Origin of the sequence: Paraburkholderia tuberum STM678 (genome assembly GCF_902833905.1) — a bacterium.
Taxonomy (GTDB): domain Bacteria; phylum Pseudomonadota; class Gammaproteobacteria; order Burkholderiales; family Burkholderiaceae; genus Paraburkholderia; species Paraburkholderia tuberum.
In genome coordinates this window covers 56524-113553 of sequence record NZ_CADFGP010000008.1, presented here as the reverse complement: position 1 = coordinate 113553, position 57030 = coordinate 56524, and the positions used below count along the sequence as shown (strand labels likewise).

The following is a 57030-nucleotide window of genomic DNA, read 5'->3' as shown; positions in this document are numbered from 1 at the left end:
CGGAACACGGCGCCAAAGTCGTCGTTTCAGGCCGTAACGCCGACGCCTGCGAAACCACCGCGCAAGCCATCAACGAAAAGGTCGGAACTCGGGTGGCCTTGCCGTTTGCCTGCAACATCAGCCGAAAAGCGGAGTTGCAAGGTCTCGTGGCTGCGGCGAACGGCGAGTGGGGCAGGGTCGACATCGTGATGGCCAATGCGGCGATTCACCCGTGGATAGGCTCGGCACTCGATCTGCAAGACGAAACGTTCAACAAGTTCATGCAGGTCAACGTCCAGAGCAATATCTGGCTCGCGCAGATGACCGTGCCCGGCATGATCGAGCGTGGCTATGGGCGCTTTATTTCGGTGGCATCCGTGGTTGGCCTGTTCGGCGATGCCGTGACGGGAACCTACGGGCTCACCAAAGCCGCCGACATGCAGCTCGTGAGAAACCTCGCGATGGAATTCGCCGCAAAGGGCGTCACTGCCAATTGCATCGCGCCTGGCACCTTCAAGACCGAGATGGCGCGATCGCAATGGGAGGACGAGGCGATGGTCGAATGGTACCGCGGTCGCAATCCATCACAGCGCTTCGGCGAGGTCGACGAGATCGCCGGGCTAGCCGTGATGCTCGCATCGCGTTCGGGCGGCTATATCAACGGCCAGACGATCGCGGTGGATGGCGGCCACACGATCTCGTTTCGCTGACCTGCAGGAGGGAAGGACATCGTGCGCCCCCAGATGTTCAGGACGCGAATCACCGATCTGCTCGGCATTCGTCACCCGATACTTTGCGGCGGTCTTGGGCCGCGCGTGTCCGACGCACGGTATGTCGCGGCCGTCGTCAACGCAGGCGGCATGGGCTTTATCGTCGGCGCGGGCTTTCCTGATTCCGACGAATTCCGCAACGAGTTGCGCACCTGTCGTGAACTCACCGGTGCAAAGAATTTCGGCGTCAATCTCTACATATCGCGGCAAGCGGGCGGAGTGGAGCGCGTCAAGCAACAGATCCGCATTCTGATCGAAGAGAACGTTGCCTGCGTGGAGACCGCCGGTGCGAGCCCCGAAGCGGTCGTGCCGTTGCTCAAGGAGGCGGGCATCAAGGTTTTGCACAAGGTGCCCGCTGTGCGCTATGCACATACGGCGGTGCGGATGGGCGTCGACGGTGTGATCGTCGTCGGCAATGAGTGCGGCGGCCATCCGGGCATCTACCAGATCGGTAGCATCGTGCAGGCCGCGCAGGCGCCGCGGGAGATTGGCTTGCCGGTTGTGATCGGCGGTGGCATCGGCACCGGGCGGCAGCTTGCGGGCGTGCTGGCGATGGGCGCCGACGCGGTCATCATGGGCACGCGCATGATGGTCGCCGAGGAGCTGTGGATTCATCCTGAAGTCAAGGCCAAAGTGGTGGCGGGCGACGGCAGCGAAAGCGTCGTGGTCAAGTCTGCGATTCGCGATCATCACCGTGTGCTGCGCAACGAGAGCGCCGAGGCGGTCATGGAACTGGATCGCGCGCAGGTGAGCGAGTTCGAGCGGTTCCGCCCTCACGTGATGGGCGCACTCGCGCACCAGGCTTACGTGACCGGCGACACGCGCAAGGGCATGATCGACTATGGGCATGCCGCGGTGTTTGCCGACGCGGTCAGGAAGGTCGAGGCAATTTTCGACGAGATGATCGACGACGCGGTGGCGGCGTCGAACCGGCTGAGCACGCTGACGCCGTAGATGGCTAGCACGGCGACGGATCGGGATCGGTGATCGTTGAGGCGAACACGCAAGCGCAGCGCGGCCGCTACTCCAGCCACGTCCTGATCCCCGCGATGTAGTCGGCCATTTGCCGGCGAGCCTGCTCTTTATCGCGGGCAATGATCGCGCGCGCGATCTCGCGATGGTATTCCTTGATCCTCGCCACGACGCGGTCGCGGTCCGTTCGGCTGCGCCGATGAAACGTGGAATGCGCATCGGCAAGTTGCAGTGCGATGCCGTCGAAGAGACGCAGTGCGGGATCGCCGCAAAGTTCAGCGAGCAGGAAATGAAATCGCAGCAACTCATCGGCGCCGGCACGACCGTCGAGTGGCGCCTCGGCCTGAACCTGGTCGTGCACGCGTCGCTCACCTTCATGGTCGAGCCGTTCGATGACGAGATCCAGGACGGCCAGTTCGAGCGTGCGGCGCGTCGCGAGAATATCGCGCGGCGCGATGCCCGCATACTCCAGATAGACGCTGACTGCCTGCATCGTCACGCTCAGGTCCGGCTGGGCGACGATCACGGCGCCTGCGGTGCCGCGCTGCACCCTCACGATGCAGTGGTGCTCGAGCAAGCGGATCGCTCCGCGCAACGCAGCGCGACTTACTCCATGGACCTTCATCAATTCCTGCTCGGAGCCGAGCGGTAGTCCTGCCGGCCATCCCAGATCGATGATGTGTTTCAGCAGCGCCATGAAGAGCGTCTGCGCGCGCGTGATCGGTGCGCCGATCGCATTGCGCTTGCGGCGCGACTCGGCAGTTGGGGGCAGCGCAGGCGTCATCGCGGCCAGCATCGAGAGCCACTGCTGGCGCGTGGCTTGGCCAGGATGCATGTTGTCGCGCAGCTTTTCGCGGCGTTGCGCGGCGAACTGGCTGAAGAGGGCGACGTCGGCTGCCGGGACGACCAGTGTCAGGCTCACCATGCCTTCGGCCTTCTTGCGGGTGCGATAAGCGGCGACGCGTTCGGCAGACGACTTTGGCATGTCCGGGATCAGTATTAAAGGCGAACGTCGTTCAATATATCGCACATGATCGTTACATGTAACGAAGCTTTCGTGCGCGCAGGCAGCGCGCGTTTCCGGACCGCGGAGAAAGCCGGTAAATCAATACGTTAGCTCCTGTGCCCCTGTGCTGATCGCGCGCCGGGCGTGCTCGTGGCCAGACGAGCGGATCGACCGGTTTTCAGCCACGCGCGAGGATACCTATAGTGAGCCGCTCCAACCACTTCACCATCGTGACGGGTGTAACGACCATGAGCGACACCAAACTATCCGTGCCGCGCCGCGGCGACTTTGGCTGGCAGCCTCTTGTCAGCGCCTTCGAGCCCACCATCGAGGACATGCTGTCCAACCGCGCCTACTTCGGCATGCCGCCCGAAGCGCTCTACCTGTGGGGAACGCTGCGCGACGAGGATGGCGAGATCTATTGCCCGATGCGGCGGATTCCCGCTGGCCTGCGGACCGACGCGAAGGACACGCGGCGGCGTTTCTACCTGTGCACGACGCTCGGCCACGACGACGGCATGCATATGCATCCGGTAGGCAAGGAATCGGTGCCGAACGATGGATTCGCAAGAACGCTCGAAGAGGAGCGCATCCACTGGCGAAGCCACCCGCAGGCGCCCGGCAATCGCTTTCACGTCAGCTGGACGCCCGAGGATTGCAGCTGGTACGAAGAGAACGGCATGGATATCAAGGGCAAGCTCGTCAAGCCCGGCATGCACTGGTATCTGCCGGGCCGCGACGCGGGCATGTACTACGTCGCGAACATCTTCGAGATGGAAGGGACGATACTCGGAAAGAAGGTACGCGGCATGATCGGCTTCGATCCGATCCATATGTACGAGGGCGGCGAGATCTACAAGACGAAAGATGCGCTGGTGCAGGAGAAGCTGGAACTCGTCTGGTACACGTGGGCGACGCGTTATAAGGATGGCAGCATCGACTTCGGGCACTTCACGCTCGGTAACGACATGTTCGGCTTCGCGATTCTCGGCAACGAGAAGGGCGAGGTGCGCTTTACCTATGACGTGACGGGCACCATCGATTTCGGCGCGAATGGGTATTGGCAGGAAGGCATCCGTTATTCAGCGTTCGGCGAAGAGTGGGAGTTCATGCCCGATCCGCGCGGGCGTCTGGTCGGTCTCGGGACGCTCAGGAATCCGCAGGTGGACGGCCGCTGGCGGCGCGTGGGCGATGCGCGCGAGCCTGACGTGTGGTTCGCATGGGGCGAAGCCGCCCCGGAGCATGGCAGCCGCCCCATCAACCGGCTCCCGGGGCTTGGCACGCGTGTCGGCGTGAACTTCCGCAAATACTGAACTTCGGCGCGCGTATGCGCAAAGGACGACGCCGACGCTGAGCGTCGCCCTGCCGGCATTTCCGCCGGTCACTTCACGTACTTGCGAAACTCCGGCTTGCGCTTTTCGCGGAACGCATTGCCGCCTTCCTTCGATTCGTCGGTGTCGTAGTACATCGCAAGCGCCTGCATCGCGAACGCGCCGATGCCGCGGATGTTCTCGGTATCGATATTGAACGAGCGCTTGGCGAGCGCAATAGCGGTGGGGCTCATCTGCAGAATCTCGTCGCACCACTTCTTCGTTTCGGCGTCGAGTTGTTCCGCGGGCACGACGGCGTTGATGAGACCCCAGTCGAGCGCCTGTTTAGCGCTGTATTTGCGGCACAGGTACCAGATTTCGCGCGCGCGCTTCTCGCCGACGATGCGCGCGAGGTAGGCGGTGCCGAAGCCCGGATCGACCGACCCGACCTTCGGGCCGACCTGACCGAAGACCGCGGTCTCGGCAGCGATGGCGAGATCGCAGAGCGTCACCAGCACGTTGCCGCCGCCGATTGCATAGCCGTTCACGCGTGCGATCACGGGCTTCGGAATGTCGCGGATGATGCTTTGCAGTTCCTCGATCGGCAGACCGACGGTGCCGCGCCCGTTGTAGCCGTCGCCGGACTGGTCGCCGCCCGTGCAGAACGCCTTGTCGCCGGCGCCAGTGAGCACCACGACGCCGATATCCTTGTTCCATCCCGCGGCGCCGAAGGCCTTGATGAGTTCCTCAACGGTGTTGGCGCTGAATGCGTTGTACACCTTCGGGCGATTGATGGTGATCGTCGCGACCCCGTCCGCCTCCTGATAGCCGATGTCCTTGAATTCCATGTCGTATTCCAATGTTGTTGGTTGATTGCGTTCGCGGAGCCGTTTATCCAGCCATCGTCAGACCGCCCGACACGCTGATGACCTGACCGCTGATGAACGCGGCGTCGTCACTCGCGAGAAAGGCCACCACGCCCGGGATGTCGCCAGGTTCGCCCATGCGGCCGAACGGCACGGCCTTCACGAGGGCGGCCTTGATGCGCTCGCCTTTCTCGCCCTGCGCGAGGTTGTCGAGAAGCGGGGTCGCGGTCGGGCCGGGGCAAACGACGTTGACGGGAATCATCTGGCGGGCCATTTCGCGTGCCATCGTCTTCGTGAAGGCGATGAGGCCGCCTTTGCAGAACGAGTACACCGCTTCCATCGAGGAGCCCACGCGTCCCGCATCCGACGAGATGTTGACGACGCGGCCACGGCCACGTTCGGCCATCCGTCGCAGCACGGCGTGGTGCATGTTCAGCGGTCCGTACAGATTGATCGCCACCACCTTGTCCCAGAACGGTTTCTCGGTTTGCAGGAAGAACGCACCCATGTCCCAGCCGGCGTTGTTCACGAGAACCTCGATCGGTCCCAGTTCTTTCTCGACTCTTGCCACCGCAGCATGCACACCTTCGTGATCCGTGATGTCGACGCGGTAGGCTCGCGCCTTGCCGCCCGCCGCCTCGATTTCCGCCGCGACACGCACGGCGCCTTCTTCGTTCAGGTCGAACAGCGCGACGGTCGAACCTTCGTCGCCGAATCGTCTGCTGATGGCGGTTCCGATCCCACCTGCCGCGCCAGTGACGACGACGACCTTCTCCTTGAGCCCCTTCATTGATTCCCTCCGTGATGTGCGAGGCGCTGCCGCGCCAGTTAATCCTTGCTCAGCGCTTCCGATACGGCTTCGCCCCTTCCTGTGGCCCGGGCGAGGAGCGCGCTCGCTTCGTCCGCGCTATATCCCGCTTCGACCAGAACCTGGATGCTGTGCTCGCCGAGATTCGGCGGCAGATAGCGAACGTTGCCGGGCGACTCGGAGAAGTGCACCGGTATCGAGGTCATGACCATGTCGCCTTCGGTCGGGTGCTCGAAGCGCTGGAAGAACCCGGTCTCCTTGATGTACGCGTCGTGCATCAGGTCTTTCAGGTCGCGCACGGGACCGTGCGGCACGTCCGCCGAGGCGAAGATCGCATTCCATTCCGCAGTCGTCTTGTTGCGGATGGCGTCGCCGACGATGCGATACAGCTCGCTGATGTTGCGCATACGCTCGGCCATGTGCTGGAAGCGCGGGTCGTCGAGCAGATGCGCTGCACCGATTGCGCACAGCACGCGGCGCCATTGCTCGTTATTCACGGCGAGCAGGCAGATATGCCCGTCTTTTGTCGCGTAGGGCCGGCGGTGCGGCGAGAACATGCGCGGATAGCCCAGTCCGGTTCCGTCATTGGAGCCCAGCGCACCTTCCCAAAGATGCTCGAACAGATTGAATTGCAGCATCGTTTCGAACATCGGCACATGGACGAGCTGGCCGACGCCGGTCCGCTCGCGGTGATAGAGCGCCATGCCGATCGACGACGCCAGCACGTAGCCGCAGAACTTGTCGACGATCACGGTGGGGAAGTATCGCGGCGAGCCGTCCGTGTCGCGGTTCATCGCGGCAATGCCGGTTTCGCCCTGAATCACGTCGTCGAAAGCGGGGCGGTCCTTGTATGGTCCGTCGATTCGATAGCCGGCACCCGATGCGTACACGATGCGTGGGTTGCGCGCCCGCACGGTTTCATAGTCGATGCCGAGGCGCTCGGCGGCACTCGGGCGCATGCTGTGCACGATGACGTCGGCGGTCTCGACGAGCTTGAGCAGCGCTTCGCGGCATTCGGCCTGCTTCAGGTTCAGGATCACGCTGCGCTTGTTGCGGTTCATGATCGTATAGAACACTGCCATGTCGGGGTTGCGGCCAGGGCCATTCTTGCGGTTCTGGTCGCCTTCGGGCGGTTCGATCTTGATGACGTCCGCGCCCATGTCGCCGAGTAGCTGCGTGGCGACCGGACCGAGCACGTTGATGGTCAGGTCGATCACGCGGACACCGGCTAACGGGCCGGTCGCCGGTTCGAGGGGTTGTTGGGGATTTTCCATGCTCAGGCCTTGTATTCCTTGCCTTTAACGAGTCTGAGCGGCGTGTACACCATCACTTCCGTGCCGTCCTGCCTGATCACGCGGTTACGGGTGCGCACCAGCCCAAGTCCGGGGCGCCCCTTGCTAGGCCTGCATTCGATCACCTCGCATTCCACGTGAATCGTGTCGCCCACATAGGTCGGGCCTTTGATGTCGAGTTCCATGTTGAGGAACGCGAAGCCGACGCCCTGCATGGTGGCCTGCGTGAGCAGCCCTTCCATCAGCGTGAAGACCAGCGCGCCCGGCGCGACGCGCCCCTTGATGGCCGACTGCTCGCGAAGAAACTCGGTGTTGGTGAACAGAACTTCCAGCATGCCGGTCACCGAAACAAAATTCACGACATCCGTTTCGGTCACCGTGCGGCCCACGGTCTTGAACTTGCGTCCAACGGGCAGGTCCTCCCAGTGAATTCCCAGACCAACCGTTTCGATTTCTTCCATTGCCTGTCCTCTGTCGTTGTCGGCTCGGCTGTTAGCTGAGCTGTCGTTGTCAGTTCTTCTTGATGCGGCCTAGCACGCTGTCCGCAACGATGTTGCGTTGGATCTGGTTGGTGCCTTCGATGATCTGCACCACCTTCGCGTCGCGGAAATAACGGTTGATCGGGTACTCGTTGGAGATGCCTGCGGCGCCGAATAGCTGCACGGCATCGGTCGCGACCTTCATGGCGACATCCGACGCGAACATCTTCGCCATCGCCGCCATTGGGGCGAGTTCACGGCCGCTAACGCCCGCATCGACGAGCGACGCCGTGCGATAGACGAGTTGGCGCGCGGCCTCGGTCTGGGTGACCATGTCAGCGATCATCCAGCGCACACCCTGAAAGTTGCTGATGCTCTGGCCGAATGCAACGCGGTCCTGAATGAATTTGACGGTGTGATCGATCGCGCCCTGCGCGATGCCAACCGCGCGCGCGGCCACGATGGGACGGCTCGTGTTGAGCGCCTCCATTGCCACCTTGAACCCCTGGCCGCCTTCCGGCCCGAGACGGTCTGCCGCGCGGATGAAGGCATCGTCGAAGTAAAGGGGGCACGACGCCACGCCGCGCGCGCCCATCTTGTCTTCTTCGTTGCCGATCGTCAGGCCCGGCGTGTTGCGATCGACGATGAAAAGATTGATCCCCAGCGCCTGTCCTTCCTCGTCGAGCGTCCTGGCGGCGACGAGAATGAAGTCGGCGATATGCGAATTCGTGCACCAGATCTTTGAGCCGTTGAGCACATAGCCGCCGTTCTTGCGGCGCGCTGTCGTGCGAATGCCCGAAACGTCGGAGCCGCTTTGAGCCTCGGTAATGGACAGCGCACCGCGCAACTCACCGGAGGCGAGACCCGGCAGCAGGCGAGCCTTCTGCTCCTCGGTGCCGCCTTCGAGAATCGCTCCGAAGGGCGTCCATTGCACGACCAGCAGATAGCCCGTGTTGTAGCAAACCCGCCCGAACTCCTCGACGGCGATGCAGGCCGACATCACGCTGCCGGCGCCGCCATACGCTTCAGGAAACGGCAACGTGAAGAGGCCGAGTTCCTTGAGCAGTGCGTACATGTCGTGCGGATACCCGGCCGTACGGTCGATCTCGTCGGCCCGCGGCGCCACGCGCTCCCGTGCGACGCGACGGATGAGGTCGCGGATCTGAAGCTGGTCGTCTGTTAGTTCGTATGTCACTTCGAGCTCTCTTGCTAACGGTTTTTTCGGGCCGGCCCCCCGGATTCGTCTCCGGACTGGGGATACGTCGCCCCTGCCGACCACTTCCTGATCACATTCGAAGTCTTCACGTTTATGAACGATGTTCGATAAATTAAACGAAGGGCCGGGTGATCGTCAAGCGCTGAAACCGGCTCCCGCGGGTTTGTCCGAGGTGCGTCGGGAATTTGGTCGGGATGTAGTTTCAGCCTTGCGCGGCGGGGCACGGCAGGGCTTTCCCGCCGTTGACAGCGCGCTCCCAGTGCGTTTAATATTTGGAACAGCGTTCGATTATTTGTTCCATTTTGGCCCGACAGAACGGCTCGATTCGGCGCGAGCCCATGGCAAAACAATTTGGAGGAGCGGGGAATGGACTCTCTTTGTCCTGAAGTCGATTATCAGAAATTCCTGGCCGAGGGCCGCTTGATGATCCAGCGCAGCCGCGGCAGCGGCCGCTATGTCTTCTACCCGCGGGTGGCTGAGCCGGTTACCGGGATGCGCGATCTGGAGTGGGTCGAAGCCTGCGGGAAGGGGACGGTTTATTCCACTACCGTGGTGCGCCAGAAATCGCCCACGCCCAGCTACAACGTCGCAGTGATCGATCTGGAAGAAGGTGTGCGCATGCTGAGTTGTGTGGAGGGCATCGAGCCGGAGGCCGTGCGCATTGGCATGCCGGTGCAGGCGAAGATCGTGTACCGAGGGGATGCGGCATTGCTTGTGTTCGAACCAGCCTGACGCCCGCTAACCCGCAGCCGGCCGTCAACAGCCGGTCACACCGATGAAAGGTAGATCGAATGGAATTCAACTTGCGCGGGCGTACCGCACTGGTGGCAGGCGCCACCTATGGGATGGGGGAAGCACCTGGCTTGTCGTCGCTGGACCTTGCTGCGCGTGCGTCCGTTGACGCGCTCGCCCAGGTGGGACTTACGCCTGGCGATGTAGACGGCCTTTTCGTGTGCACGCCGGACGACATGCTGTCGGGTCTCACGTTTGCCGAATACCTCGGTATTAACCCGAAGTTCACCGACAACAACCGAAGCGGCGGATCGGCGTTCGAAATCTACGCGCACACGGCGGCCATGGCGTTGTGTACGGGACAGATCGATGTTGCCTTGATTGCATATGGGAGCAATCAGCGCAGCGCGGCGGGCAAGCTCGTGCAGTCGTCGCGTCCTTCGCCCTGGGAGAGCCCGTATAAGCCGATGAATCCGGTGTCGTCGTATGCGCTTGCGGCGGCGCGTCATATGCATCAGTACGGCACGAAGCGTGAGCATCTGGCCGAGGTGGCCGTCGCCGCGCGCAAGTGGGCGCAACTGAATCCGGATGCGTATATGCGCACGCCCATGTCGATCGACGACGTGATGGGCGCGCGCCTCGTGTCGGATCCGCTTTCCGTGCGCGATTGCTGCCTCGTGACGGATGGCGCGGCAGCGATCGTCATGGTGCGCGCCGATCGAGCGCGTGATCTCACCGACAAGCCGGTGTATCTGCTCGGCGCGGCTTCGGCCACTTCGCACCGCGAAATCGCGAGCATGCCGGATCTCACGGTGACTGCCGCAGCGGAATCGGGCAGGCGTGCGTATCAAATGGCCGGCGTGAAGGCGAATGATATCGATGTCGCGATGCTGTACGACGCCTTCACGATCAACACCATTCTGTTTCTCGAAGACCTCGGCTTTTGCCCTAAAGGCGAAGGCGGCCGCTTCGTTTCGGACGGCGGCATCGCGCCGGGCGGCCGGCTCGCGGTCAATACGAACGGCGGCGGTTTGTCGTGCGTTCACCCCGGCATGTATGGGCTGTTCCTGATGGAAGAATCGATGCGGCAATTGACGGGCCGCGCTGGTGAGCGCCAGATACCCGGTGCGAAGCTGGCAATCGCGCACGGTAACGGTGGTGTGCTCTCGAGCCAGGCCACGGTGATTCTCGGGACGCAGGAAACCCTGTAAAGACACTCCGCCCGCCAGGGTCACTGTCAACAGCTTTGCATGGGATCGGAGTAAGCGCTAAAGCGCTAAACCCGATCGACAGGAGACGGACAGATGAGCGAAGAGACCAGCAGCGATGCAGCAGAGATCGTACAGGTCCGGCAAGACGGTGCAATCGCGATCGTCACATTGAACTATCCCCAACGGCGAAACGCGTTTTCGCTAAAGATGCGCGAGACGTTGTACGCGCAGCTCTATCGCCTGATGCATCATGAGGAAGCCTGCCGTGCGATCGTACTGACCGGCGCGGGCAATACGTTTTGCGCGGGTGGGGACATCTCGGAGATGCAGACGCGCAAGGTGCTCGAATATCGACAGCGCAATGAACTGCCGCTCGATATTTTTAGACTGATGGTGGAAGGCCCGAAAGCGATCGTCGCCGCCGTCGAAGGGTTTGCGTTTGGCGCTGGTCTGTCGCTCGCCGCTGCTTGCGATTATGTCGTCACGTCATCGGCCGCGCGCTATGCGAGCGCGTTCGTCAAGGTCGGGCTGCTGCCCGATACGGGGCTCTATTGGTCGTTGTCGCAGCGCGTGGGCGGCGGCCTTGCACGCGAGCTCATGTTGAGTGCTCGTGAGTTCAACGGCGTCGAAGCGGGCGAGACCGGTTTTGCCAATCAGGTCGTCGAGCCCGGCGAGGCGCTGAACGCGGCCTCGAAGGTGGCGCAACAGTACGCGGAACTGCCCTCGGTGGCCACCGCGCACCTGAAGGCCGCGCTCGCGACGGGCATCCGTACGCTCGACGACGCCATCGAAGCGGAAGTCAACCTGCAGCCCATCCTGCGCCGCAGCCGCGAACACCAGGAGGCCGTGAGCGCCTTCATGGAAAAGCGCAAGCCGGTGTTCGTGGCCGACTGAAGGAAGCCAACATGAGCGAAAAAGAAACGGCAGAAAACGATACGACGTCGCTGATCGAGGTGACCCGCGAGGGACCGGTCGCGATCGTGACGCTAAACAATCCTCGACGCCGCAACGCGATGGGACGTCAGATGCGTCAGTTGTTGCGCGACACGATGCATCGGCTGATGGTGGACGATCCGGACTCGCGGGCAATCGTCCTGACGGGCGCGGGCGAGCACTTTTGCGCCGGCGCCGACATCTCCGAGATGACGCAGCGCACGATCCTGCAAAGCCGCGAGATTCTGGCGGAGTCGTGCGTGGTAGTGCGTGAAATGCAGGCGGGACCCAAGCCGGTCGTGGCGGCCGTGGAAGGCGTAGCCTTCGGCGCCGGGCTGTCGCTCGCGGTCGCGACCGACTATGTCGTGGCTGCATCGAGTGCACGCTTTTGCGCGGCGTTTCTGCGCGTCGGCCTGATTCCGGACACCGGTATTCTGTGGACGCTTCCGAAGCGCATAGGCATGGCTCGCGCGAGGGAGATGCTCTCGCTCGCCACTGAAATCGACGGCGACAAGGCCGGCACGATTCACCTTGCCAACGAAGTCGTCGGGCCGGGTACTGCGCGCGCAAAGGCAATCGAAGTTGCGCGCGGTCTTGCCGACTTGCCGCCGCTCGGCGTGGCGCTGCTGAAGGACGCGCTGACCAACGCCGCGGCGACCATGGAAGGCGCGCTGCGAGCCGAGATCGACTATCAGCCCATCCTGCGTCAGTCGAAAGACCATCAGGCTGCCTGCAAGGCGTTTATGGAAAAGACCAAACCGGTCTTCACGGGTGAGTGAGCGCGGGGAGCAATGCGATGAGTATCGAGCAGAAGGAAAAAGCCGCGGGCGCCGACGAGATCCTGCAGGTGCGCCGTCAAGGCGACGTGACCATTGTCACGATGAACTATCCCGAGCGCCGCAACGCGTTCTCCATGAGGATGCGCGTTGCGCTGACCGAGGTCTTGCACCGGCTGATGCACGACGATCCGCAAACGCGCGCCATTGTGCTGACAGGCGCGGGCGGCCATTTTTGCGCGGGCGGCGACCTGTCCGAAATGCACGCGACCACTCTACAGTTGCTGGCGCTTCGTGAGCGCATCGCGGTGGGCGTGCGTCTGTTCAAGCTGATTTATACGGGCACGAAGCCGGTCGTCGCGGCGGTGGAGGGCACGTGCTATGGAGCGGGGCTGTCGCTGGCGGCTGCATGCGATGTCGTGGTCGGTGCCGATACCGCGAAGTACTCATGTGCGTTCGGCAAGGTCGGACTGCTTCCCGACACGGGAATTCTATGGACGCTGCCGCAAAAGGTCGGCGGCAGCAAGGCGCGTGAGTTGATGCTGAAAGGCGATGTCATCGACGCGGCCACGGCGCGCCGCATCGGCCTGGTCAGCGAGGTGGTCGCGAGCGGCGGCGCGCTCGATGCGGCGATCGAGGCCGCGGCGCGCTTCGCGAGCTATCCGCCAGTGACGCTGGCGCTCCTGAAGGCGAGCCTCGTCAATGCGGGCAATTCGATCGAAGACGCATGCCGCCTCGAAACTGACCTCAATCCGCTGACCCGTCAAACGAGCGACCACGCGGAGGCGGTGACGGCCTTCATGGAAAAACGCAAGCCGGTTTTCACGGGTGCCTGACGCCGCCATTCTCCGTTGCTGTCCCTACTGGAAGTTCAACGCATATGTTTACGCCTGACCTGCTGAAGAACAAACGAATCCTCATCACCGGGGGAGGCACCGGCCTTGGTAAGAGTATCGGCCTGCGCTACCTCGAACTGGGCGCCGATCTCGTCATCTGCGGTCGCCGCAAGGAAGTGCTGGACGCGACGGCCGACGAGTTTCGCGGCGTCGTGCCTGGCGCGCGTGTCACGACGGTGCAGGCGGACGTGCGCAGCGCCGAGTCCGTCGAGTCGATGATGGAGACGATCTGGCGGGATGGTCCGCTCGACGTATTGCTGAACAACGCGGCGGCCAACTTCATCGCGCGCACGGAAAGCCTGTCGGCGCGCGCGGTGGATGCGGTGCTCGACATCGTGCTGCACGGCAGCTTCTATTGCACGATCGCGGCGGGCAAGCGCTGGATCGACGCGGGTCACCCGGGCAACGTGATCAGTACCGTATCGACGCCCACGATGACCGGCTCGGCCTTTACCGTGCCGTCCGCGGCCGCGAAGGCGGGTATTCTCGCCATGACCCGCAGCCTTGCGGTCGAGTGGGGCCCGAAGGGCATTCGCCTGAACGCGGTGGCGCCCGGACTGTTCCCGACGCCGGGCGCATGGGAGCAGTTGTACCCGCCGGGCTCGCAGGTCGAGCCGCAGGAGCGCTCGGTGCCGCTGAGGCGCTTCGGCGATCACGCGGAACTTGCCAATCTCTACGCTTATCTGGCGTCCGATGGCTCCGGCTACATCACCGGCGACATGATCGTGATCGACGGCGGCCGCTGGATGCAGGGTGTTGGCGGCCCGACCTTCCGCGCGATGCAGGACTGGACCGACGAGCAATGGGACGCCATGCGCGCCCACGCTCGCAAGGGTTGAACCATGGGTCCGCTTGCAGGAGTTCGCATCATCGAGCTGGCCGGCATCGGCCCGGGGCCCATGGCGGCGATGCTGCTCGCCGATCTGGGTGCGACGGTGTTGCGCATCGAACGTCGCCAGCCGGTCAAGCTCGGTATCGAGCGTCCGCTGCGCTACAACCTGTTGCTGCGCAACCGGAAGACGATTGCGCTCGACCTGAAAGACCCGCAGGCCGTCGAATTCGTGCTCACGCTGGTGGAGCGCGCCGATGCCCTGATAGAAGGTTTCCGACCCGGCGTGACCGAGCGACTCGGGCTGGGTCCGCAGGCCTGCCTCGAACGCAATCCGAAGCTCGCTTACGGGCGCATCACGGGATGGGGCCAGCAAGGTCCGCTCGCGCAGTACGCCGGGCATGACCTGAACTACATCGCGATCACCGGCGTCCTCAACGCAATTGGCCGCCGTGATCAGCCGCCGTCGATACCGCTGAATCTGATCGGCGACTATGCGGGCGGTTCGCTGTACCTTGCAATGGGGCTCCTGTCGGCGATCCTGCATGCGCGCAACGGCGGCGCCGGACAGATCGTGGATGCCGCGATCGTCGACGGTACGGCCAACCTTGCTACCACGTTCTTCGGCATGCAGGCTGCCGGCATCTGGCGCGACGGGCGCGGGACGAATATCACGGATTCGGGATCGCACTTCTACGACGTTTATGAATGCGCGGACGGCAAGTGGATTACGGTCGGCCCCATCGAGGACAAGTTCTATCTCGAACTCCTCCGCCTGCTCGACATCGATCCGCGAACGCTGGGTACGCAGCTCGACGCAAGCAACTGGCCCGCCGCGCGCGCACTGTTCGCGCTGCAATTCAAGCGACGCACACGCGAGCAATGGACCACCTTGCTCGAACACACGGACGCGTGCTTCGCACCGGTTCTGTCGTGGACCGAGGCACCCGAGCATGCGCATCTGAAGGCGCGCGGCACGTTCATCGAAGTGGACGGCATCGTGCAGCCCGCGCCGGCGCCGCGCTTCTCCGCCACGGTGCCCGCGAAGCCGACGGCGCCCGAGGCGCCCGACGCGACCACGATCGACGCCGCGCTGGCGGCATGGCTCGAACGGGGCCGCATTGGCGAGTTGAAAGAAGCGGGAACGCTGGCCTGAGCCGCGCCCGACAGGCGACCCATAAAGACGAAACGAGACACTCATGGATCTGCGATATACCGACGAAGAGCTAGCGTTCCGCAATGAGGTCAGAGCCTTCTTCAAGGAAGCGCTGCCGGCCGACATCCGACGCAAAGCTACCTTGGGGCAGCGCTATTCGGCGGCCGACCTGCGCCGCTGGCAACGCATGCTCTACGAGCGCGGCTGGGCGACGCCAGCGTGGGACAAGGCGTGGGGCGGGACGGGCTGGAGCGCGGTGCAGCAATACATCTTCAAGGAAGAGTTGCACATGGCCCCGGCGCCCGAGACGCTGTCGTTCAACGTGAACATGATCGGTCCGGTTTTCATCGCGTTCGGCAGCGAGGAGCAAAAGCGCCATTTCCTGCCTCGCATCGCGAGCCTCGAATACTGGTTCTGCCAGGGATTCTCCGAGCCCGGAGCCGGTTCGGACCTGGCCGCGCTGCGAACCCAGGCGGTGCGCGACGGGGACCACTACGTGATCAACGGCCAGAAGCTCTGGACTTCGACGGCGCATCACGCGGACTGGATGTTCTGTCTCGTACGCACGGATTCGAGCGGCAAGAAACAGCAGGGCATCACGTACCTTCTGATCGACATGAAGACGCCGGGCCTGACCGTGCGCCCGATCGTCACGATCGACGGCCACCACGAAACCAACGAGGTGTTCTTCGACAACGTGCGCGTGCCGGTTGCGAACCGAATTGGCGAGGAGAACAAGGGTTGGGATTACGCGAAGTATCTCCTTGGCAACGAACGCAGCGGCATTGCGCGCGTGGGCGTTTCGAAGATGCGCGTGCGTCACGCGAAGGATCTTGCGAAGCGCGTGCCCTGCGGCGACGGTGTGCTGTGGGACGACCCGCGTTTTCGCGAACGTGTCGCGGCAGTCGAGGTGGAGCTGAAGGCCCTGGAGATGACGCAGATGCGCGTGATCGCCGAGAGCAGCGCGCAGCAGAGCCACGTGCCCGACCCGAAGACTTCGATCCTGAAGATCAAGGGTTCGGAACTCCAGCAACTCTCGGCTGAATTGCTCCTCGAGGTGGCAGGGCCGGACGCTTTACCGCTCGATCTTGACTTCCTGCGCGGGCTTGCCGATCCGGTTCGCGAACCCGAATGGGCGCTCACCGTTGCGCCGAATCACTACTTCGCGCGCCACGTCTCGATCGTGGGCGGCTCCAACGAGATTCAGAAGAACATTCTCGCCAAGTCCGTACTCGGACTTTGAGCGACGGGCGAACTGCGGAGAAGCATCAGATATGGACTTTGATTTCACCGATGAGCAACGCATGCTCAAGGACAGCGTCGAGCGGCTCGTCAAAGACGAGTATGGGTTCGAGCAGCGCGCGAAGTATCTCGCTGAGCCGGACGGTTTCAGCCGCGAGCTTTGGGCGCGTTACGCCGACATGGGTCTGTTGGGCCTTTCGTTTGACGAGGAATACGGCGGCAGCCACTGCGGCCCTGTCGAAACGATGATCGTGATGGAAGCGTTGGGCCGCGCTCTCGCGGTCGAACCGTATCTCGCGACGGTCGTGCTGGGCGGCGGCTTGGTGCGGCTTGGCGGCAACGCGGCGCAACGCGCGGCGATTCTGCCGCAGATTGCGCAGGGCGAGTTGCAGATGGCGTTCGCGCACAGCGAGGCGCAGGCGCGGTACGACCTCGCGGACGTTGCGACCACCGCACGACGCGAAGCCGCCGGCTGGGTGCTCGACGGCGCCAAGCGCGTCGTGCTCCACGGCGGCAGCGCCGACGTTCTCGTGGTGTCGGCGCGCGTGTCCGGCGGTAGGCGCGAGCGTGACGGCATCGGGCTGTTCGTGGTTAGGGGCGACGCAGAGGGCGTGACGCGCCACCCGTATCCGACGCAAGACCGACTGCGTGCGGCAGACATTCAGTTGTCCCGCGTGCGGGTTCCAGATAGCGACGTTCTGGGCACCGCGGGCGCCGCGTTGTCGCTGATAGAAACGGTCGTTGCGCACGCGATCGCGGCGGTGAGCGCGGAAGCCGTAGGTGCAATGGCAGCTGCGCACGAAGAAACCGTGGAGTACCTGAAGGTCCGCAAGCAGTTCGGGGTGCCTATCGGATCATTCCAGGCGCTCCAGCATCGTGCAGTCGACATGCTCGTCATGGTGGAGCAGGCGCGCAGCATGGCGCTCTTCGCGACCATGATGAGCGAGGAGCCGGACGCGGCGGAACGCGATCGCAGTATGTCGGCGGCGAAAGTGCAGATTGGGCGCTCGGGCCGCTTCGTCGGTCAACAAGGCGTGCAATTGCACGGCGGCATCGGGATGACCGAGGAGTGCAAGATCGGTCACTACCTGAGACGCCTGAGCGTGATCGATATCCAGTTCGGTTCGACCGAACATCATCTGACCCAGCTCGCCAATGCCGGCGGACTGATCGATGCAGCAGCGTGAGCCGCGCGTCCAGCCAAGCAAACGGAAACCATTCATGAGCCGAATTTCCCCACCCGATCAATATCAGGAACTGCGCGACGCCTTGCGCGACCTCTCGAAGGCGTACCCGGACGAGTACTGGCGCCGCATCGATCACGAGCGCGTCTATCCCGAGGCGTTTGTGGACGCGCTGACGAAGGCCGGCTGGATGGCCGCGCTGATCCCTCAGGAGTATGGCGGTTCAGGTCTCGGGTTGACCGAGGCGTCCGTGATCATGGAGGAGATCAACCGCAACGGCGGCAACTCTGGCTTTTGTCATGGCCAGATGTACAACATGAATACGCTGCTCAGAAACGGCTCGGAGGCGCAAAAGCGCAAATACCTGCCGAAGATCGCGAGCGGGGAATTGCGTCTGCAATCGATGGCTGTGACCGAACCGACCACCGGAACGGACACGACGAAGCTGAAGACCACTGCTGTAAAAAGAGACGACCGGTACGTGGTGAACGGCCAGAAGGTGTGGATATCACGCGTGCAGCATTCGGACATGATGATCCTGCTCGCACGCACCACGCCGTTGTCGGACGTGAAGAAGAAGTCGGATGGGCTGTCGTGCTTTCTCGTGGACCTGCACCAGGCTATCGGCAATGGCCTGACCGTGCGGCCGATTCCGAACATGGTCAATCACGAGACGAACGAGCTGTTCTTCGACAATCTGGAGATTCCTGAAGAGAACCTGATTGGCGAGGAAGGCAAGGGCTTCAAGTACATCCTCGACGGACTCAACGCCGAGCGCGCACTGATCGCTGCCGAGTGCATCGGCGACGGCTACTGGTTCGTCGAGCGCGCGTCGAAGTACGCCAGCGAGCGTATCGTGTTCGACCGGCCCATCGGTATGAACCAGGGCATCCAGTTCCCGATCGCCGAGGCCTACATCGACGTGCGCGCGGCGGATCTGATGCGCTACAAGGCCTGCGAACTGTTCGACAACCATCAACCGTGCGGCGCGGAAGCGAACATGGCCAAGCATCTCGCTGCCACGGCTTCGTGGAAAGCCGCGAATGCCTGTCTGCAGACCCATGGCGGCTTCGGTTTCGCTTGCGAATACGATGTCGAGCGCAAGTTTCGCGAAACCCGGCTCTATCAGGTGGCGCCGATTTCGACGAACCTGATCCTGTCCTACGTCGCCGAGCACGTGCTCGACCTGCCGCGTTCATTCTGAGCTTTGGAGGGATCTGATGCGCTTCGAGACCATTCTGTACGACGTCAAGGACCGGGTAGCGACGATCACGCTGAACCGCCCGGAACACATGAACACCTGGAACGACCAGGTGGCGACCGAAGTGTACGAGGCGATGCAGGCGGCGGGCGCGGACCATGGCGTGCGCGTGATCGTTTTCACCGGCGCGGGCAAGGCGTTTTGCGCGGGCGGCGATATTCACAGCTTCGGCGGTGATCCCGCCGCGCTCATGACGAAGCTCCCGCGTCCGTTCGATATGCGCAAGCGCGCCGACTGGCAAACGCGCTGCTCTTACTACCCGGCCATTCCGAAGCCGGTGATCGCGATGCTCAACGGCGCCACCGTCGGCATTGGCCTGATCCACGCCCTTTTCTGCGACATCCGCTTTGCGTCCGAAGACGCGACCATCACGACGGCATTCGCGCGCCGCGGCCTGAGCGCGGAATACGGCATGGCCTGGATACTCGCGCGTCACGTCGGCCAGGCGCACGCGCTCGACCTGCTGCTGTCGGGACGCAAGATCAAGGGGCGCGAAGCCGAACGTATGGGACTCGTGAATCGGGCAATTCCGGCGGACAAGCTGGTCGAGGAGACCTATGCGTACGCGCGAGAAATGGCGGAGTACTGCTCGCCGCGCTCGATGCGCATCATGAAGGAGCAGGTCTGGGAGGTGCCGTTCCAGACGCCCCACGAGGCGGTGATACACGCCGGGTTGGACATGCCGATCGCCAACCAGTGCGATGACTACAAGGAAGGCATGGCGAGCTTTCTCGAGAAGCGCAAGCCCAACTTCACGGACTACTGAGCACACATAGGACTACCACCTCATGCTGAACTACGAAGTCGTCAAGAACTGGCCGATCGAAGATGTCACGCAGACATATAGCGAGCGCGACGTCATGCTGTATTCGCTGGGTCTCGGGTTGGGCGCAGACCCGCTGGACGCAGAACAGCTGCGCTACGTCTATGAAAAGGACCTGCAAGCGATGCCGACTTGCGCGGCCGCGTTCGCGTGGCCGAAATCGTGGATGCGCGATTCGCGTACGGGCATCGACTACCTGAAGCTCGTGCACGGTGAGCAGGACGTTCGCTTCATGCGCCCGATGCCGGTTGCAGCGACCATCGTCAGCAAGACGCGGGTGAGCCGCATCTCGGACAAGGGCGCGGGCAAGGGCGCGATCGTCGAGCTCAAGCGTGACATCATCGACGCCTCGACGGGCGAACAACTTGCCGAAGTCCGGCAGGTGTCCTTTCTGCGCGGCGACGGAGGGTTCAGCGCCGGGTCGGGCGCGAGCGACGCGCCGCCCGAAGCGCTTCCGGCTGTGCCGGAGCGCGCCCCGGACGCGGAATACGTGTTTTCGACCGGCGCGCATGCAGCGTTGATCTACCGCCTTTCGGGCGACGCCAATCCCCTGCACGCGGACCCGGAGGTGGCGTCGAAAGCCGGATTCAACCGGCCTATTCTTCACGGCCTCGCGACCTATGGCATGGCGGGTTACGCCGCGATTCGCACCTTCGCGGGCAACGACGCAAAGCGTCTGAAGCGACTCGCCTTGCGCCTGACCGCGCCGGTGTACCCCGGCGAAGAAGTGCGCTTCCAGTTCTGGCGGGACAGTGACACGCGTCTGCATCTGCGGGCGCGCGTCGACGCACGCGATGTGGTGGTGCTGAACAACGGAATCGTGGAGATTGCCTGAAACCGCGCCCGGCAGCGCCGACATGCTTTGCCGGGCCGCGACTGGAGCCTGAAATGAAACGACCCCCATGCTCACTGTTGTTCGCGGCCCCCCGGGGGGGCTTCAGCCTCCCTTGGGGGCGGCCCGGCGGGAGGCTGAAATGGACCTGAAAGAGAGTCCCGCCGACAAGGAATTTCGCGCCACGGTGCGCGAATTCGTAGCGACTCATTTGCCCGACGACATGCGTGAACGGGTGCTGAACTTCCGCCATGTGCCGCGCGAAGACTACGTGCGCTGGCAACGCATTCTGGCCGCGAAGGGATGGGGCGCACCTGCATGGCCCGCGCAATTCGGCGGCGCCGCCTGGAATGCCGCGCAGCGCAACATTTTCGACGAGGAATGCTTTACCGCCGGCGCGCCGCGCCAGATGCCGTTTGGCCTTTCGATGGTTGGACCTGTAATCCAGAAGTTCGGCACCGACGCGCAGCGCGAACGGTTCCTGCCGCGCATCATCTCGATGGAGGACTGGTGGTGTCAGGGTTACTCCGAGCCGGGTGCGGGTTCCGATCTGGCGTCGCTCAAGACGCGTGCGGACCGTGTCGAGCGCGACGGTCAACCGTTCTATGTCGTCAACGGCCAGAAGATCTGGACCTCGTTCGCCCAATGGGCGAACTGGATTTTCTGCCTGGTCCGCACGGATGGCAGCGGCCGCCCACAGGAAGGCATCTCGTTCCTGCTGATCGATATGTCCACGCCCGGCATTACGGTCAGACCCATCCGCACGCTTGACGGCGGCCACGACGTCAACGAAGTGTTCTTCGACAATGTGGCAGTGCCAGTGAGCAATCTCGTCGGCGAGGAGCATCGCGGCTGGTCGATCGCCAAGTATCTGCTCGGCCACGAGCGGACCAATATCGCCGGCCTCGGCAACTGCAAGCGTTTCATGCGACGTCTGAAGGAGATTGCCAGCACCGAGCGTAAGCACGGCAAGCCTCTCATCGAGGACGTTCGCTTTCGCGATCGCATCGCCAGGGTGGAAATCGATTTGATCGCGCACGAATGGTCGCTGCTGCGCGTCGTCTCAGCCGAAACTGCAGGACGTCCCATCGGACCGGAGGCTTCGGTGCTGAAAATCCGCGGTTCGGAGATTCAGCAGGAGCTTACGGAGCTGATCATGGAATGCGCAGGCCCCTATGCGGTGCCTTTTGTAAGCGAAGCGCTGGAGGCGCACTGGCGCGGCGAAACCGCGAACGGCGAGCTGCTCAACGCGCTGGCCGCGCACTACCTGGACTGGCGCAAGATTTCGATCTACGGCGGTTCGACTGAAGTGCAGAAAAACATCATCGCCAAGCAGGCGCTCGGCATCTGAGGACACGCCATGGACTTCACGCTGGTTGAAGAGGAACAGATGCTGGCCGACGTGGTCGGCCGTTTCGTCGAAAAGGAATACGACTTCGAGGCGAGGCGCCGTCTCGCCGCTACTCCCGAGGGCTGGTCGGCTGCGCACTGGACGACGCTGGCCGAAATGGGCGTGCTGGCACTGAACCTGCCGCAGGATCATGGCGGCCTTGGCACGGGGCCGGTCGAGACCATGCTCGTGATGGAGGCCTTCGGCCGTGGGCTCGTACTGGAGCCGTTTGTTTCGACGGCCGTGATCGGCGCGAAGCTGATCGGGCGCGCAGGACACGAGTCGCGCAAGGCGGAGTGGCTGGCCGGTATCGCCGACGGCAGCCTGAAGACCGCGCTGGCGACGCTCGAACCTGGTTCGCGTTTCGATTTGTGGACCGTTGCGACGAGGGCCGAGCCAACGCGTGACGGGTTCATCCTGAATGGACGCAAAGGCGTTGTACTGCACGGCGACAGCGCGGACATTCTGCTGGTTTCGGCGCGTACCGCAGGCGAGCAGACCGACAGGCACGGCATCACACTCTTCGCCGTCGATGCGCGAACGCAAGGCGTGAGCGTCAAAGGATTTCCGGCACTCGACGGGCAGCGTGTCGCCGAGGTAGTGCTGGACGACGTACACGTCGGTGTAACGGCTGTGATCGGCGCCATCGATCAGGGCTATGCCTTGCTCGAGTGGGCCGTCGATCAAGGCATTTTCGCGCTGTGCGCGGAAGCGGTCGGCGCGATGTCGCGGCTGAGCGATCTGACCTTTCAATACCTGCGCACGCGAAAGCAGTTTGGTTCGCCGATCGGCAAATTCCAGGCGCTGCAGCATCGCGCCGCCGATATTTTGACCGCGGTAGAGCAGGCGAAATCGATGGTCTTCTTTGCTGCCTCGAAACTTGGCGATGACGACGAGCTGGAAGCCCATCGTGCTGTGACTGCCGCAAAGGCACTGATTGGCCGTAGTGCACGCTTCGTCACTCAGCAAGCGGTGCAACTGCACGGCGGAATGGGCATGACGGACGAACTTGCGGTGGGGTGGTACGTGAAGCGGCTCACCTGCATCGACATGACCTGGGGAAACACCGAACACCATATCGAGCTGTACGGCGCGTTCCTGTAATTGCGGTAATCAGATGAAGAATGGTCCCGACCGCTCATACCGGTCGATTCGAAAGGAGACAACTAATGTCAGTAGCTGCTCATGGCGGGACTCCGGATCTGGCGCCAATTCCAGCGCACGTATTGCCTGAACGAGTGTTCGACATCGATATCTACAATCCGCCGGGTGCCGAAGACGACTACCATCTCTCGCTCAAGCAGTTGCACGCCGAAGGCATTCCCGACATTCTCTGGACACCCCGCAACGGCGGACACTGGATCGCGACGCGCGGCGATGACATCTATCACATCCTCAAGGACTACGAGAATTTCTCGTCGAAGCAGCTGACAGTGCCGCTCGTCGAGCATCAACCGTTGCCGCCGATCTTCTTCGATCCTCCGCAGCACACCGCCTATCGCGCGCTGATCGCGCCCGCGTTCATGCCGCAGGCAATCGGCAAGCTCGAGGAGAAGGCGCGCGAAATGGCGATCGAACTGATCGACGGCTTTTATCCTAAGGGCGAGGTGGAATTCGTATCGGGGTTTGCGCAGCATCTTCCGATCGGCATTTTCATGAACATGGTGGCGCTGCCCGCCGAGGATCGCGAGTACTTGCTCGGCCTCGCTGACAAGATGGTCCGCCCGGTCGATGCCAACGAGAAGCTCAAGGCGCTCGGTGCGATTTTTCAGTACCTGGGGGTGAAGATTGCGGAACGCCGCGCGAACCCGGGTGACGATCTCATCAGCAAGATTGTCCATTCGAAGATCGACGGGCGCGCGCTCACCGACGAAGAAGTGCGGGGGCTCTGTGGTCTCGTGCTGATTGGCGGCCTCGACACGGTTGCCTCGGCAATGGGCTTTATCGCGCGATTCCTCGCCGGGAGCCCGGCCCACCGCAAGCAGCTCATCGACAACCCCGAACTGACGCAGAAGGCCGTGGACGAGCTTCTGCGGCGCTTCCCGGTGGTCAATCAAGGGCGGCGGATCACACACGATTTCGAGTACAAGGGCGTGCAGATGAAGGCGGGTGACATGATCATCATGCCGACCACACTGCACGGTCTGGACGAGAGAAAGTTCGACGATCCGCTGAGCGTCGATTTCACTCGGCCCACGCCGATTCATTCGACGTTCGGCAATGGCGCGCATCGTTGTCCCGGCTCGTTCCTTGCGCGCGTGGAGTTGAAGGTTTTCCTTCAGGAATGGCTTAAGCGGATTCCCGATTTCCAGATCAAGCCTGGCGAGAAAGCGGGTGTCCACGGAGGTGTGAACGGCACGCTATACCACTTGCCTCTTGTCTGGGACGTGGTCCGCTGAGGATCGGTCACAATGGCCTGAGCTGGCCATTGTGACCATGTGCGTCTGTAGAAGGCGATCTGCGGCTCGGTGCGCCCGTCACATGGCGCGCCGACCGCTCCATCCGGGCGCGATTCTGGCACAAGAACCTGCCTTGTAGTTCTATGGAGATGCCTTGCTCAACGCTCGCCAGACGACCTTCATGGCGTGACGGAACGAGTCCGCATTCACTGTGTCCGCGCCGGACCGGCGAAGAAAGACGACCAGACCGTGCAGATGTGAAAGGAGCAGGGCGCCGCGCAACGTGCATTCTCCCGACGGCAAGGTTGGGTTGATCTGCGCGATCAGTTCCGCCAGGAGACCCTGAAAATCCGCAGTAGATTTCGCCATCAGGGCATGCAGAAAGGGCTCATGCTCTGCGAGGCTCCAGCATTCCAGCACAAAGGCGCTAACGCGGTTTCCGCCGCTCGCCGTCAGTACGGAGAACGCCTCGTCGACGATGACATCCAGTCGCGCTTCCGGTGGCCGGGATTTGTCTTGGGCGATCGCCCGATAGTGCTCGAAATAGCGATCCGTGTATGCCTCGATCGTGGCCCGCAATAGTTCTTCGCGGGTGCTGAAGTAGTGCTGCAAGGTCCTCAGTCGAATCCCTGCCTCGCTGGCAATGCGGCGTTGAGTGAAACCAGCGTTACCTTCGGATGCGAAGACCTCGATCGCCACTTCGATGATGGCGGGCACGCGGGTCGTTCTGTTCCCGCGCCGTTTGGGCCCGTCTGCTGCCGTGTTGCCGAGGTCTGCCGATGAGATGGTCAGGTCTTTCATCTGTTGTGCTCTCCTTGGCGTCTGCTGTCCTCGCGCTTGTTGCCAGTCCGGGATGTGTATCTGCGGGCTATACCCCGCCTGATAGGAACGGCGTTCGATCCTGATCGCGCAGCGCCGGCATTGATCTGATGATAGTCAGATGACGAATAAATATGCGTCTTCTGACTAATTAGCTTTTAGATAAAGTCTGATCCAGTCACTCGCGACATCACATATCCTACCCGAATAAAGGGTAGATTTGTCCATACCAGCATTTCCCCTGGTGTCATCTGGGCTTGATAATGGGTCGGCTGACTACTACTATTTGGTCAGTCGACACATTACGCCGGAACCCGACCATTCCCGCTGTATCGCAAGCCGAAGCAGCGGATTCGCAGGGTTTGGGGTTGGCCCGTTAGAGTCGCCAATTTGCGTTCGTGGTTGTGATGTCAGCAGCGCGCACAGGTCGTAGAAGGAGCTGGACATGAAGGTTGGGGAAGGTTCTTTGCGTTGGCTGATCGACAAGTGGATTGCGCCCACTGCAACCACCTCGGTGCACATCACCCGATGTACTTTCGCAAATTCAGGCCAAACGAGGTGTGTACTTGCGCGGTCGTCCGCCGCTGAGAACTCCCTCGCGATATTCTTCTTTCGGCACGACGACGGGGCATGGCGCGTGTTCCCGCCTCCTCCCCGCAAACCAGAAAGGCACTTCTACGCAGGAACGGGATAAGGGATTCGTCTGATCGCGGTCCATGACCAGCCTATACAAAAGGACTGCAAAGGAAACTGATCCGATCGCACAAGCTATTGATTCATCATCGGCTCGGACGGTTTTCCGAAAGCCATCCATGGTTTGCATCGTCAATCTGCGCAGTCGAATCGGACACCTCGCAAATGCAAGCGTCGCCACTGTCTCGTCAGCGTTACGCGGCCATGCGCGGACCGCTTCGAGTTCATCACCAAACTCAAATCCACGTTTACCCCGCGTTTTGAACGTCGTTCGGAAAATTGCATCACTTAGGGGTGAGCGAGCGTTGACAGTCGAGTTTCGAGCGTTTATCTTTCCGAACAGCATTCGCATTCTGGTGACGCTGTCGGAGGTATCCGAGGCGCGATGCTGACGAGGTAGGGAGACCGGTTTCGCTTCATTGCAAAAGTCTGCGGCAGTCCAACGGCCTGGGCCTTTTCTGCGGCAGCGCGACAAAGACAAGAGGAGACGCATGAAACAGAAGAGTCTAAAGCCAAGTGCGATCAGCCTTGGCGTGCACGCGACCTGCATCGCTGCAGCGTGCGGGTTGTGGAGCGCGAACGCCAACGCCTTCCACTTCGATGTGCCGAACCCGGACATCGACATGGAATGGGACAACACGGTGCGTGCGGACTACGGCATCCGGCTTCAGAACCCGAGCCACTTCTACACGAACAGCCCGACCTACGACGAAGGCGATCTATCGACGCCGAAGTTCAGCACGATCCAGTCGATGCTGAACCTCTACAGCGAATTCGATTTCAAGTACAAGGACACGTCCGGCTTCCGCATCAGTATGGACGCGTGGTACGACCCGACGTTCAAGAATCACAATACGAGCAATCCTGCATTTCCTCCGAACTATCCGAACAACGAGTACACCAGCTACATCAAGAAGTACTACCAGGGGCCGAGCGCGGAGCTGCGTGATGCGTTCGTGTTCCACACTTTTGACCTCGGTGGTCACTCTGTCAACGTCAAGCTCGGCCGGACGGCAGTCACTTGGGGGCAGTCGGCGTTTGCTACGCTGGGTGGCGCGAACTCGGTGGCCATCGGTCAGCAGCCGCTCGACCTGATGAAACTGACGCAGAGCCCGAGCGCTTCGCTCAAGGAAATCGTGTTGCCGACGGCTCAGGCCGACGTGACGACGAACATTACCGACACGTTCTCTCTCGGCGCGCAGTACACGTTCGAATGGAATCACGATCGGCTGCCTGAAGGCGGCACATATTTCGGCGGTGCCGATCCTATTCTTTACGGCCCTCCGATCGCCAGCTACCAAAACATTCCGGGGCTGGGTACATTCGCGATTCCGCGCATCGCGCCGACGAAAGGCCAGATCGGCGATATCGGCATCGACGGCAAGTGGCGTGTCGATTCGATCGCAACGACCTATGAATTTACGTACCGTCACTTCGCCATGAAGATGCCGTGGGCGGCGGTGCTACTCCCGGGTGCCGGACCCGAACTCTTCCCGGGCACCAACCTTCCCGGTGTTACGGCGAAGTACGGCAACGACGTGAACCTGATCGGCGCTGGCTTCAACAGTGCGATCGGCAGTTCGGCAGTGGCAGGCGAGCTGTCGTATCGCTGGAACATGCCACTCAATGCCGTCAACACGACGACGGTCAACGATGCGCCGACGGGTCGCACGCTGCACGGTCTGCTGAACGTCACGCAGTCGTTCGGCAAGACGCCCATGTGGGACAACATGTTCCTGCAGGCGGAATTCGCGTTCAACCAGCTCTTAAGCGTGCAATCGAATGCGCGGAATTTTGCCAACTCCAGTTATGACACCACGGGCCAATGCTCGGCATCGGGCAACTCCGCGTTTAACAACTGCTCGACGCGCTTCTGGGCCGGGATCGGCGTTGGTGCGAGCCCGCAGTGGTATCAGGTATTCCCTGGGGTTGATTTGACGATGCCGCTGTTCGTTAATCTGAATCTGAAGGGCTACTCATCTGTCATCGCGCCAGCGGCCGAAGCACAGGGGCAGAACACCTTCGTGGTCGGGCTTGATTTCACGATCTACAACAAGCATGAGGTGGACATTACCTACACCTACTACCTGAACAAGAAGGGGTACTCGACGGCGGGAGCCGCGACGGCGCTCGGTGCACCGTACAGCGACAAGTCGTGGATCGGCATCACCTATCAGACAACGTTTTGATGATGGAGGCACGTGTGAAAAGATTCCCAAAGCTTCTTAAGGCGCTGGCGATACTCGCCGCGGTTTGGGCCTCGCCGTATACGCTGGCAATCGAGAGTGGGATCACGCCGTTCGGCGCGGAAATTGCCGGCAACAAGGACGGCACGATTCCGGCATACACGGGGGGCATCAAGGACTTTCCGACCGGGTTCAAGGCCGACTCCGGAAAATGGGCCGACCCGTTTCCTGGTGAAAAGCCGGTTCTGCAAATCACGGCTCAGAACTATCAGCAATACGCCGACAAACTGAGCGCCGCCTCGATCGAGCTGTTCAAGCGCTATCCGACTTACCGGATGGACGTTTACCCGACGCACCGCTCGGTTTCGTATCCGGACTGGTATCTCCAGAACTCGGAAAAGGACGCGGAAAGTGCCAAGCTCGAAAAAAACGGCCTTTATATCGATGGGGCGTTCGGCGGCAAGCCGTTCCCGGTGCCGAAAAACGGTCAGGAGGCGCTGTGGGACTGGGAATTACGCTACGTCGGAACGGCCCAGAAAAACAACGTGAAGACGTGGCTCGTCGATTCGAGCGGCACGCCGATTCTTGCTGCGCAGTTCAAGAGTTCGCTGCTCTATCCGTATTTCGAGCCGAAGGACGAAGCGGAGTTTCGCAAGAAGGGCCCCCTCGCGATCTGGTATGAGGTATATAACGACTACGCGTCACCGGCCCGCCTGATTGGCGACACGACGCTCTTCTGGTACTTCACGGATTCGGCCGATCACGATCAGCAATCGTGGGAATACAACCCGGGCCAACGCCGCGTGCGCGTGGCGCCCGATCTCGCCTACGACACGCCGAACCCCGGCTATTCGGGCGCGATCACGATGGACGACATCCAGTTGTTCTACGGCAAGATCGATCGCTGGAACGCGAAGCTGGTCGGCAAGAAGGAAATGTACATTCCGTACAACGACTACAAGCAGCAGTACGACACGCCGGCCAGCAAGATCACCACGCCGCATTTCGTGAATCCCGATTATGTCCGGTGGGAACTGCACCGCGTATGGGTCGTGGATCTGACGCTCAAGCCGGGCGCGCGTCACATCTACAGCAGGAAGACGCTGTACTTCGACGAGGATGGCGGCGGGGGAATGATGGATGCCTACGACCAGTCCGGCAAGCTCTATCGCGCCGGCTTTGAGACCACGGTTCCAGCGTACGACTACAAGGTGCCGTATTCGCTCGGTAACTGGTTCTACGACTTCAACAGCGGCATTTATATCTTCGGCAGCCATCCGGCGGACTCGCCCGGGATTTTCTTCAACGTGAATTTCCCAAATGACTACTTCACGCCGGAGCGTATGCAATCCGCGGGTGTGCGCTAATTGCGGGCCGAGTTGAGGATGAGGTATTGAGTGATGCGTCCTGCCGGGCTTGCCTGGCGGGCACAAGGAAGGGCGCAGCACGTGCGCCGTGCCGGCTATGGCATGGCGCACAAAGAAGTTTTCATAAAAAGCTCAGGACTGTTCGCGTGATCGATCGCCAGTTACTGTGAAGGAGACACAATGCGCAAGACTCTGTTTCGTTGGCTGGCAATCGTCGCCGCGGCATGCGCCGCGAGCGGGTCGGTCTACGCCGAATTCGCCGACCCGATGCGCTCGCCCGCCGTCATCAACCCGCAGGCCGCGCATGAACCGCTGATGGCGCTGGCGCAGGCCGGACAGCGCCTGGTCGCGGTAGGTCCGCGCGGAGCAATTCTCGTATCGGACGACGCCGCCGTGCACTGGCGCCAGGTACAGGTGCCGGTGAGTTCCGATCTGGTGGCCGTTACGTTCAAGTCGGCCGCGCTGGGCTGGGCGGTCGGACACGACGGCGAGGTGCTCCATACCACCGACGGTGGCAATAGCTGGACGCGACAGCTCGACGGCCAGCAGGCGGCCAGGCTGATGAGCGAGTACTACGCGAAGCAACAGGGCGATTCACCTGATCTCAAGGCATCGCGCGAAGAGGCCCAGCGCTTTGAAGCAGACCAGGGAGGCCGTCCGTTTCTCGACGTCTGGTTCGATGACGAGCGTTCCGGCTGGGTCATCGGTTCGTTCAACATCATTTTTCATACCGACGACGGCGGCAAGAGCTGGGTGCCCTGGTTCGACCGCGTCGACAATCCCAACGCGTTGAACCTGCATGCGATGCGCCGTATCAACGGCACGCTTTATATAGCGGGCGAACAGGGGCTGCTGCTCAAGCTCGATCCCGACAAGCAGCGTTTCGTCGCGGTGCCTACGCCGTCGAAGGGTAGCTTCTTCGGTCTCGCTTCCACGCACAACGCGCTGATCGTCTACGGTCTGCTCGGCAACGCGTATCGCTCCACCGACGGCGGCGCGACGTGGGACAAGATCACGCTGCCGACCGGCGCGAGCATTCTCGCTTCGGCTGAACTGCCGAACGGTCACCTTATTCTCGCGACTCAGGCGGGCGAGCTGCTCGAGAGCGTCGACCAGGGGGCAACGTTTCATACACTCGGCGCGAGCCAGCCGGGCGGCATCTTCGCCATGGCGCTGCGCGGCGACACCGCGGTGCTGGCCGGTGCGGCCGGCCTGTCGCGGATCGCATTGTCGAAGTTGCACTAACGGGAGCAGACATGGCTGGCGGCAACAATGCCCAATTCGACAAGATGCCCGTGGTGGCGGATCTTGCCAGCTTCGATACGCGCTCGGGTAACGCGCTCGAGCGGTTGATCTTCAACCGGCGTCCGTGGCTCATCATCATCTGCGCGATCATCACGGCGGTGCTGGGATTTCAGGCGCTGCGGCTCGATGTGAATGCGAGCTTCGAGAAGATGATTCCGCTGTCGCATCCGTACATCAAAAACTACCTCGCCAACAAGGCGGATCTGAAAGGACTCGGCAATTCGCTGCGGATCGTCGTCGAGAATCCGTCGGGTGACATCTACGATCCGAAATATCTCGCGGCGCTGCGGCGTATCAACGACGCGTTGTTCCTGATTCCGGGCGTCGACCGGCCTGGCGTGAAGTCGCTCTGGATGCCGATCGTGCGCTGGAACGTGGTCACGGAGCGCGGCTTCGCAGGGGGACCGGTGATGCCGGACGGCTTCGACGGGTCCGCGCAGGCAGTCGAACAGCTGCGCACCAACGTTGCCCGCGCCAACATCGCGGGCAGCCTCGTGTCGAACGATCTGCATTCGAGCATGATCCAGCTGCCGCTGCTCGATCATTACGCCGATACCGGCAAGCCGCTCGACTACGCGAAGCTCTCGCACCGGATCGACGAGGTCATCAAAGCGGAGGGCCGCGGCGAGGTCCGGGTTCACGTGGTGGGCTTCGCGAAACTGATCGGCGACCTGATCGACGGACTCAAGCTGGTAGCGATGTACTTCGGCGTGGCCGCGGGGATCGCCCTCGTCGTGATCTTTCTCTATACGCGCTGCTATCGCAGCACGCTGCTGGTGGTGGGGTGTTCGCTGATTGCGGTGGTCTGGCAGCTCGGCATCATTCGCACGCTCGGCTATGTGCTGGACCCGTACTCGGTGCTCGTACCGTTTCTCGTTTTCGCGATCGGCGTCTCGCATGGCGCGCAGAAGATGAACGGGATCACGCAGGACATCGGGCGTGGCACGCATCGCTACGTGGCGGCGCGCTACACGTTCCGGCGGCTTTTCCTCGCCGGTCTCACGGCGTTGCTCGCGGACGTGGTTGGCTTTGCCGTGCTGATGGTGATCGACATTCCGGTAATCAAGGATCTGGCATTTACCGCGAGCGTTGGCGTCGGCGTGCTGGTCTTCACCAACCTGCTGCTGCTGCCGGTACTACTGTCATACATTGGTGTGAGTCCGTCGGCTGCGCGACGCAGCGTGCGTGGCGAGCAGAACGACGCGCGCGGCACCTCGTCGGCGGGCGCGCTGTGGAATCTGCTCGATCGCTTCACCGAGCGCCGCTGGGCTGTCGGTGCGATCGTTTGTGCGGCGGCGCTCACGGTGTTCGGCTGGTCGATCAGTCAGCACCTGCAGATCGGCGACCTCGATTCGGGCGCGCCGGAACTCAGGCCGGAGTCGCGTTATAACCTCGACAACGCGTACACCAACGCGCACTACGGTCTGTCGAGCGACCTGTTCGTCGTGATCGGCAAGTCGTCGCACCGCACCTGCGACGCCAACAACTTCCCGCTGGTGCTCGAGGCGGACCGGCTCGAAACCGCACTGCGGGGCGTGCCGGGGGTGCAGACCACCACCTCGGTCGGCGGTCTCGCGCGCTGGGTGACGGCCGGGTTCTACGAGGGCTACCCGAAGTGGTACACGATCGACCGCGTGCCTTCGATCGTGAACAAGACGGTGTGGCAGATCCTGCTCGATCATCCTGATCTGCTGAGCCAGACCTGCGGCACCGCACCGGTCATCGCCTATCTGACCGATCACAAAGCGGCGACGCTGTCGCGCGTGATGGAGGCTGCAGAGGCGTTCGCGAAAACCCATAGCGACGCCGATCATCAGTTCCTGATGGTCGCCGGGTCGGCGGGCATCGACGCGGTGACGAACGTCGTTGTTGCCAAGGCGAACCGCACGATGCTGTTGATGGTGTATGCAGCGGTGATCCTGCTGTGCTTCATCACGTTCCGCAACTGGCGCGCGGTCGTGGTGGCGGTCGTGCCGCTCGGGATCACGTCGGTGCTGTGCGAGGCGCTGATGGTCAAGCTCGGCATCGGCGTGAAGGTGGCAACGCTGCCGGTGATCGCGCTGGGCGTGGGCATCGGCGTCGACTATGCGCTCTATCTGCTGAGTGTGCAGCTCGCGTATCAGCGCGCTGGGCAGCCGCTGCGTGTAGCCTATCGGCACGCGGTGCAGTTCACCGGGAAGGTCGTGGCGCTGGTCGGTGTGACGTTGGCTGCCGGCGTCATAACGTGGGCGTTCTCGCCGATCAAGTTCCAGGCCGATATGGGCATCCTGCTCACGTTCATGTTCCTGTGGAACATGATCGGCGCGCTGATCCTCATTCCGGCGCTGTCGCATTTCCTGCTGCAAGGCATTTCGCGTAAAGCTGTGGCGAAGGGCGGCGCCGCCGGTTCCACGAAGGTCGAGGCCTGTAGCGGTGAGGCAACGCTGCGGTCGTGACTGCGAACGGGTGCCGCTCTTCAAGCGGCACCCTGGCAGGACAAAAGAATTGGCCGGCTATCTGTGGAGATAGCGGGCCGGTTTGCCTGCAGGTCACGCGGCGCGTTGGGGCGAACCGCTCGTTGCGCTACACCACGGACATCGAGAAGCTCAGGATCTCCGAGACCCCGCCGTCGACCATCAGCATTTGCCCATTCATGTAGGAACTCGCTTCGGAGGCGAGAAAAACCGCGACGCCGCCGAGTTCCTCGGGATTCCCCCAGCGTCCCACCGAGATATGCGAACGCACGATTTCCTTCATCCGCGGGTTGGACGTGACAGGCTCGGCCATTTCGGTGAGGAAGTAGCCGGGGCAGATGCCGTTGCAACGAATGCCGTGTCGGCCCAGTTCCGCGCCGAGCGATTTCGTCAGTCCGGCAATCGCGTGCTTGCTGGCCACGTATGCCTGCAGCTTCTCGCGACCGAGCACCGACACATAAGACCCGACGTTGATGATGCGTCCGTGTCCGCGTTCGATCATCTGGCGCGCAACTTCCTGCGCGAGCACGTAGGCGGCCGTAACGTTGGTATCCATCGTTCTTTGCCACATGTCGAGGTTCGACTGCAGAAAATCACTCCACTCGCAAATGCCGGCATTGTTGAGCAGGACGTCGATGCGTCCGTGGCGTGCAAGGACGTTGCGAACGCCGTTTCTGATTGCGCCCTGATCGGTGAGGTCGAACGGTTCGATATCGACGTCGCCGCCCGCTTTACGAATCGATTGCGCAGCGGTTTCGAGGCTCGCGCGCGAACGCGCGCACAGTATCACCGTCGCACCCGCTGCCGCCAGCGCGTCAGCCATGGCGAAACCGAGGCCGCGCGACGCGCCGGTGACGAGCGCAATCCGTCCTTCCAGTGAAAAGAGTTTCATAGTCTGACTCCGTGGATCATGCGAAGGCTGGTTACCGGTGGCGAATGACGATCTTGCCGAAATGCTGCTGGCTTTCGAGGTGCCGCAGCGCATCCGGTACGCGCGCAAAGTCATAAACCGAGTCGATGACGGGCTTGAGCTTGTGCAGTCCGATCGCGCGGTTCATCGCTTCGAAATCCTGACGGGAGCCGACGCGGATCGGCGCGATCGACAGTCCGCGCGTGAAGAATCCTTCGCCGGGAGAAGGGGCGCCGGTCAGCAGTCCGACCACGCTGATGCGCCCGCTGTCGCGAGTGGCGGCAATGGACTTGCCGAAGGTTTGGGCGCCGCCCACCTCGACGACCAGATCGACCCCAAAGCCATCGGTCAGGCGCAGCACGGCGTCATCCCAATTCGGCGTGTCGCGGTAGTTGATCGTGGCGTCGGCGCCGAGTTCGGCAAGCCGTTTGAGCTTCGCTTCGCTCGACGAAGTCGCGATCACGCGCGCGCCGAACAGACGGGCGAGTTGCAGAGCGAACAGCGATACCCCGCCAGAGCCCTGTACGAGCACGGTTTGGCCCGGCAGCAGCGGCGCATGCTGGCACAGCGCGTTCCATGCGGTGAGCGCGGCGCAAGGCAGCGTTGCGGCCTCCTCGTCGGAAAGATGATCCGGAACGCTAACCAGCTCTTCCTCGCTCAGCACCGCCTTGTCGCGCAGCATGCCTTCGACGATAGCGCCGCGGCCCAGCGTATCCGCGTGTTGCGGGCGGGTGCCGCCGTGCCAGTTCTGCGCGAAATTGGCCATCACCCGGTCGCCGGGTCGGAAGCGCTGCACGCCTGAGCCGACGGCAAGCACGACGCCCGCGCCGTCCGAGGCCGGAATGAAGTTAGGCGCCATCCAGTCGCGATACGCACCGTTGATCAGCAGCAACTCGCGGAAATTCAACGAACTCGCATTGACCTGTACCAGGACCTGATGAGCGTCGGGCGGCGCCGGATCGGGTTCCTCGCGCAATGCCAGACCCGCAATACCTTCAAACCGTTCACATCGATAGAGCTTCATTGGTCGTCTCCATGGTGTCGAACGAGGGCGTCGAATTGAGCGACAAGCGACGTTCTCCTCATTCTTCTCGTTGACAGCTACAAAAAGATGAGTTCAGAATATAGAACATTGTTCAACAAAGCGTTCGGAGCGTCAAATTGAAAATACTGGTCGCGGTGAAGCGCGTGATCGACTACAACGTGAAACCTCGGGTGAAGTCCGATGGTTCTGGCGTCGATCTGGCCAACGTGAAAATGGCCATGAACCCGTTCGATGAGATCGCGGTGGAGGAGGCGGTGCGCCTCAAGGAAGCGGGCGTGGCGAGTGAAGTCGTCGTGGTGTCGGCGGGAACCGCGCAATCGCAGGAGGTACTGCGTACGGCGCTCGCGATGGGGGCTGATCGCGCGGTGCTGGTGGAAAGCGATGCGGATCTGCAGCCGCTCGCGGTCGCCAAGCTGCTGGCCGCCGTGGCCGCGCGGGAGACTCCGCAACTGGTGCTGCTCGGCAAGCAGGCCATCGACAACGACTCGGGACAAACCGGCCAGAAGCTCGCCGCGTTGCTCGGCTGGCCGCAAGCCACGTTCGCGTTCAAGACGGAAGTGGACGGTCAACAACTACTCGTCACGCGTGAGATCGATGGCGGACTCGAACGTGTCGCGCTCGATCTGCCGGCGGTGGTCACGACGGACTTGCGTCTGAACAGTCCGCGCTACGTGACGCTGCCCAACATCATGAAAGCGAAGAAGAAGCCGCTGGAGACGCTGAGCCCCGACGCGCTGGGGGTCGACGTTGCGCCTCGTCTGAAGGTTCTCGAAGTGACCGAGCCGCCGGCGCGTAAGGGCGGCGTGATGGTTCCCGATGTTGCAGCGCTGATTGAAAAGCTTCGTAACGAAGCGAAGGTGATCTGATCATGACTATTCTCGTTATCGCCGAACACGACAACGCAAGCCTCAAGCGCGCCACGCTCAACGCCATCACGGCGGCGGGCGCTGCGGGCGGCGACATTCATGTACTGGTCGCAGGCCACGGCGCGTCGGCGGTGGTAGAGCAGGCCGCGAACGTTGCCGGCGTCGCCGAAGTGCTCGTCGCGGATGCACCCGAATACGCGCATGGGCTGCCGGAAAATCTGGCCGCACTCGTCGTTTCGCTGGCTAGCGGTTATACGCACGTGATCGCGGCCTCCACGGCCGTGGGCAAGAACTTCATGCCGCGGGTAGCCGCGCTGCTCGACAGCGCGCAGATTTCCGACGTGATCGCTTTCAAGGCCCCCGATGTGTTCGTGCGTCCGATCTACGCCGGCAATGCACTCGCCACGGTCCAATCGTCCGACGCAATCAAGGTCGTCACGATTCGTCCGACCGCCTTCGATGCGGCCGCGACCGGTTCGGCCGCCGCGCCGTCGCGCGCCGTCGCATCCGCAGCGTCTTTCGACAAGGCCCGTTTCGTCGGCCAGGAACTGACGAAATCGAGCCGGCCGGAGCTTGCGGCAGCCAACATCGTGGTGTCGGGAGGCCGAGGCATGCAGAACGGCGACAACTTCAAACTGCTCGACGCGCTCGCGGACAAGCTTGGCGCCGCGGTCGGCGCGTCGCGCGCCGCGGTCGACGCCGGCTTCGTGCCGAACGACTATCAGGTCGGCCAAACCGGCAAGATCGTCGCGCCTCAGTTGTATATCGCGGTGGGTATCTCGGGCGCGATTCAGCACCTCGCCGGTATGAAGGACTCGAAAGTCATCGTCGCGATCAACAAGGACAGCGAGGCGCCGATCTTTCAGGTGGCCGACTACGGTCTGAGCGCCGACCTTTTCGACGCTGTCCCGGCACTGACCGCGGCGCTCGATTGACGTTCGCCCGGATTGACACCGAGCAGAACGCTGTTCAAGATAATTGAACAGCTAGTTGCAATATGGCCGTCGACCGCGCGGCCGCCACATAAAAAGCGGGAACCGGTGCCTACGCCGGCCATATGACGAAGGAGATAACAATGGGTAACACCAGTCCCGATTCGTGTGAGCACACTGTCCGCCTCGATTTTGTCCCGAAGGACAGTTACCTGTCGAAGCAGTTTCTCGAGCGCGAGAAAGAGCGCCTCTGGCCGCGAATCTGGCAGGTCGCCTGCCGTCTGGAAGAGATTCCCAACGTGGGCGACTTCGTGACCTTCGACGTGGCCGGCGAATCGATCATCGTGGTGCGAACCGCGGGAGATCAGATCAAGGCCTTCTTCAACGTCTGCCAGCACCGTGGCCGGCGCCTGACTAATGGCTGTGGCAAGGCCGCGAAATTTCACTGCGCCTATCACGGCTGGCAGTGGAATCTGGATGGCAGTCTTGCGCGTGTGCTCGACAGGCAAGATTGGGAAGGTTGCCCGGACATGGCTGACGGGGACCTTCGTCTCACGGACGTGCTGGTCGATACGTGGGGCGGGTTCGTGTTCATCAATATGGATCCGGATGCAGAGCCGCTCGCGAAATTTCTCGACCCGGTGCCGGAGATCACGAACTGCTTCGAGTTTGAAAAGATGCGCTACCGCTGGTACAAGTCGATTCGTCTGCCGTGCAACTGGAAGGTTGCACTCGAAGCGTTCAACGAGGGTTATCACGTAGCGGCAACCCATCCGCAACTGCTCGACGTCGCCGGCGATGACGTGACGCGCAGTTTCTCCTATGGCCGCCATGGGATGTTTGGTTATTCGACGGCGACGCGGATGATCGGCGCGCCCTCACCGCGGACCGGCAAGCCGATGCCGGAAGACGTCCGCCAGGGGCTCGTGAACTTTTTCCGGGTAATGGAAGAGACTCTGAAGGCGATCAATACCGCGCGCGATTACGAAGCCGCGAAGCGCCTGATGACCGAAATGTCGCCGTCGGGTAACCAGTTCGAAGTCCTTGGGAAGGCGATGGAATTTCAGCGCGAGGCGGCCATCGCCGAGGGTGCGGGCTGGCCCGAGGTCTCTTTCGAGCAACTGGGTCGCGCGGGAGCGGACTGGCACGTCTTTCCGAATCTGGTGTTCCTGCCGTACCCGGACGGCGCGTTGTTCTATCGCGCGCGGCCGGATGGCGACAACCCGGATTCGTGCATCTACGACATCTGGTCGCTGCAGCGCTTCGCGCCTGGGGCGGAGCCGCCGTTGAAGCGCGAGTTCTATTACGGCGTGGACGACTGGAAGGAGAACGCGCAGGAGAACTTCGGCCTGATCCTGTGGCAGGACTTCCAGAACATGACCAACGTTCAGCAGGGCATGAAGTCGCGCGGCTTCAAGGGTTTGCGCACCAATCCGCTGCAGGAATCTTCGGTTTCGAACTTCCATCGCGCGCTGCGCGAATTCATCGCACGGGATGAGTGATGTCGACGAACTGGGACGCAACCTACGACTTCGTGGTGGTCGGCAGCGGCGGGGGTTCGATGTGTGCGGCGCTTGCCTGCAGGTCGGTCGGCAAAGAAGCACTGATCATCGAGAAGCAGGCGAAGGTCGGCGGCTCGACCGGATATTCGGGCGGGGTCTGGTGGCTTCCGAACAATCATGTGATGAAGCGTCACGGCGTCAGCGATTCCTATGAACGCGCGCGCCAGTACTTCGATGCGGCGGTTACCTATCAAGGGCCGGGGACTTCTGACGCGCGACGCGAGGCTTACTTGCGCACCGGCCCGAAGATGGCCGAGTTTCTCGAGCAGCAGGGGATGCAGTTCGTGTACGCGGACGGCTGGTCCGATTACTACGACACGCTGCCCGGCGGCGAGCCGCGTGGCCGGTCGCTGCTGGCCAGGTTGTTCGACGTGAAGGAACTGGGCGAATGGGCGCCGCGTCTGTCGCGCTACAAGGGCCCGTCGATGCCGGCCAACTCGGACGAGTATCCGCAACTGTTTCTGATGAAGCGGACGTGGGGCGGCAAGCGCAAGGCGATGCAACTGGGTGGCCGGATGCTCTATCAGAAGATCACCGGCAAGGAGCTCGTGGCCAACGGCGCGGCGATTCAGGGGCGCATGCTGCAGATGGCGCTGCGCGCGAACGTGCCGATCTGGACGGACACGCCGGTGCGCGAGTTCATCGTCGAGGACGGACGCGTGACCGGCATCGTCGCGGTACGCAGCGGCCGCGAGTTGCGCGTGCGCGCTCGCGAAGGCGTCCTGCTGAATACCGGCGGCTTTTCACACAACGCGGAAATGCGCCGCAGGTACCAGCCGCAGCCGTCGTCCGCGGACTGGACCAATGCGAATCCGGGCGATACCGGTGAAATCCTGCAAGCCGCGATTGCGCTCGGCGGCGCAGTGGACTGCATGGAGGAAGCGTGGTGGGTCGTGACGTCGCTCGGTCCCAACGAGGAATTGCCCGAAGGTGCACGGGCGCCGGATGGCTCGTCGTTGCCGTTCATGCATCACCTCGACCTGTCGCTGCCGTTTTCGATCATGGTCGACCAGGACGGCGAGCGCTTTTGCGACGAAGCGGGAGCGTACATGGAAATCGGTCAACGCATGTACCAGCGCCACAAGCAGACGGGTAAGGCCGTTCCCGCATGGGTCGTGATGGACAGCCGGCAGCGTAAGTACTACCCGTGGGGCACGGCGATGCCGGGCCAGATTCCGCAGAAGTGGCTCGACAGTGGATACATGATCAAGGCTGACACGCTCGAAGAACTGGCCGCGAAATGCAGTATCGACCGTGCTGGGCTGCTCGGGACCGTCAAGCGCTTCAACGGCTTCTGCGAAACGGGCGTCGACGAAGATTACGGTCGCGGCTCGCGCGCATTCGATCGCTGTCATGGAGACCCGACCATCAAACCGAACCCCAATCTCGGGCCGATCGAGGAGGGGCCGTTCTACGCCGTGCGCATGTATCCAGGGGATGTGGGCACGGCAGGCGGTCTCGTGACCGACGAATACGGGCGCGTGCTGAAGGACGATGGTTCGCAAATCCCTGGGCTGTACGCCACCGGCAACTGCACGGCATCCGTGGTTGGCCGGTGTTATCCGGGCGCCGGCAGCAGCATCGGCGCATCGTTCGTGTTCGGTTACATCGCGGCGCTGCATGCGAGCGGCGCGCAAAAGATCTGGTGACACAGGAGAGTGACGAATGAATGCCTATCAGCCGCCCAGCAGCGAAGTCCTGGTCGACATCTACAGGCGCATGGCTCTCATCAAGCAGAACGATGAGCGCTTTCGTGCCGTTATCAAGGCCGGCAAGCTGGTGATGCCGTACTACTCGCCGCGCGGCCAGGAAGTGATTCCGTCGGCGATGTCGGTGTGTCTCACCGACGACGACTACATCTGCACGATCTACCGCGGCGTCCATGACATGATCGCCAAAGGTGTGCCGCTCAAGGAACTCTGGGCCGAGCTCGGAGGGCGAGTGACGGGCACCTGCAAAGGCAAGGGCGGCCCGATGCACGTCACGCATCCCGCGTCGGGCGTCATGGTGACGACCGGCATTGTCGGCAGTTCGATGCCGATCGCAAATGGGCTTGCGCTCGCCGCGCAGATTCGTGGTGAATCGCGCGTGGCCGTGGCCTACTTCGGTGACGGCGCATCAAACATTGGCGCCTTCCACGAGTCGCTGAACATGGCGTCCGTGTGGAAGTTGCCGGTGATTTTCGTCTGCCAGAACAACGGCTATGCCGAGCACACCAAATACGCGTATGGCACGTCCGTGCCGAACATCGCCCAGCGCGCCGTCGCGTACCAGATGCCGGGCATCACGGTGAACGGCAACGATCCGATTCAGATGCACAAGGCGGCGCACGAAGCGGTCGAACGCGCGCGCAACGGCGGCGGCCCGACGCTGATCGAAGCGAACACGTTCCGCTTTCAGGGGCACGTGTTCGGCGACCCCGACGCCTATATGGACAAGCACGAAAAGGCCGCCTGGCTCGCGAAGGATCCGGTGCCGCTGTTCCGTCAGTGGCTCATCGATGCGAAGCATGCGACCGAGGAGCAACTGGTTGCGATGGAAGCCGACCACGAGGCGCAGATCGACGCTGCGGTCGAATTCACGCTGTCGAGCGAATATCCCGATGTCGCGGAGCTTCGGCGCGACATCTTCAAGGACGAGGTACTTGCATGAGCCAGCAGCCAACCAACATCAACACCATCCAGGCGGTCAACTTCGCGCTCGACGACGCGATGGCCGCCGACGCCAACGTAATCGTGCTGGGCGAAGACGTTGCCGACGGCCAGGAGGGCGGCATTGTCGGCGTAACGAAGGGACTGTCGTCGAAATACGGCACGTCGCGGGTGCGTTCGACGCCGATTTCGGAGCAGGCCATCATCGGTGCGGCAATCGGCGCTTCGATGGTCGGGATGCGTCCTGTGGCGGAAGTCATGCTGATGAACTTCACGACCGTCGCGATGGACATGATCGTGAATCACGCCGCGAAGCTGCGGTTCATGTCGGGCGGACAGACCCATGTGCCGATCGTCATCCGCACCATGACGGGTGCGGGCTTCGGCACGGGTGGTCAGCACGCCGACTACCTCGAGGCCTGGTTTGCGCACGTTGCCGGCATCAAGGTCGTCACACCGTCGAATCCTGCCGATGCGTATGGCCTGATGCTGTCCTGCATCCGTGATGACGACCCTTGCCTTTTCATCGAGAACATGCCGACCTACTGGAATCCGGGCAGTGCGCCGGAGCGCGGCGTGGCGATTCCGCTTGGCAAAGCCAACGTGATTCGCGCGGGTACCGACGTGACGGTGATCAGCTACAGCCGCCGCGTGCAGGAAGCCATGGCTGCTGCCGAAGTGCTGGCCAAAGATGGCGTCGCCTGCGAAGTGATCGATTTGCGCACCGTCTCTCCGTTGGATACCGAAACTATCCTGACTTCGGTTGCAAAAACCGGGCGCGCCGTTGTCGTGCACGAAGCCGTCAAACCGTTCGGCGTGGGTGCGGAAATCGCATCCCGTATCTACGAAGCCCTCTTTCGCGAGCTCAAGGCGCCCGTGCAGCGCGTAGGCGCGCAATTCTGCCCCGTGCCGTTCTCGAAGCCGCTCGAAGACGCGTTCGTACCGGGCGTGGCCGAAATCGAATCGGCGGTTCGCGCGACGCTGAAATGACCAGCACGAACACCCGGAATTCCATCATCAATAGAGCAAGGTCATGACCACACAAGTTCTGCTTCCCAAACTGGGCTTTTCCATGAACGAAGGCACGCTAGCCGAATGGCTGGCGGACGACGGCGCAACCGTGAGCGAAGGGCAGATTCTCTACGCGCTCGAAAGCGACAAATCGATTCAGGAGGTCGAGTCGCCCGCGTCGGGCACGCTGCGCATCGTTGCCCAGGTTGGCGAAGTGTATCCCGTCGGCACGGTGCTGGCGGAAATCGTCTGATTGGCCGTACGCCGTCACGCTGTCCAACAGTCGTTCGAAGAGGCATCCGCGATGAGTGTCGAATCCGTTGCTACGCGACCGCAGTCCAATGTGAATACCGGCCCCGGCGAGGCTGCAGTCCCCGCTTTCGGCGCGAATCTGCCGCCTTGGCCGCAGGTCGATTTCGCCGAATTCGGCGAGGTGGAAGTCAAGCCGGTGTCGCGCATCCAGAAGCTCACAGGAGCCTTCCTGTCGCGCAACTGGCTGACGATCCCGCATGTGACCCACCACGACGACGCTGATATTACGTCGCTCGAAAGTTATCGCAAGGCCCGTAACGAGGCGGGCACGGCGGTTAAGCTGACGCCGCTCGTCTTCCTTATCAAAGCCGTGGTGCGGGCTTTGCAGGAGTTCCCGCAATTCAACGCGTCGCTCGACGGTGACGGCAAAAACATCGTTCTGAAGAAGTACTTCCACATCGGGGTCGCCGTGGACACGCGCTTCGGATTGCTCGTGCCGGTGCTGCGCGATTGCGACAGGAAGAGCGTCGAAGAACTCTCGGTGGAACTTGCAGCAATTTCGCAGAAGGCTCGCGAAAAGGGTTTATCGATGGCAGAGATGTCGGGCGGTTGCTTTTCGATCAGTTCGCTCGGCGGCTTTGGCGGTACCGGTTTTACGCCTATCGTCAATGCGCCGGAGGTGGCGATTCTCGGCGTGACTAAAGCCCGGCTGGTAGCCGCGCCGGCGGACGACGGCGGCGTCAGCTGGCGCAAGATGCTGCCCCTGTCGCTCAGCTACGACCATCGAGTGATCAACGGAGCCGACGCGGCGCGGTTCGCCGCATTCATTGGAACCGTGTTGGCCGATCCGCAGACGCTCGCTGGCTAACAGTCGATCTGACAAAACAACGACAGGATTGAGATGAGAACCCTTGGCGAGATGATCGAGCGAAACGCTCGCTTGCATGCCGACCACACGGCGCTCGTGTACGCCGACCGGCGTCTGACGCACAGTCAGTTGGCGGAGCGCGCACGCCGCTTTTCGGGAGCGCTATATGAGCGCGGCCTGCGGCGTCAGGACCGGGTTGCGATCCTCGCGATGAATTGCGCGGAGTACTACGAGAGCTACCGTGCATGCGAATGGGCCGGCTTCATTCTGGCAACCGTCAATTTCAGGCTGGCCCCCGCGGAGATTCTTTATATTCTTAAGGACGCGGCCCCCAAGGCGCTCGTATTCGAGGCTCAGTATGCCGATGTCGTGAACGGACTGCGTTCGCAACTGCCCGAAATCGAGCAGTACATCTGCATTGGCGACGCACCGGATTGGGCCGTTTCGTTCGAGGCGGTGATGAAAGCCGGCCCCGTGGAAGGGCCGCCGATCCGTTCGAAACCGGAAGACTACGCGTACCTGATGTACACGAGCGGCACCACGGGGCGTCCCAAGGGCGTCGTGCGCACGCACCATGCCATGTGCGTCACCGCGGAAAGCTGCGCGCTGGTGACGGAGTTTTCGGGCAATACCCGCGTGCTACAGACGACCCCGGCGTTCCACGTCGGTGGAATTGGCTTCGTTAATTCGGTGGCCTGGATGGGCGGCACGACGGTCGTGCATCGCGCCTTCGAGCCGAAGCAAATGCTCGAGACGATCGCCGAAGAACGTATCACCTTCACGTTCATGGTTGCCGCGATGCTTCAGGCGGTCCTCGATGTGCCCGAACTGTCGAGCTATGACGTGTCCAGCATCGAAAACATCGTCACGGCGGCAGCCCCGGTGCCTGCACCGCTGCTGTCGCGCGGCATTCAGGTGCTCGGCCCGGTGTTTTCGGTCCAGTACGGCATGACCGAGAGCAACGCCTGCTGGTTGCCTGCGCACGAGGTCAGGCCCAAAGGGTCCCCGGAACAGGTACGGCGTCTCGCATCGGTGGGGCGCCCGTGCCCCGGCATCGAACTGCGCATCGTCGACGATCAAGGCAACGAGCTGCCGCAAGGCCAGACCGGCGAGGTCTGGCTGCGCTCGCAGACGCAGTTGAGCGGCTACTGGAACAACAGCGTGGCGACGGTGGAAGCACTGCGCGATGGCTGGTATCGCTCGGGCGACATGGGCTACCAGGACGAGGACGGCTACATTTTCCTCGTCGACCGCAAGAAGGACATGATCATTTCCGGCGGCGAGAACATCTACAGCCGTGAAGTCGAAGATGCGCTGCTCCAGCATCCGGCAGTCATCGACGTGGCGGTGATCGGCGCGCCGCACGAGAAGTGGGGAGAGTGCGTCAAGGCGATCGTCGTTTTGCGCCGTGGCGAGCAAGCGGGCGAAGCCGAATTGATCGAGTTCTGTCGCGGCTTGATCGCGAGCTACAAATGTCCGAAAGCGATTGCATTCATCGACGAATTGCCGAGGCTGCCGACGGGCAAGATCAGCAAGGTCAGTCTGCGCGCGCAGTTTGCCCGGTGAACGGCAATCGCCTCAATTGGAGGGAATCGACCATGGCCAAATGGCTGAAAACATCGGAGTGCGTGAAGTTTGAAGTGGCGCAACGCGTTGCGCGCATCACGCTGAGTCGTCCGGACAAGCGCAACGCCATCAACAATCCGCTTCTGCAGGAACTCAAGGCGGCGTTGCTCGAAGCCGACGACCTCAAATCGGTGAACGTGATCGTACTGTCGGGAGCTGGCCGCGACTTCTGCGCAGGCTACGATCTGGTGACGACGTATTCGGATCGGGCCGCGGACGCCGCTGATCCGGGTGACTATCGTGGAACGATTCGCAGCTTCGACGACGACTGCTGGTCGATGGAGCGGCAGTCGGAGACGGTCAATCTGATGGCCGATATCCACAAGCCGATCATCGCGCAGGTGCATGGCAACTGTCTTGCGGGCGGCACGGATCTCGCGCTGGCGTGCGACATGGTGATCGCCGCCGACAACGCAAGGATCGGCTTTCCCGCCACGCGCGCGAACGGCTCGCCGCCTGCGCATATGTGGTTCTATCACGTCGGCCCGCAGTGGGCGAAGCGTCTGCTGCTGTCTGGCGACTCGCTGACGGGCCGCGATGCCGCGAAGATCGGGCTCGTGATGGATGCGGTGCCGGCAGAGCAGCTCGAAGCGGAGGTGGGCGAGTTGGCACGCCGTCTGTCGTTTGTCGATGCCGATCTGCTTGCGGCTAACAAGCGCATTGTCAACATCGGGCTGGAGCTGGCCGGTTCGCGCACGCTTCAGCGGCTCGCGGTGGAAAACGACTCACGGGCTCACCAGAGCCTGGGGCCGCGCCGCGCGCAGTTCAAGGCGGACATGGAAGCGGTTGGCCTGAAGGAAGCGCTCAAGCGCCGCGACGAGCCGTTCGGCGACGGGATGATCCGCCTGCATGCTCGCGGCAGTTGACCAGACCGTCGAACGGACGAACCAAACTCAGACGAAGAGCCGAACATCATGGATGTTGAACTCACTTTGAACGGCGCGGTTGCGACGCTGTGTCTGAACCGCCCCGAGAAGCTCAACGCGCTGACGCCGGAAATGCTTGATTTGATTCTCGGCCACCTCGATCGCGTCGAAAAGGATCCGGAGATTCGCGCGGTGATTCTCACTGGCGCAGGCCGCGCATTTTGCGCCGGTGCCGACATCAAGGGCAGCGGCGCCGCGCCACCGCAGATGAGTGTGGCGCACGCGCGCGCATCGATGGCGGTGTATCAGAAGATCGCGCTTCGGTTGTACAACCTGAACAAGCCAGTGGTCGCGGCGGTACGAGGCGTTGCCGTGGGAATTGCCTGGAGCTTTGCGTTGTGCGCGGACCAGCTGATCGTTTCCGATACGGCGCAGTTCATTCCCGCCTTCCTGATGCGCGCCACCTTACCCGAAGGCGGCATGGTGTATCTGCTTGCGCGTCATTGCGGCGAGTTTCGCGCCAAGGAAATCATGTATCTGAATCGCCGGCTGAGCGGCAAGGAAGCACTCGATATGGGTCTTGCCAGCCATCTCGTCGAGGACGGCGAGCTTGACGCGGCCGCCGAAAAGCTGGCTGGCGAGCTGGCGGCTGGCCCGACTTTCTCGCTCGGGCTGACCAAGCAGTTGTTCAGGTTGAACCCCGGTGGCATGGAAGAGTTTCTTGCGCAGGAACTGAACGCGGTGGCGCTCGCGGTGAACTCCGAGGACGCCGCGGAGGGCCGGCTCGCCGCGAGAGAAAAACGCGCCCCGGCTTTCAGAGGCCGCTAGGCGGAGCACCCGCACAAGCGCGGCGCAGTGGCGCGACAGAGCAGACAACGAGGGCGCAAGAGATTCAGGAGTCAGGCATGCATTTGGGCTATAGCGAGGAAGACGAATCATTTCGTCGGGAAGTCAGAACGTTTTTCAGTGAGCATGCGCCGGCCGACATTTCACGCCGCTGGCGTGTCGGCGTACATCCGCCTGCGCGCGATGACATCCGCAGATGGCAGCGCATTCTGTACGAGCGCGGCTGGGGTGCGCCCCATTGGCCCGTCGAACATGGCGGCACCGGCTGGAGCGCGCTTCGCAAGCATATCTTCATGGAAGAGCTGTACAACGCCGATGCCATGGACTATGGGTGGCAGTCGACGCAGATGGTGGCGCCCGTCATCATCGCGTTCGGCTCGGACTGGCAGAGGGAGCGTTTTCTCGGGCCTATTCTGCGTGGCGACGAGTTCTGGTGCCAGGGCTTTTCGGAGCCGAACGCGGGCTCGGATCTGGCTGGACTGAAGACCACGGCCGTGCTCGACGGTGACGAGTACGTGATCAACGGCCAGAAGATCTGGACCAGCGACGCAACGATTGCCGATTGGGGCTTCTTCCTCGTCAAGACCGATACGAGCGTCAAGCCGCAACGAGGCATTTCCTTCCTGCTGGTCAACATGGACACGCCGGGCATCACGGTGCGTCCGATCGTTTCGATCGAGGGCGGCAAGGGCCTGAATGAAGTGTTCCTCGAAAACGTGCGCGTGCCGAAGTCGCATCTCGTGGGCGAGGCCGGCATGGGATGGACCTATGCGAAGTACCTCCTCGAGAAGGAGCGCACGGCGAGCGCGTTCCTGTACTTCAACAAACGCGAGCTGCAACGCGCGAAAGACATCGCGGGGCAGGAGCGGGAGGACGGCGTGCGGCTCATCGATACACCCGGGTTCGCGCGCAAGGTCGCGGAGGTCGAAGCGGACCTGATGGCGCTCGAATGGTCGGTGCTCCGCATCCTTGCGGAAGAGAAGAGCGAGCGCAATCTCGATGCGGTCGTCTCTGCGCTGAAGATCAGCGGGTCGGAGATGCAACAGCGCGTGACGCAGCTGCAAATGGACGCACTCGGTCCCCGCGCGATGCGTTTCGACGACCACGGCGAGCCGCAGGGTGATCTGGCGGTCGACGAAAACTGGCCGGATTACATGGGCGGCCGCACGTCGGGCTATCTGATCGCTCGCGCCTCCACGATCTATGGCGGCGCGCGCGAAGTGCAGAAGAACATCATTGCCAAGCTGGCTTTTGGACTGTAGCCATGGACTTCAACTTCTCCGAAGAACAATCGATGCTGAAGGACGGCGCAGAGCGCTACGTTCAGCAGGAGTATGGATTCGAGGCGCGCACGCGCATCGCGGCGGAGCAAGAGGGCTTCAGCCGCGAACATTGGCGCGCCTATGCCGAACTTGGCTGGCTCGGGCTGACGATGCCGGAAGACGTCGGCGGTCTCGGGTGCTCGTTCGTCGAAACGGCGATCGTGATGGAGGCGCTCGGCCGCGGTATGGCGCTCGAGCCGGTCGTGCAGACGGCGCTGCTTTGCGCCACGATCGTCGAACGAGGCGATGCGCCGCGCCGGCGTGAGACGCTGCTGCCCGCCGTCATCGACGGCACGCTGCTGCTGTCGCTCGCGGACAGCGAAGCGGGCAGCCGGTACAGGCTGGGATGCCACGCGCAAACGCACGCGCTCAAGAGCGCCTCGGGTTACCTGATCAGCGGCGCGAAGACACTGGTGATCGCCGGCGCGTCGGCGGACCAGCTGCTCGTGACCGCGCGAGTCGAAGGCGCGTCGCAAGGCGTGGGCGTTTTTCTTGTCGATCGCCGGGCCGCGGGCGTAACGTGCCGGTCGTACCGCTTGCTCGATGGATCGCGTGCCGCGGATATCGACCTGCACAACGTCGAGCTCAGTGAAGATGCATTGATCGTCGGACCTGAACGCTCGCTGCAGGTGCTCACGCAGGCAACGGAACTCGCCAGTCTCGCGAGCGTGGCCGAGAGCCTTGGCATGATGGAAGCCGTGATGGCGATCACCTCGGAGTACATCAAGGGACGCTCGCAGTTCGGCCAGCCGATCGGCAAGTTCCAGGCGTTGCAGCATCGCATGGCTGAGATGTTCGTCGCCACGCAGGAAGCGCGCTCGATGCTGTACTGCGGGATCGCGCACCTGAACGGCCCGGCGGCCGAACGCAGCCGCGTCATCTCGGCGGCCAAAGCCGTTACCGCGCGCGCCAATCGCTTCGTTTGCGCGCAGGGCATCCAGTTGCACGGTGGCATGGGGCTCACCGAGGAATATCCGGTAGGGCACTACTTCCGCAAGATGACGATGATGGAGAAGATGTTCGGCGATATCGACTTTCATCTCGACCGCGTTGCGGCAGGCGGCCGGACACCGATAACGACCTGAGACAGGGAGCAGATCATGCAACGCGTGAAGCAAAAGATTGCCATCGTGACCGGGGCCGCATCCGGTATCGGCGCTGCCTGTGCCGCCAGGCTCGCGCAGGAGGGCGCCTTGCTCGTCGTGGCGGACCTGAATCTCGAAGGCGCGCAGGAACAGGTTCGTCGTATTAACGAAGCGGGGGGGCACGCGGTCCCGGCACAGGTCGATATCGGCGACGAAAGTTCGATCGATGCATTGTTCGATCTGACGCTCAAGACTTGGGGCGGGCTCGATATCCTGCATAACAACGCCGCGGCCACATCGCTTTCCAGTACGGTCGATGCGGCAGTCGAGGCACTCGACGTCGGGGTCTGGGACGACACGATGCGCATCAATCTTCGCGGCACCATGCTGGCCTCGCGGTGCGCGCTGCCGCTGATGCGCGCACGAGGCGGCGGTTCGATTATCAATACCTCTTCCGGTGCCGCTCAGGCGGGCGCGCTGGGGTACAGCGCGTACGGTGTCTGCAAGGCCGGTATTGAGGCGCTGACGCGCTACGTCGCCGCGCAGCACGGCAAGGAGGGGATACGCTGCAACGCGATCGCTCCCGGCCTGATCGTCACGCCGGTGACCCAGGCGTACTACGCGGGGGAGACCGGAGAGATGATGCTGAGCCACCATCTCACGCCTCGCCTCGGGCAGCCCGAAGACATTGCACACGCGGTGGTGTATCTCGCTTCGGATGAGGCGGCGTTCGTCACGGGCCAGGTGTTCAACGTCGATGGCGGACTTCTTTCACACCAGCCTTACTATGCCGACGAAATCCGCGCGCGCCCGGCCGCGATGGCCAACGCTACGAAGGGGAAGGCATGACGACGGATTCAGCGCTGCTCGCGCGTATCGAGCGCATCGAGGCGCAGCTCGCCATCCAGCAGTTGCCCGTCCGATACGCGCTCGCGGTCGATTCGCGCGATCTGGACAGCCTGGTGCAACTGTTCGCCGAAGACGTCGATTGCGGCCGATGGGGCGTAGGGCGCGCGGCATTGAAGACGTTCTACGGGTCCGAGCATATTCTGCGCGGCTTTTATCGCAGCATTCACCAGATATGCGGCCACGTCGTCGATTTCATCGATGCCGACCATGCGACGGGAAGCGTCTATTGTCGCGCGGAGCACGAGGACAACGGAGCGTGGGTGGTGATGGCGATCTGCTACTTCGATCACTACGTGCGGCGCGACGGGCAGTGGTGCTTCGAGCGTCGCGACGAACAGCATTGGTATTCGACGGACTGGCTCGCTCGCCCCGGTGCGCCACGCTTGCAGAACTGGCCCGGCAAGTATGAAGGCGATCGGTATCAGCCGCGTCTTCCGCAAGGATTTCCGACGTGGGCGGCGTTCTGGAGCAACAGCGAACAACACGCGATTGACGCGTTGACGAAAGCGCCGTAAGCGCGGTCTCGTCTTCGGCTCCTGGCCCGCCACGTAGCCATTCGTGGGACTGGCGAGGAATGCAAGGAGTGAGGTCCGCGCAAACTTCCGCATCGTGGAGATCGATGTCGAGCGGCAGGCCTCCGTGCTCCTCGCGCTTACGCCGTCAGATCGGGCAGACGCACCACCAGCCCGTCCAGTTCCGGCGTCATGAAGATCTGGCATGTCAGACGGCTGTTTTCGCGCACGTCCATCGCGCAGGTGAGCATGTCGACTTCATAGGATTCCGCCGCTGGCATGTGGCTGCTCCAGGTGTCGTCGACATACGCGTGACAGGTTGCGCAGCTGCAGCTGCCGCCGCAATCGCCGAGAATGCCTGGGATCTGATTGTTCACCGCTGTTTGCATGACTGAATCGCCAACGTTGGCGCTTACGGCGGCCTCGCTGCCGTCCGGCTGGATGAATCGAATGAGCGGCATGGCTTGTGAACCTCCGAAAAATGAATTGGACTAGGGAAGCAGACTTTTCAACGGGATCGATTCGTTGGCGAGATCGGCGGCGCGGACCGGAATTTTCTCGGCAACGAAACGCTTGGCCAGCACGAATTCGGGTACACGGCTGACCGTATCGGCCGCGAGCATGACGCCGTCCTTGAGATAAAACGCCGAGAAAGAGCGGGCTTTGGGATCGCCGCGCAGGACAAACTCGTCGTAGCCGAGGGACAAGCCGACCATCTTGAGCTTCAGATCGTATTGGTCGGACCAGAACCACGGCACGCTGTTGTAGACACGCTCCTTGCCGCACAACGACGCAGCGGCGGTGCGGGCCTGCTCCAGCGCGTTGGGGACCGATTCGAGACGCAGGCGGCGTCCAAGGGAAGGGTTGGGGTGGTTGGTGCAATCCCCGACCGCAAAAATGTCCGGGTCGGACGTGCGCGTGTGTTCGTCGACCATGATGCCGTTGTCGACAGCAAGGCCGGCCGCTTGCGCGAGTTCGGTGGCGGGCTCCAGTCCCACGCCGACGATGACGAGATCCGCGGCGACGCGCGTGCCGTCCGCGCAGCACACGGCGGCAACGGCGTCGCCGGATGCGTCGAGTTCGAACCCACTCACGATCGCGTTGGTACGGATGTCGACTCCGGCTTCGCGGTGAACTTCCTCGTAGAACCTGGAAAGCTCGGGAGCCGTGACGCGCGCGAGGACGCGCGGCAACGCTTCGAGCACGGTGACGCGCAAGCCGCGCTTCACGGCTACCGCAGCCACTTCCAGCCCGATATATCCACCGCCGATGATCACGAGGCGCGAGCCGGCATGAAACTGGTTTCGAATGCGCGCGACGTGATCGAGTGTGCGAAGGTAGTGAAAATTCTGCAGCTTCTCGGTCGCTTCGATACCCGGCAACGCGAGGCGCCGCGCGCGGCCGCCGGTGGCCAGAACCAGTTTCGTATAGCTGATTTCGCTGCCGCTGGACAGCGTGACCCGTTTCGCGTCACGGTCGATGCGCTGCGCGCGCGTGTTCGGGATGAACTCGACACGCGCTTTGTCGTACGTCGACAGCGGTTTCAGGTACAACTGCTCGGCGGTCGATTCGCCCGACAGGAATGCCTTGGAGAGCGGCGGCCGTTGGTAGGGCAAATGCGGTTCTTCTCCCACCATCACGATGCGTCCCGTCCATCCCTGTTCGCGGATCGCGGTCGCGCATTCTCCTGCTGCGTGACCCGCCCCGACGATCAGCGCGATGTTCTCTGCGTCTCCAGCTGTCATGAGGCTAACTCCGTCTCGCACGGCCGCAGGCTCGCTGCGGCCACAGTAAGTCTGAATAATGTTCTAAATTGTGAACGACGGTCGCTGCGACTGTCAATGCTCATGAACCCCGTTGGGCCGAGGCGGAGCTGACCATCGCCTCGATGCCGCCAACCGCGAAACGAATCAAATAGGTGCGCATGCGCTCGATATGTGCTGTCGTGAGTGCCTTGGCTCCGGAGCGCGCTTCCTGCGCGTAAAGCTCGTTGAGCACGAGATGAAACACGGACTCGACGAAATGCTGCACCAGTTCGACGGTCTCCCGCGTGACGCGGGGAAGTGCCTTGGCGAAGGCGTCATGGTAGCGCGCGGCCGCAGGCGCGTATTGGTCATAAAACGGCGCCGTGAGATCGGGGCGCTCCAGAAGACAGCCAATCTGGGTTAGCAGGCGCAAGTAATTTCGCCACCCCGGATCGCCGCTCTTCAGATGCGCGAAGGCCGGTGCGGAAAGTGCGGTCACGATTGCTTCCACGTCGGGGCGCTTGCCTTGCAGCGGTGCCAGTTCGGCCTCGAGCGATTCGATCACCTGCCGGCTGATCACCGCTGCGCGACGGCCGATCGCCTGCTGAAACAGCGCGTCTTTGCTGCCGAAGTGGTACCGCGCGAGGCTCAGCTCCATGCCACAGCTCTGCATGATGTCGCGAATCGACGTGCCGAAGTAGCCGTGCATCGCGAACAGCCGCTCGGCCGTATCGAGAATGCGCTCTGGCGTCGTGCTGCGCGCCGTGGCACGCGGCTCATTGTTGGCAGTCGCCCGTCTGCTGGCGGCATGCGTGGTGCTGGACGGCATGGTTTCCCTTTGATGGCGGGCGCGAGCCAGAAAGCGCGCAACGTCCCCATCCGCGAATGATAAATCGATCTTGCACACTTGTGCAAAATAGAACATAGTTCAACTATCGGAACCTCGCGCAAAAGCAGAGGTACCTGCAAACCAACGATTAACGGAGACGGGAACCATGGCCGGCGCGCTGCGACTTGAGGACTTCGACGATCCTGAGTTCAACCCCTTTTTCGAGGATTCACTCGCTTACGGTGCCGATGCGGACCCTTATCCACGCATTGCGGAACTGCGGGAAAAGGCTGCGGTTCAGGAAGGCGACTACCGTGTGCTGATGGGCGGCGCGGCGGACCTGACCATGTCCGATGTCGCGCACTATTCCGTATTCGGATACGACGAAGTCTCGAAGGTGCTTGGCGACCCGGCAACGTTTTCAAACAAGTCTTACGAGCGCAATCTCGGCATCAGCTTCGGGCGCAGTATCTCGACGATGGATGCGCCCGAGCACCCGCGCTACCGCCGCATCTTCCAGAAGGCCTTTTTGCCGCACACCGTCGCGGCATGGGGCGATACGCTGGTCGACCCGGTGGTGAGCGAGCTGATGTCGAAGTTCATGGATCGCGGACATGCGGATCTCGTCAACGAGTTCACGCTTCACTACCCGTTCAACATCATCTATCGGCAACTGGCATTGCCGCCGGAAGACGTAAAGATCTTTCACAAGCTCGCCATCGCACAGACGCTGGTTTCGATCGATGTCGAGCATGGCGTGGAGGCATCGACGAAGCTGGGCACCTATTTCGCGCGGCTGGTCGACGAGCGCCGCAGTAATCCCGGCGACGATCTGGTGAGCTCGCTGGCCACCGCGGAGGTGGACGGCGAGCGGCTACCGGACGAGGTCGTCATTTCGTTTCTTCGCCAACTGGTGAATGCGGGCGGCGACACGACCTATCGCGCGACCAGCGTACTGTTGCTTGCGTTGCTGCGCGATCCGGCACAGCTCGAAGCGGTGCGCCAGGATCGCACGCTGGTCGCGGCGGCGATCGAAGAGGCTCTGCGCTGGGACGGCCCCGTGCTGATGCAGTCGCGTATGGCGACGCGTGATGTCACGCTCGGCGGTGTCGAGATTCCTGCCGGCGCATTTCTCGACGTGGTGGCGGGCAGCGCCAATCGCGACCCCAGCCGTTTCGCCGATCCGGACAGGTTCGACATCTATCGCAAGGCGGGTCACCGGCACTTTGCATTCGCCTATGGCCCGCACGTGTGCATCGGCCAGCACCTTGCGCGCGTGGAAATGACGCGCGCGCTCAACGCGATTCTCGATCGCCTGCCCAAACTTCGGCTCGATCCGGCCGCGCCAGCTCCACCGATCAACGGGATCATGATGCGCGTTCCGCATTCGATTCCCGTCATCTTCGGCTAACAGGAACAACGCCGGCCTCGCGTGCAATGGAATGGGGCTGGCCGACAAGGCACGGACGGTGGAGAACGCATAGATGACCGAGTTTGACTTTATCGTGATTGGCGCGGGTGCGGCGGGTTGCGTGCTAGCCAATCGTCTTTCGGAGAGCGGGCACCATACCGTGCTACTCATCGAGGCAGGTCCGGAAGATCGCAATCCGTTGATCCGGATGCCAAAAGGCTTTGGCAAGCTGCTGGGCGACCCGGCTCATGCCTGGTTCATTCCGGTGCAGCCCGATCACGGCAACGGGCATCGCAACGAAATCTGGCTTCGCGGCAAGATGCTCGGCGGTTCCAGCAGCATCAACGGCATGGTGTATATGCGAGGTCATCCCGAGGACTACGACGGATGGGCCGAACTGGGTGTCGAGGGCTGGAGCTGGCAGAACCTGGCGCCTTGCTTCCGGCGCATCGAAGATCACGCGCTCGGCGCCGATGAGCTGCGTGGAGAGGGCGGCCCGCTGAAAGTGTCACCGTACGCGCAGCGCAATCGAATCGGCGAGGCCGTACTCGAAGCGTGCCGGTCGCTCGGCGTGCGGCGCGTGGAAGATATCAACAGGCTCGATCATGAGGGCGTGGCCTATCTGATCTATACGATACGCAACGGTCGTCGGCAAAGCTCGGCCGAAGCCTTCCTGAAGCCTGCGAGGGCGCGCAAGAACCTCACAGTCGCTACCGGCACGCAAGCCGCGCGAATCGTGTTCGACGGCACGCGCGCCGTCGGCGTGCAGTGCGAAAGCGCGGGGCAGCAGATCGCTTACCGTGCGCGTCGCGAGGTGGTGCTCTCGGCGGGCGCGATCGAGTCGCCGCGGCTTTTGCAGTTGTCGGGCGTTGGCGATCCCGGCCATCTGCAGTCGCTTGGCATTCCTGTCGTGGCGGCGAGTCCGGGGGTCGGACGGAACCTGCGCGAGCACTATCTATATATGCTGCAGGCCCGCCTGCGGCACTGGCGCGATTCGCAGAACCGGCAGTTCAGCGGCATGCGCTTATGGCGCAACGCGATGCAGTATCTGCTGTTCCGCCGTGGCGTGATGTCGCTCGGCTCGTACCAGGTGGGCGGCTTCGTCAAGACCGCGGCGGATGCGATGCGTCCCGATGTTCAACTGATGATGGCGCCGTACTCGATGGATTTCGGCGCGGCCGGTTACGCGTTCGAGTCGTTCCCAGGCATGCAGCTCTTCAGCTACCCGCTGCGCCCGCGCAGCGAAGGGCACGTCAGGATCCAGTCCGCGGACCCCCGCGTGCCGCCCGAAGTCGTCGCGAACTACCTTGCCGATCCGTACGACCGGCAGATGGCTGTCAACGCATTCCGGTTCATGCGCAGCGTGCTGGCCGCCGAGCCGCTTGCCAGCCTGCTGGCAGGGGAGACGCGCCCAGGCCCCGCCGTCCAGACCGATGACGAGATTCTCGACCTCTACCGGCGTGAAGGCCAATCCGGCTATCACGCTTGCGGTACCTGCAAAATGGGATCGGACACGCTTGCCGTGCTCGATTCGCGGCTGCGCGTGCGCGGTGTCGAACGCCTGCGCGTGATGGATCTCTCCATAACACCCACGATGATCTCCGGCAACACGAATGGCCCCATGATGGCGATGGCATGGCGCGCCGCCGGCCTGATCCTGGAGGACGCGCGATGAGCCGCCTTGAAGACTACAGCGGGCGCTTTACGAACATCGACTTCGAGCGACGCGACGGTGTTTTGCAAGTGCGCCTGCATACCGATGGCGGCCCGCTCAAGTGGGGCGCGCTCGATCGCAGCATTCACAGCCAGCTAGGCGAGGCGTTCTACCAGATCGCACGCGACCTCGATAATCGCGTAGTCATCCTGACCGGCACCGGCGATTCGTTCTGCGACGCGATGAATGACGCCGAGTTGCCGGCGGAGCCGCTTGCGCAAGGCTGGCCGCGCCTGCAGCGCGAGGGGCAGGACCTGCTGATGCAACTGCTGGACATTCCGGTTCCGGTGATCGGCGCGATCAACGGGCCGGCACTCATTCATGCCGAGTTGCTCGTGCTGTCGGATATCGTGCTGGCCTCCAGTCGCGCCGAAATCTCGGACCAGGCGCACTTCGTTCACGGCGTCGTGCCGGCGGACGGCGTGCAGATCGTCTGGCCGATGCTGATTGGCCACAACCGCGCCCGCTACTTTCTTCTCAGCGGCGAGCGCATCACGGCGCAGCGCGCGTGGGAGCTCGGCGTCGTCGGCGAAGTCGTCGCGCACGACACCTTGCTCGAACGTGCGTGGCAAATGGCGCACGAACTCGCAGCGAAGCCGATCGAAACGCTGCGATACACGCGCGCGGTCTTCACGCAGCCGTTCAAGCGCCGCATGGTCGACGAACTGGGCTACGGGCTCGCGCTCGAAGGGCTCGCCGGTATTGCCGCGCAGTCCGGCAAGACGTAGTCGGTCAACGCGAATGTTCACGAATGGGAGACACGATATGACCTTGGTAGTGCAAGCATCAACGGAGCGCAACGCGATCGTTCAGCAGGCGCTCGACCACGCCACGCGGGAAGGCGGTGAGGTCGGCGTGCAGGTGGCGGCCTATCTGAACGGCA

53 protein-coding genes (2 of these 53 cut by a window edge) are annotated in these 57030 nt (G+C 62.5%); 41 read left to right on the top strand and 12 right to left on the bottom strand.

Annotated features, from left to right (window positions below):
• Both HWY30_RS09120 and HWY30_RS09115 read left to right on the top strand, forming a co-directional pair.
• Positions 1-689, top strand: partial view of an SDR family NAD(P)-dependent oxidoreductase gene (locus HWY30_RS09120; RefSeq protein ID WP_090808748.1) — the 3' portion only. It extends 91 nt beyond the left edge of the window; the window shows 689 of its 780 coding nt (coding positions 92-780); the start codon falls outside the window, past its left edge; it ends in the stop codon at positions 687-689.
• A 21-nt stretch (positions 690-710) separates the two neighbouring features.
• Positions 711-1703, top strand: a complete 993-nt coding sequence (locus tag HWY30_RS09115; RefSeq protein ID WP_090808750.1) for an NAD(P)H-dependent flavin oxidoreductase — start codon at positions 711-713, stop codon at positions 1701-1703.
• Between the two features lie 67 nt (positions 1704-1770).
• On the opposite strand, the gene HWY30_RS09110 is transcribed toward HWY30_RS09115, so the two are convergent.
• The gene (locus HWY30_RS09110) at positions 1771-2706 is read right to left on the bottom strand and encodes a FadR/GntR family transcriptional regulator (RefSeq protein ID WP_090808753.1); all 936 of its coding nucleotides are present in this window, start codon (positions 2704-2706) and stop codon (positions 1771-1773) included.
• A gap of 224 nt (positions 2707-2930) precedes the next feature.
• Between HWY30_RS09110 and HWY30_RS09105 the strand changes: the two genes are divergently transcribed.
• Positions 2931-4040, top strand: coding sequence for a hypothetical protein (locus HWY30_RS09105; RefSeq protein ID WP_090808754.1), 1110 nt, complete (start codon positions 2931-2933; stop codon positions 4038-4040).
• Between the two features lie 68 nt (positions 4041-4108).
• Here the strand turns inward: HWY30_RS09105 and HWY30_RS09100 are convergent, their stop codons facing one another.
• Genes HWY30_RS09100 through HWY30_RS09080 form a run of 5 tightly spaced genes read right to left on the bottom strand, consistent with a single transcriptional unit; the run spans position 4109 to position 8677 of the window.
• The gene (locus HWY30_RS09100) at positions 4109-4885 is read right to left on the bottom strand and encodes an enoyl-CoA hydratase-related protein (RefSeq protein WP_018425531.1); all 777 of its coding nucleotides are present in this window, start codon (positions 4883-4885) and stop codon (positions 4109-4111) included.
• Positions 4886-4928: 43 nt separating this feature from the next.
• Positions 4929-5693 carry a glucose 1-dehydrogenase gene (locus HWY30_RS09095; RefSeq protein ID WP_090808756.1) on the bottom strand — a complete coding sequence of 255 codons (765 nt, stop codon included), beginning with the start codon at positions 5691-5693 and terminating at the stop codon, positions 4929-4931.
• Positions 5694-5731: 38 nt separating this feature from the next.
• Positions 5732-6985: a CaiB/BaiF CoA transferase family protein gene (locus HWY30_RS09090; RefSeq protein WP_090808758.1), complete on the bottom strand. Its 1254-nt coding sequence runs from the start codon at positions 6983-6985 to the stop codon at positions 5732-5734.
• A gap of 2 nt (positions 6986-6987) precedes the next feature.
• On the bottom strand, positions 6988-7464 hold the full coding sequence (locus tag HWY30_RS09085; protein ID WP_090808761.1) for a MaoC family dehydratase: 477 nt from the start codon (positions 7462-7464) through the stop codon (positions 6988-6990).
• Positions 7465-7513: 49 nt separating this feature from the next.
• Positions 7514-8677 carry an acyl-CoA dehydrogenase family protein gene (locus HWY30_RS09080; RefSeq protein ID WP_090808762.1) on the bottom strand — a complete coding sequence of 388 codons (1164 nt, stop codon included), beginning with the start codon at positions 8675-8677 and terminating at the stop codon, positions 7514-7516.
• Between the two features lie 387 nt (positions 8678-9064).
• On the opposite strand from HWY30_RS09080, the gene HWY30_RS09075 reads away from it, so the two are divergent.
• The 15 genes from HWY30_RS09075 to HWY30_RS09005 all read left to right on the top strand — a co-directional run bounded on the left by HWY30_RS09075 (position 9065) and on the right by HWY30_RS09005 (position 24362).
• Positions 9065-9430 carry a Zn-ribbon domain-containing OB-fold protein gene (locus HWY30_RS09075; protein WP_018425526.1) on the top strand — a complete coding sequence of 122 codons (366 nt, stop codon included), beginning with the start codon at positions 9065-9067 and terminating at the stop codon, positions 9428-9430.
• Positions 9431-9489: 59 nt separating this feature from the next.
• Complete coding sequence (locus HWY30_RS09070) at positions 9490-10641, top strand: thiolase (protein WP_090808764.1); 1152 nt, start codon at positions 9490-9492, stop codon at positions 10639-10641.
• A 93-nt stretch (positions 10642-10734) separates the two neighbouring features.
• Positions 10735-11535, top strand: coding sequence for an enoyl-CoA hydratase/isomerase family protein (locus HWY30_RS09065; RefSeq protein ID WP_090808766.1), 801 nt, complete (start codon positions 10735-10737; stop codon positions 11533-11535).
• Positions 11536-11546: 11 nt separating this feature from the next.
• Entirely contained in the window at positions 11547-12353 is an 807-nt protein-coding gene (locus HWY30_RS09060) for an enoyl-CoA hydratase/isomerase family protein (RefSeq protein WP_090808768.1), read from the top strand.
• Between the two features lie 17 nt (positions 12354-12370).
• Entirely contained in the window at positions 12371-13186 is an 816-nt protein-coding gene (locus HWY30_RS09055; RefSeq protein WP_167368750.1) for an enoyl-CoA hydratase/isomerase family protein, read from the top strand.
• A 44-nt stretch (positions 13187-13230) separates the two neighbouring features.
• Positions 13231-14085, top strand: a complete 855-nt coding sequence (locus HWY30_RS09050; protein ID WP_090808772.1) for an SDR family oxidoreductase — start codon at positions 13231-13233, stop codon at positions 14083-14085.
• A gap of 3 nt (positions 14086-14088) precedes the next feature.
• On the top strand, positions 14089-15231 hold the full coding sequence (locus tag HWY30_RS09045) for a CaiB/BaiF CoA transferase family protein (RefSeq protein WP_090808774.1): 1143 nt from the start codon (positions 14089-14091) through the stop codon (positions 15229-15231).
• Between the two features lie 43 nt (positions 15232-15274).
• Entirely contained in the window at positions 15275-16474 is a 1200-nt protein-coding gene (locus HWY30_RS09040) for an acyl-CoA dehydrogenase family protein (RefSeq protein WP_090808777.1), read from the top strand.
• 31 nt (positions 16475-16505) lie between these two features.
• Positions 16506-17660: an acyl-CoA dehydrogenase family protein gene (locus tag HWY30_RS09035; RefSeq protein WP_090808779.1), complete on the top strand. Its 1155-nt coding sequence runs from the start codon at positions 16506-16508 to the stop codon at positions 17658-17660.
• A gap of 34 nt (positions 17661-17694) precedes the next feature.
• The gene (locus HWY30_RS09030) at positions 17695-18861 is read left to right on the top strand and encodes an acyl-CoA dehydrogenase family protein (protein ID WP_090810374.1); all 1167 of its coding nucleotides are present in this window, start codon (positions 17695-17697) and stop codon (positions 18859-18861) included.
• Between the two features lie 16 nt (positions 18862-18877).
• Positions 18878-19684, top strand: a complete 807-nt coding sequence (locus HWY30_RS09025) for an enoyl-CoA hydratase (RefSeq protein WP_090808781.1) — start codon at positions 18878-18880, stop codon at positions 19682-19684.
• Positions 19685-19706: 22 nt separating this feature from the next.
• A complete protein-coding gene (locus HWY30_RS09020) occupies positions 19707-20576 on the top strand; it encodes a MaoC/PaaZ C-terminal domain-containing protein (protein WP_090808783.1) in 870 nt (289 codons plus the stop codon).
• A gap of 139 nt (positions 20577-20715) precedes the next feature.
• Positions 20716-21924, top strand: coding sequence for an acyl-CoA dehydrogenase family protein (locus tag HWY30_RS09015; RefSeq protein WP_090808786.1), 1209 nt, complete (start codon positions 20716-20718; stop codon positions 21922-21924).
• 9 nt (positions 21925-21933) lie between these two features.
• Positions 21934-23067, top strand: coding sequence for an acyl-CoA dehydrogenase family protein (locus HWY30_RS09010; RefSeq protein WP_090808788.1), 1134 nt, complete (start codon positions 21934-21936; stop codon positions 23065-23067).
• A 65-nt stretch (positions 23068-23132) separates the two neighbouring features.
• Positions 23133-24362, top strand: coding sequence for a cytochrome P450 (locus HWY30_RS09005; RefSeq protein WP_090808791.1), 1230 nt, complete (start codon positions 23133-23135; stop codon positions 24360-24362).
• A gap of 141 nt (positions 24363-24503) precedes the next feature.
• Here HWY30_RS09005 and HWY30_RS09000 read toward each other — a convergent pair whose 3' ends face one another.
• Positions 24504-25163 carry a TetR/AcrR family transcriptional regulator gene (locus HWY30_RS09000; RefSeq protein ID WP_090808793.1) on the bottom strand — a complete coding sequence of 220 codons (660 nt, stop codon included), beginning with the start codon at positions 25161-25163 and terminating at the stop codon, positions 24504-24506.
• A 1202-nt stretch (positions 25164-26365) separates the two neighbouring features.
• On the opposite strand from HWY30_RS09000, the gene HWY30_RS08995 reads away from it, so the two are divergent.
• The 4 genes from HWY30_RS08995 (at position 26366) to HWY30_RS08980 (ending at position 33167) form a co-directional block, all read left to right on the top strand.
• A complete protein-coding gene (locus tag HWY30_RS08995) occupies positions 26366-28063 on the top strand; it encodes a DUF1302 domain-containing protein (RefSeq protein WP_244144842.1) in 1698 nt (565 codons plus the stop codon).
• A 14-nt stretch (positions 28064-28077) separates the two neighbouring features.
• Entirely contained in the window at positions 28078-29427 is a 1350-nt protein-coding gene (locus tag HWY30_RS08990) for a DUF1329 domain-containing protein (RefSeq protein ID WP_090810376.1), read from the top strand.
• A gap of 180 nt (positions 29428-29607) precedes the next feature.
• On the top strand, positions 29608-30672 hold the full coding sequence (locus HWY30_RS08985; RefSeq protein WP_090808800.1) for a WD40/YVTN/BNR-like repeat-containing protein: 1065 nt from the start codon (positions 29608-29610) through the stop codon (positions 30670-30672).
• A gap of 11 nt (positions 30673-30683) precedes the next feature.
• Positions 30684-33167 (top strand): efflux RND transporter permease subunit, encoded by a 2484-nt coding sequence (locus HWY30_RS08980; protein WP_090808802.1) that lies wholly within the window; start codon positions 30684-30686, stop codon positions 33165-33167.
• A gap of 127 nt (positions 33168-33294) precedes the next feature.
• Here the strand turns inward: HWY30_RS08980 and HWY30_RS08975 are convergent, their stop codons facing one another.
• Both HWY30_RS08975 and HWY30_RS08970 read right to left on the bottom strand, forming a co-directional pair.
• On the bottom strand, positions 33295-34077 hold the full coding sequence (locus tag HWY30_RS08975) for a glucose 1-dehydrogenase (protein ID WP_090808804.1): 783 nt from the start codon (positions 34075-34077) through the stop codon (positions 33295-33297).
• A 31-nt stretch (positions 34078-34108) separates the two neighbouring features.
• On the bottom strand, positions 34109-35119 hold the full coding sequence (locus tag HWY30_RS08970; protein WP_090808806.1) for a zinc-dependent alcohol dehydrogenase family protein: 1011 nt from the start codon (positions 35117-35119) through the stop codon (positions 34109-34111).
• A 137-nt stretch (positions 35120-35256) separates the two neighbouring features.
• Here HWY30_RS08970 and HWY30_RS08965 point away from each other — a divergent pair, with 137 nt between their 5' ends.
• The 15 genes from HWY30_RS08965 to HWY30_RS08895 all read left to right on the top strand — a co-directional run bounded on the left by HWY30_RS08965 (position 35257) and on the right by HWY30_RS08895 (position 50451).
• Complete coding sequence (locus tag HWY30_RS08965) at positions 35257-36006, top strand: electron transfer flavoprotein subunit beta/FixA family protein (RefSeq protein ID WP_090808808.1); 750 nt, start codon at positions 35257-35259, stop codon at positions 36004-36006.
• Positions 36007-36008: 2 nt separating this feature from the next.
• Positions 36009-36941, top strand: a complete 933-nt coding sequence (locus HWY30_RS08960) for an electron transfer flavoprotein subunit alpha/FixB family protein (RefSeq protein WP_090808810.1) — start codon at positions 36009-36011, stop codon at positions 36939-36941.
• A 140-nt stretch (positions 36942-37081) separates the two neighbouring features.
• On the top strand, positions 37082-38440 hold the full coding sequence (locus tag HWY30_RS08955; RefSeq protein ID WP_090808811.1) for an aromatic ring-hydroxylating oxygenase subunit alpha: 1359 nt from the start codon (positions 37082-37084) through the stop codon (positions 38438-38440).
• Positions 38440-40149, top strand: a complete 1710-nt coding sequence (locus HWY30_RS08950; protein ID WP_090808814.1) for an FAD-binding protein — start codon at positions 38440-38442, stop codon at positions 40147-40149. Before HWY30_RS08955 ends, HWY30_RS08950 begins: the two co-directional genes overlap by 1 nt.
• Positions 40150-40165: 16 nt before the next feature.
• On the top strand, positions 40166-41152 hold the full coding sequence (locus tag HWY30_RS08945) for a thiamine pyrophosphate-dependent dehydrogenase E1 component subunit alpha (RefSeq protein ID WP_090808816.1): 987 nt from the start codon (positions 40166-40168) through the stop codon (positions 41150-41152).
• The gene (locus HWY30_RS08940) at positions 41149-42141 is read left to right on the top strand and encodes an alpha-ketoacid dehydrogenase subunit beta (protein WP_090808818.1); all 993 of its coding nucleotides are present in this window, start codon (positions 41149-41151) and stop codon (positions 42139-42141) included. The genes HWY30_RS08945 and HWY30_RS08940 overlap by 4 nt, the downstream gene beginning before the upstream one ends.
• Positions 42142-42184: 43 nt before the next feature.
• Positions 42185-42415 carry a biotin/lipoyl-containing protein gene (locus HWY30_RS08935; RefSeq protein WP_018425497.1) on the top strand — a complete coding sequence of 77 codons (231 nt, stop codon included), beginning with the start codon at positions 42185-42187 and terminating at the stop codon, positions 42413-42415.
• Between the two features lie 51 nt (positions 42416-42466).
• A complete protein-coding gene (locus tag HWY30_RS08930; RefSeq protein ID WP_090810378.1) occupies positions 42467-43282 on the top strand; it encodes a 2-oxo acid dehydrogenase subunit E2 in 816 nt (271 codons plus the stop codon).
• Positions 43283-43315: 33 nt separating this feature from the next.
• Complete coding sequence (locus HWY30_RS08925; RefSeq protein ID WP_090808820.1) at positions 43316-44848, top strand: class I adenylate-forming enzyme family protein; 1533 nt, start codon at positions 43316-43318, stop codon at positions 44846-44848.
• Positions 44849-44880: 32 nt separating this feature from the next.
• A complete protein-coding gene (locus HWY30_RS08920; protein WP_090808822.1) occupies positions 44881-45774 on the top strand; it encodes a crotonase/enoyl-CoA hydratase family protein in 894 nt (297 codons plus the stop codon).
• Between the two features lie 48 nt (positions 45775-45822).
• Positions 45823-46602 (top strand): enoyl-CoA hydratase/isomerase family protein, encoded by a 780-nt coding sequence (locus tag HWY30_RS08915; RefSeq protein ID WP_090808825.1) that lies wholly within the window; start codon positions 45823-45825, stop codon positions 46600-46602.
• 77 nt (positions 46603-46679) lie between these two features.
• Positions 46680-47882 (top strand): acyl-CoA dehydrogenase family protein, encoded by a 1203-nt coding sequence (locus tag HWY30_RS08910; RefSeq protein WP_090808827.1) that lies wholly within the window; start codon positions 46680-46682, stop codon positions 47880-47882.
• Between the two features lie 2 nt (positions 47883-47884).
• Positions 47885-49027, top strand: coding sequence for an acyl-CoA dehydrogenase family protein (locus HWY30_RS08905; RefSeq protein ID WP_090808828.1), 1143 nt, complete (start codon positions 47885-47887; stop codon positions 49025-49027).
• Positions 49028-49042: 15 nt separating this feature from the next.
• Positions 49043-49876, top strand: coding sequence for an SDR family oxidoreductase (locus HWY30_RS08900; RefSeq protein ID WP_090808830.1), 834 nt, complete (start codon positions 49043-49045; stop codon positions 49874-49876).
• A complete protein-coding gene (locus HWY30_RS08895; protein WP_090808832.1) occupies positions 49873-50451 on the top strand; it encodes a nuclear transport factor 2 family protein in 579 nt (192 codons plus the stop codon). The genes HWY30_RS08900 and HWY30_RS08895 overlap by 4 nt, the downstream gene beginning before the upstream one ends.
• 137 nt (positions 50452-50588) lie before the next feature.
• Here the strand turns inward: HWY30_RS08895 and HWY30_RS08890 are convergent, their stop codons facing one another.
• The 3 genes from HWY30_RS08890 to HWY30_RS08880 form a co-directional block, all read right to left on the bottom strand.
• On the bottom strand, positions 50589-50909 hold the full coding sequence (locus HWY30_RS08890; protein WP_090808834.1) for a 2Fe-2S iron-sulfur cluster-binding protein: 321 nt from the start codon (positions 50907-50909) through the stop codon (positions 50589-50591).
• Between the two features lie 30 nt (positions 50910-50939).
• The gene (locus tag HWY30_RS08885; protein ID WP_090808835.1) at positions 50940-52193 is read right to left on the bottom strand and encodes an NAD(P)/FAD-dependent oxidoreductase; all 1254 of its coding nucleotides are present in this window, start codon (positions 52191-52193) and stop codon (positions 50940-50942) included.
• A 100-nt stretch (positions 52194-52293) separates the two neighbouring features.
• Positions 52294-53022 (bottom strand): TetR/AcrR family transcriptional regulator, encoded by a 729-nt coding sequence (locus HWY30_RS08880; RefSeq protein ID WP_090810380.1) that lies wholly within the window; start codon positions 53020-53022, stop codon positions 52294-52296.
• A gap of 166 nt (positions 53023-53188) precedes the next feature.
• Here HWY30_RS08880 and HWY30_RS08875 point away from each other — a divergent pair, with 166 nt between their 5' ends.
• From HWY30_RS08875 to HWY30_RS08860, 4 genes are all read left to right on the top strand, one after another.
• Complete coding sequence (locus tag HWY30_RS08875) at positions 53189-54433, top strand: cytochrome P450 (protein ID WP_090808837.1); 1245 nt, start codon at positions 53189-53191, stop codon at positions 54431-54433.
• 73 nt (positions 54434-54506) lie between these two features.
• On the top strand, positions 54507-56108 hold the full coding sequence (locus tag HWY30_RS08870; protein ID WP_090808839.1) for a GMC family oxidoreductase: 1602 nt from the start codon (positions 54507-54509) through the stop codon (positions 56106-56108).
• On the top strand, positions 56105-56875 hold the full coding sequence (locus tag HWY30_RS08865; protein ID WP_090808842.1) for an enoyl-CoA hydratase/isomerase family protein: 771 nt from the start codon (positions 56105-56107) through the stop codon (positions 56873-56875). The genes HWY30_RS08870 and HWY30_RS08865 overlap by 4 nt, the downstream gene beginning before the upstream one ends.
• A gap of 37 nt (positions 56876-56912) precedes the next feature.
• A protein-coding gene (locus HWY30_RS08860; protein ID WP_090808844.1) for a serine hydrolase domain-containing protein crosses the window boundary here: on the top strand, positions 56913-57030 show its 5' end (the start). 1049 nt of this gene lie beyond the right edge of the window; the window shows 118 of its 1167 coding nt (coding positions 1-118); its start codon is at positions 56913-56915; its stop codon lies off the right edge, out of view.

Coding starts and splice junctions, on each gene's coding strand:
- HWY30_RS09110 (WP_090808753.1), bottom strand. CDS start 2,706: ATGCCAAAGTCGTCTGCCGAACGCGTCGCCGCTTATCGCACCCGCAAG.
- HWY30_RS09100 (WP_018425531.1), bottom strand. CDS start 4,885: ATGGAATTCAAGGACATCGGCTATCAGGAGGCGGACGGGGTCGCGACG.
- HWY30_RS09095 (WP_090808756.1), bottom strand. CDS start 5,693: ATGAAGGGGCTCAAGGAGAAGGTCGTCGTCGTCACTGGCGCGGCAGGT.
- HWY30_RS09090 (WP_090808758.1), bottom strand. CDS start 6,985: ATGGAAAATCCCCAACAACCCCTCGAACCGGCGACCGGCCCGTTAGCC.
- HWY30_RS09085 (WP_090808761.1), bottom strand. CDS start 7,464: ATGGAAGAAATCGAAACGGTTGGTCTGGGAATTCACTGGGAGGACCTG.
- HWY30_RS09075 (WP_018425526.1), top strand. CDS start 9,065: ATGGACTCTCTTTGTCCTGAAGTCGATTATCAGAAATTCCTGGCCGAG.
- HWY30_RS09070 (WP_090808764.1), top strand. CDS start 9,490: ATGGAATTCAACTTGCGCGGGCGTACCGCACTGGTGGCAGGCGCCACC.
- HWY30_RS09065 (WP_090808766.1), top strand. CDS start 10,735: ATGAGCGAAGAGACCAGCAGCGATGCAGCAGAGATCGTACAGGTCCGG.
- HWY30_RS09060 (WP_090808768.1), top strand. CDS start 11,547: ATGAGCGAAAAAGAAACGGCAGAAAACGATACGACGTCGCTGATCGAG.
- HWY30_RS09055 (WP_167368750.1), top strand. CDS start 12,371: ATGAGTATCGAGCAGAAGGAAAAAGCCGCGGGCGCCGACGAGATCCTG.
- HWY30_RS09050 (WP_090808772.1), top strand. CDS start 13,231: ATGTTTACGCCTGACCTGCTGAAGAACAAACGAATCCTCATCACCGGG.
- HWY30_RS09045 (WP_090808774.1), top strand. CDS start 14,089: ATGGGTCCGCTTGCAGGAGTTCGCATCATCGAGCTGGCCGGCATCGGC.
- HWY30_RS09040 (WP_090808777.1), top strand. CDS start 15,275: ATGGATCTGCGATATACCGACGAAGAGCTAGCGTTCCGCAATGAGGTC.
- HWY30_RS09035 (WP_090808779.1), top strand. CDS start 16,506: ATGGACTTTGATTTCACCGATGAGCAACGCATGCTCAAGGACAGCGTC.
- HWY30_RS09030 (WP_090810374.1), top strand. CDS start 17,695: ATGAGCCGAATTTCCCCACCCGATCAATATCAGGAACTGCGCGACGCC.
- HWY30_RS09025 (WP_090808781.1), top strand. CDS start 18,878: ATGCGCTTCGAGACCATTCTGTACGACGTCAAGGACCGGGTAGCGACG.
- HWY30_RS09020 (WP_090808783.1), top strand. CDS start 19,707: ATGCTGAACTACGAAGTCGTCAAGAACTGGCCGATCGAAGATGTCACG.
- HWY30_RS09015 (WP_090808786.1), top strand. CDS start 20,716: ATGGACCTGAAAGAGAGTCCCGCCGACAAGGAATTTCGCGCCACGGTG.
- HWY30_RS09010 (WP_090808788.1), top strand. CDS start 21,934: ATGGACTTCACGCTGGTTGAAGAGGAACAGATGCTGGCCGACGTGGTC.
- HWY30_RS09005 (WP_090808791.1), top strand. CDS start 23,133: ATGTCAGTAGCTGCTCATGGCGGGACTCCGGATCTGGCGCCAATTCCA.
- HWY30_RS09000 (WP_090808793.1), bottom strand. CDS start 25,163: ATGAAAGACCTGACCATCTCATCGGCAGACCTCGGCAACACGGCAGCA.
- HWY30_RS08995 (WP_244144842.1), top strand. CDS start 26,366: ATGAAACAGAAGAGTCTAAAGCCAAGTGCGATCAGCCTTGGCGTGCAC.
- HWY30_RS08985 (WP_090808800.1), top strand. CDS start 29,608: ATGCGCAAGACTCTGTTTCGTTGGCTGGCAATCGTCGCCGCGGCATGC.
- HWY30_RS08980 (WP_090808802.1), top strand. CDS start 30,684: ATGGCTGGCGGCAACAATGCCCAATTCGACAAGATGCCCGTGGTGGCG.
- HWY30_RS08975 (WP_090808804.1), bottom strand. CDS start 34,077: ATGAAACTCTTTTCACTGGAAGGACGGATTGCGCTCGTCACCGGCGCG.
- HWY30_RS08970 (WP_090808806.1), bottom strand. CDS start 35,119: ATGAAGCTCTATCGATGTGAACGGTTTGAAGGTATTGCGGGTCTGGCA.
- HWY30_RS08960 (WP_090808810.1), top strand. CDS start 36,009: ATGACTATTCTCGTTATCGCCGAACACGACAACGCAAGCCTCAAGCGC.
- HWY30_RS08955 (WP_090808811.1), top strand. CDS start 37,082: ATGGGTAACACCAGTCCCGATTCGTGTGAGCACACTGTCCGCCTCGAT.
- HWY30_RS08950 (WP_090808814.1), top strand. CDS start 38,440: ATGTCGACGAACTGGGACGCAACCTACGACTTCGTGGTGGTCGGCAGC.
- HWY30_RS08945 (WP_090808816.1), top strand. CDS start 40,166: ATGAATGCCTATCAGCCGCCCAGCAGCGAAGTCCTGGTCGACATCTAC.
- HWY30_RS08940 (WP_090808818.1), top strand. CDS start 41,149: ATGAGCCAGCAGCCAACCAACATCAACACCATCCAGGCGGTCAACTTC.
- HWY30_RS08935 (WP_018425497.1), top strand. CDS start 42,185: ATGACCACACAAGTTCTGCTTCCCAAACTGGGCTTTTCCATGAACGAA.
- HWY30_RS08930 (WP_090810378.1), top strand. CDS start 42,467: ATGAGTGTCGAATCCGTTGCTACGCGACCGCAGTCCAATGTGAATACC.
- HWY30_RS08925 (WP_090808820.1), top strand. CDS start 43,316: ATGAGAACCCTTGGCGAGATGATCGAGCGAAACGCTCGCTTGCATGCC.
- HWY30_RS08920 (WP_090808822.1), top strand. CDS start 44,881: ATGGCCAAATGGCTGAAAACATCGGAGTGCGTGAAGTTTGAAGTGGCG.
- HWY30_RS08915 (WP_090808825.1), top strand. CDS start 45,823: ATGGATGTTGAACTCACTTTGAACGGCGCGGTTGCGACGCTGTGTCTG.
- HWY30_RS08910 (WP_090808827.1), top strand. CDS start 46,680: ATGCATTTGGGCTATAGCGAGGAAGACGAATCATTTCGTCGGGAAGTC.
- HWY30_RS08905 (WP_090808828.1), top strand. CDS start 47,885: ATGGACTTCAACTTCTCCGAAGAACAATCGATGCTGAAGGACGGCGCA.
- HWY30_RS08900 (WP_090808830.1), top strand. CDS start 49,043: ATGCAACGCGTGAAGCAAAAGATTGCCATCGTGACCGGGGCCGCATCC.
- HWY30_RS08895 (WP_090808832.1), top strand. CDS start 49,873: ATGACGACGGATTCAGCGCTGCTCGCGCGTATCGAGCGCATCGAGGCG.
- HWY30_RS08890 (WP_090808834.1), bottom strand. CDS start 50,909: ATGCCGCTCATTCGATTCATCCAGCCGGACGGCAGCGAGGCCGCCGTA.
- HWY30_RS08885 (WP_090808835.1), bottom strand. CDS start 52,193: ATGACAGCTGGAGACGCAGAGAACATCGCGCTGATCGTCGGGGCGGGT.
- HWY30_RS08880 (WP_090810380.1), bottom strand. CDS start 53,022: ATGCCGTCCAGCACCACGCATGCCGCCAGCAGACGGGCGACTGCCAAC.
- HWY30_RS08875 (WP_090808837.1), top strand. CDS start 53,189: ATGGCCGGCGCGCTGCGACTTGAGGACTTCGACGATCCTGAGTTCAAC.
- HWY30_RS08870 (WP_090808839.1), top strand. CDS start 54,507: ATGACCGAGTTTGACTTTATCGTGATTGGCGCGGGTGCGGCGGGTTGC.
- HWY30_RS08865 (WP_090808842.1), top strand. CDS start 56,105: ATGAGCCGCCTTGAAGACTACAGCGGGCGCTTTACGAACATCGACTTC.